At 40.0% G+C, this 57,671-nt stretch carries 46 protein-coding genes and 2 pseudogenes (1 of these 48 running past the window's edge); 31 read left to right on the forward strand and 17 right to left on the reverse strand.

Features of this window, described 5'->3' with window-relative positions:
- From AAC155_RS17440 to AAC155_RS17475, 8 genes and pseudogenes are all read left to right on the forward strand, one after another.
- Nucleotides 1–109 (forward strand): annotated as a pseudogene (locus AAC155_RS17440) (IS5/IS1182 family transposase); the annotation flags it as partial.
- Complete coding sequence (locus AAC155_RS24545) at nt 109–318, forward strand: Mov34/MPN/PAD-1 family protein (protein ID WP_113043569.1); 210 nt, start codon at nt 109–111, stop codon at nt 316–318. The pseudogene AAC155_RS17440 and the gene AAC155_RS24545, both read left to right, overlap by 1 nt.
- Before the next feature lie 10 nt (nt 319–328).
- On the forward strand, nt 329–571 hold the full coding sequence (locus tag AAC155_RS17445) for a hypothetical protein (RefSeq protein WP_113043520.1): 243 nt from the start codon (nt 329–331) through the stop codon (nt 569–571).
- 350 nt (nt 572–921) lie between these two features.
- Complete coding sequence (gene metA / locus AAC155_RS17450; protein ID WP_113043521.1) at nt 922–1,851, forward strand: homoserine O-acetyltransferase MetA; 930 nt, start codon at nt 922–924, stop codon at nt 1,849–1,851.
- Nucleotides 1,852–2,149: 298 nt separating this feature from the next.
- Nucleotides 2,150–3,748 carry a malate synthase A gene (gene aceB / locus AAC155_RS17455; protein WP_113043522.1) on the forward strand — a complete coding sequence of 533 codons (1,599 nt, stop codon included), beginning with the start codon at nt 2,150–2,152 and terminating at the stop codon, nt 3,746–3,748.
- 96 nt (nt 3,749–3,844) lie between these two features.
- The gene (gene aceA, locus AAC155_RS17460) at nt 3,845–5,152 is read left to right on the forward strand and encodes an isocitrate lyase (RefSeq protein ID WP_113043523.1); all 1,308 of its coding nucleotides are present in this window, start codon (nt 3,845–3,847) and stop codon (nt 5,150–5,152) included.
- Nucleotides 5,153–5,344: 192 nt separating this feature from the next.
- Complete coding sequence (aceK, locus tag AAC155_RS17470; protein WP_113043524.1) at nt 5,345–7,102, forward strand: bifunctional isocitrate dehydrogenase kinase/phosphatase; 1,758 nt, start codon at nt 5,345–5,347, stop codon at nt 7,100–7,102.
- Nucleotides 7,103–7,773: 671 nt separating this feature from the next.
- Nucleotides 7,774–8,343 (forward strand): hypothetical protein, encoded by a 570-nt coding sequence (locus AAC155_RS17475; protein ID WP_113043525.1) that lies wholly within the window; start codon nt 7,774–7,776, stop codon nt 8,341–8,343.
- Nucleotides 8,344–8,606: 263 nt separating this feature from the next.
- On the opposite strand, the gene iclR is transcribed toward AAC155_RS17475, so the two are convergent.
- Nucleotides 8,607–9,437 carry a glyoxylate bypass operon transcriptional repressor IclR gene (gene iclR, locus AAC155_RS17480; RefSeq protein WP_113043526.1) on the reverse strand — a complete coding sequence of 277 codons (831 nt, stop codon included), beginning with the start codon at nt 9,435–9,437 and terminating at the stop codon, nt 8,607–8,609.
- A 764-nt stretch (nt 9,438–10,201) separates the two neighbouring features.
- Here iclR and AAC155_RS17485 point away from each other — a divergent pair.
- The 7 genes from AAC155_RS17485 (at nt 10,202) to AAC155_RS17515 (ending at nt 19,539) form a co-directional block, all read left to right on the forward strand.
- On the forward strand, nt 10,202–11,701 hold the full coding sequence (locus AAC155_RS17485; RefSeq protein ID WP_113043527.1) for a M28 family metallopeptidase: 1,500 nt from the start codon (nt 10,202–10,204) through the stop codon (nt 11,699–11,701).
- 777 nt (nt 11,702–12,478) lie between these two features.
- Complete coding sequence (locus AAC155_RS17490) at nt 12,479–13,315, forward strand: alpha/beta fold hydrolase (RefSeq protein WP_113043528.1); 837 nt, start codon at nt 12,479–12,481, stop codon at nt 13,313–13,315.
- Complete coding sequence (locus AAC155_RS17495; RefSeq protein ID WP_113043529.1) at nt 13,308–13,691, forward strand: hypothetical protein; 384 nt, start codon at nt 13,308–13,310, stop codon at nt 13,689–13,691. Before AAC155_RS17490 ends, AAC155_RS17495 begins: the two co-directional genes overlap by 8 nt.
- Before the next feature lie 172 nt (nt 13,692–13,863).
- Complete coding sequence (locus AAC155_RS17500; protein ID WP_113043530.1) at nt 13,864–14,760, forward strand: hypothetical protein; 897 nt, start codon at nt 13,864–13,866, stop codon at nt 14,758–14,760.
- Between the two features lie 50 nt (nt 14,761–14,810).
- The gene (locus AAC155_RS17505) at nt 14,811–15,857 is read left to right on the forward strand and encodes an acyl-CoA/acyl-ACP dehydrogenase (RefSeq protein ID WP_113043531.1); all 1,047 of its coding nucleotides are present in this window, start codon (nt 14,811–14,813) and stop codon (nt 15,855–15,857) included.
- A gap of 93 nt (nt 15,858–15,950) precedes the next feature.
- On the forward strand, nt 15,951–18,518 hold the full coding sequence (locus AAC155_RS17510; protein WP_113043532.1) for an aminotransferase class III-fold pyridoxal phosphate-dependent enzyme: 2,568 nt from the start codon (nt 15,951–15,953) through the stop codon (nt 18,516–18,518).
- Nucleotides 18,502–19,539, forward strand: coding sequence for a DUF2156 domain-containing protein (locus tag AAC155_RS17515; RefSeq protein ID WP_113043533.1), 1,038 nt, complete (start codon nt 18,502–18,504; stop codon nt 19,537–19,539). The genes AAC155_RS17510 and AAC155_RS17515 overlap by 17 nt, the downstream gene beginning before the upstream one ends.
- A gap of 194 nt (nt 19,540–19,733) precedes the next feature.
- Here AAC155_RS17515 and AAC155_RS17520 read toward each other — a convergent pair whose 3' ends face one another.
- The 5 genes from AAC155_RS17520 to lysC all read right to left on the reverse strand — a co-directional run bounded on the left by AAC155_RS17520 (nt 19,734) and on the right by lysC (nt 25,810).
- On the reverse strand, nt 19,734–21,197 hold the full coding sequence (locus tag AAC155_RS17520) for an AMP-binding protein (protein ID WP_113043534.1): 1,464 nt from the start codon (nt 21,195–21,197) through the stop codon (nt 19,734–19,736).
- Complete coding sequence (locus AAC155_RS17525; RefSeq protein ID WP_113043535.1) at nt 21,194–22,318, reverse strand: MBOAT family O-acyltransferase; 1,125 nt, start codon at nt 22,316–22,318, stop codon at nt 21,194–21,196. Before AAC155_RS17525 ends, AAC155_RS17520 begins: the two co-directional genes overlap by 4 nt.
- 144 nt (nt 22,319–22,462) lie before the next feature.
- A complete protein-coding gene (locus tag AAC155_RS17530) occupies nt 22,463–23,665 on the reverse strand; it encodes a D-alanyl-lipoteichoic acid biosynthesis protein DltD (RefSeq protein WP_113043536.1) in 1,203 nt (400 codons plus the stop codon).
- A complete protein-coding gene (locus AAC155_RS17535; RefSeq protein WP_113043537.1) occupies nt 23,662–23,886 on the reverse strand; it encodes an acyl carrier protein in 225 nt (74 codons plus the stop codon). The genes AAC155_RS17530 and AAC155_RS17535 overlap by 4 nt, the downstream gene beginning before the upstream one ends.
- 544 nt (nt 23,887–24,430) lie before the next feature.
- Complete coding sequence (gene lysC, locus AAC155_RS17540) at nt 24,431–25,810, reverse strand: lysine-sensitive aspartokinase 3 (protein ID WP_113043538.1); 1,380 nt, start codon at nt 25,808–25,810, stop codon at nt 24,431–24,433.
- Between the two features lie 299 nt (nt 25,811–26,109).
- Between lysC and pgi the strand changes: the two genes are divergently transcribed.
- From pgi to ubiA, 3 genes are all read left to right on the forward strand, one after another.
- Nucleotides 26,110–27,756, forward strand: a complete 1,647-nt coding sequence (pgi, locus tag AAC155_RS17545) for a glucose-6-phosphate isomerase (protein WP_113043539.1) — start codon at nt 26,110–26,112, stop codon at nt 27,754–27,756.
- Between the two features lie 313 nt (nt 27,757–28,069).
- Complete coding sequence (gene ubiC, locus AAC155_RS17550) at nt 28,070–28,576, forward strand: chorismate lyase (RefSeq protein WP_113043540.1); 507 nt, start codon at nt 28,070–28,072, stop codon at nt 28,574–28,576.
- A 34-nt stretch (nt 28,577–28,610) separates the two neighbouring features.
- Entirely contained in the window at nt 28,611–29,465 is an 855-nt protein-coding gene (gene ubiA / locus AAC155_RS17555; RefSeq protein WP_191214907.1) for a 4-hydroxybenzoate octaprenyltransferase, read from the forward strand.
- 52 nt (nt 29,466–29,517) lie between these two features.
- On the opposite strand, the gene plsB is transcribed toward ubiA, so the two are convergent.
- Nucleotides 29,518–31,974, reverse strand: a complete 2,457-nt coding sequence (plsB, locus tag AAC155_RS17560; protein ID WP_113043542.1) for a glycerol-3-phosphate 1-O-acyltransferase PlsB — start codon at nt 31,972–31,974, stop codon at nt 29,518–29,520.
- Nucleotides 31,975–32,103: 129 nt separating this feature from the next.
- Here plsB and AAC155_RS17565 point away from each other — a divergent pair, with 129 nt between their 5' ends.
- Nucleotides 32,104–32,475: a diacylglycerol kinase gene (locus AAC155_RS17565; RefSeq protein ID WP_113043543.1), complete on the forward strand. Its 372-nt coding sequence runs from the start codon at nt 32,104–32,106 to the stop codon at nt 32,473–32,475.
- A 119-nt stretch (nt 32,476–32,594) separates the two neighbouring features.
- On the forward strand, nt 32,595–33,200 hold the full coding sequence (lexA, locus tag AAC155_RS17570; RefSeq protein ID WP_112877396.1) for a transcriptional repressor LexA: 606 nt from the start codon (nt 32,595–32,597) through the stop codon (nt 33,198–33,200).
- A gap of 284 nt (nt 33,201–33,484) precedes the next feature.
- Here the strand turns inward: lexA and zur are convergent, their stop codons facing one another.
- Complete coding sequence (gene zur, locus AAC155_RS17575) at nt 33,485–33,997, reverse strand: zinc uptake transcriptional repressor Zur (protein ID WP_113043544.1); 513 nt, start codon at nt 33,995–33,997, stop codon at nt 33,485–33,487.
- Nucleotides 33,998–34,216: 219 nt separating this feature from the next.
- Between zur and AAC155_RS17580 the strand changes: the two genes are divergently transcribed.
- Nucleotides 34,217–35,359: a DUF1266 domain-containing protein gene (locus tag AAC155_RS17580; RefSeq protein WP_113043545.1), complete on the forward strand. Its 1,143-nt coding sequence runs from the start codon at nt 34,217–34,219 to the stop codon at nt 35,357–35,359.
- A 202-nt stretch (nt 35,360–35,561) separates the two neighbouring features.
- Here the strand turns inward: AAC155_RS17580 and AAC155_RS17585 are convergent, their stop codons facing one another.
- On the reverse strand, nt 35,562–36,752 hold the full coding sequence (locus tag AAC155_RS17585; RefSeq protein ID WP_113043546.1) for a lactate oxidase: 1,191 nt from the start codon (nt 36,750–36,752) through the stop codon (nt 35,562–35,564).
- A 499-nt stretch (nt 36,753–37,251) separates the two neighbouring features.
- Here AAC155_RS17585 and AAC155_RS17590 point away from each other — a divergent pair, with 499 nt between their 5' ends.
- Nucleotides 37,252–38,088: a gp53-like domain-containing protein gene (locus AAC155_RS17590; protein WP_113043547.1), complete on the forward strand. Its 837-nt coding sequence runs from the start codon at nt 37,252–37,254 to the stop codon at nt 38,086–38,088.
- A 2-nt stretch (nt 38,089–38,090) separates the two neighbouring features.
- Nucleotides 38,091–38,516: a tail fiber assembly protein gene (locus AAC155_RS17595; protein WP_113043548.1), complete on the forward strand. Its 426-nt coding sequence runs from the start codon at nt 38,091–38,093 to the stop codon at nt 38,514–38,516.
- 131 nt (nt 38,517–38,647) lie between these two features.
- Here AAC155_RS17595 and AAC155_RS17600 read toward each other — a convergent pair whose 3' ends face one another.
- A complete protein-coding gene (locus tag AAC155_RS17600) occupies nt 38,648–38,803 on the reverse strand; it encodes a hypothetical protein (RefSeq protein ID WP_228902091.1) in 156 nt (51 codons plus the stop codon).
- A 1-nt stretch (nt 38,804) separates the two neighbouring features.
- A pseudogene (locus AAC155_RS24550) lies at nt 38,805–39,258 on the reverse strand (type II toxin-antitoxin system RelE/ParE family toxin).
- A 488-nt stretch (nt 39,259–39,746) separates the two neighbouring features.
- Here AAC155_RS24550 and dusA point away from each other — a divergent pair.
- Nucleotides 39,747–40,784 (forward strand): tRNA dihydrouridine(20/20a) synthase DusA, encoded by a 1,038-nt coding sequence (gene dusA / locus AAC155_RS17620; RefSeq protein WP_191214909.1) that lies wholly within the window; start codon nt 39,747–39,749, stop codon nt 40,782–40,784.
- Between the two features lie 287 nt (nt 40,785–41,071).
- Here dusA and AAC155_RS17625 read toward each other — a convergent pair whose 3' ends face one another.
- Nucleotides 41,072–42,289 (reverse strand): serine hydrolase, encoded by a 1,218-nt coding sequence (locus tag AAC155_RS17625; RefSeq protein WP_113043549.1) that lies wholly within the window; start codon nt 42,287–42,289, stop codon nt 41,072–41,074.
- 425 nt (nt 42,290–42,714) lie between these two features.
- Entirely contained in the window at nt 42,715–42,837 is a 123-nt protein-coding gene (locus AAC155_RS17630) for a hypothetical protein (RefSeq protein WP_262405168.1), read from the reverse strand.
- A gap of 603 nt (nt 42,838–43,440) precedes the next feature.
- On the opposite strand from AAC155_RS17630, the gene AAC155_RS17635 reads away from it, so the two are divergent.
- Nucleotides 43,441–44,352, forward strand: a complete 912-nt coding sequence (locus AAC155_RS17635) for a LysR family transcriptional regulator (protein WP_113043551.1) — start codon at nt 43,441–43,443, stop codon at nt 44,350–44,352.
- A 251-nt stretch (nt 44,353–44,603) separates the two neighbouring features.
- On the forward strand, nt 44,604–46,979 hold the full coding sequence (gene mrcB, locus AAC155_RS17640) for a penicillin-binding protein 1B (RefSeq protein WP_113043552.1): 2,376 nt from the start codon (nt 44,604–44,606) through the stop codon (nt 46,977–46,979).
- Between the two features lie 191 nt (nt 46,980–47,170).
- On the opposite strand, the gene AAC155_RS17645 is transcribed toward mrcB, so the two are convergent.
- Complete coding sequence (locus AAC155_RS17645) at nt 47,171–48,154, reverse strand: quinone oxidoreductase (RefSeq protein ID WP_113043553.1); 984 nt, start codon at nt 48,152–48,154, stop codon at nt 47,171–47,173.
- 170 nt (nt 48,155–48,324) lie between these two features.
- Between AAC155_RS17645 and dnaB the strand changes: the two genes are divergently transcribed.
- The 3 genes from dnaB to AAC155_RS17660 all read left to right on the forward strand — a co-directional run bounded on the left by dnaB (nt 48,325) and on the right by AAC155_RS17660 (nt 52,226).
- Nucleotides 48,325–49,734: a replicative DNA helicase gene (dnaB, locus tag AAC155_RS17650; protein ID WP_011148449.1), complete on the forward strand. Its 1,410-nt coding sequence runs from the start codon at nt 48,325–48,327 to the stop codon at nt 49,732–49,734.
- A 38-nt stretch (nt 49,735–49,772) separates the two neighbouring features.
- Nucleotides 49,773–50,852, forward strand: a complete 1,080-nt coding sequence (alr, locus tag AAC155_RS17655) for an alanine racemase (RefSeq protein WP_113043554.1) — start codon at nt 49,773–49,775, stop codon at nt 50,850–50,852.
- Between the two features lie 174 nt (nt 50,853–51,026).
- A complete protein-coding gene (locus AAC155_RS17660) occupies nt 51,027–52,226 on the forward strand; it encodes an amino acid aminotransferase (RefSeq protein ID WP_113043555.1) in 1,200 nt (399 codons plus the stop codon).
- Nucleotides 52,227–52,740: 514 nt separating this feature from the next.
- Here the strand turns inward: AAC155_RS17660 and AAC155_RS17665 are convergent.
- Nucleotides 52,741–53,148, reverse strand: a complete 408-nt coding sequence (locus AAC155_RS17665) for a type II toxin-antitoxin system HicB family antitoxin (RefSeq protein ID WP_113043556.1) — start codon at nt 53,146–53,148, stop codon at nt 52,741–52,743.
- Nucleotides 53,149–53,199: 51 nt separating this feature from the next.
- On the reverse strand, nt 53,200–53,376 hold the full coding sequence (locus AAC155_RS17670) for a type II toxin-antitoxin system HicA family toxin (RefSeq protein ID WP_036778089.1): 177 nt from the start codon (nt 53,374–53,376) through the stop codon (nt 53,200–53,202).
- Nucleotides 53,377–54,189: 813 nt separating this feature from the next.
- On the opposite strand from AAC155_RS17670, the gene AAC155_RS17675 reads away from it, so the two are divergent.
- Together AAC155_RS17675 and AAC155_RS17680 are read left to right on the forward strand one after the other, a co-directional pair.
- A complete protein-coding gene (locus AAC155_RS17675; RefSeq protein ID WP_113043557.1) occupies nt 54,190–55,281 on the forward strand; it encodes a PfkB family carbohydrate kinase in 1,092 nt (363 codons plus the stop codon).
- Entirely contained in the window at nt 55,278–56,216 is a 939-nt protein-coding gene (locus AAC155_RS17680) for a pseudouridine-5'-phosphate glycosidase (RefSeq protein WP_113043558.1), read from the forward strand. Before AAC155_RS17675 ends, AAC155_RS17680 begins: the two co-directional genes overlap by 4 nt.
- Before the next feature lie 60 nt (nt 56,217–56,276).
- Here the strand turns inward: AAC155_RS17680 and uvrA are convergent, their stop codons facing one another.
- Nucleotides 56,277–57,671: the 3' portion of an excinuclease ABC subunit UvrA gene (gene uvrA / locus AAC155_RS17685; RefSeq protein ID WP_113043559.1), read on the reverse strand. 1,440 nt of this gene lie beyond the right edge of the window; the window shows 1,395 of its 2,835 coding nt (coding positions 1,441–2,835); its start codon lies beyond the right edge, outside the window — the gene reads right to left on this strand; the stop codon is at nt 56,277–56,279.

Genomic DNA, 57,671 nt, shown 5'->3' on the forward strand with positions numbered 1-57,671 from the left:
ACTCAAAGAGCATCGTCGCATCGCCACCCGTTATGAAAAGACAGCAAGAAATTATATCGCTATGGTGAAATTAGGTTGTATCCGCTTATTTCTTAAGGTCATTATTTAATTGAGGGACACAACCTAGAACCAATTGTCCTTTACCACTCTCATTCTGGCTCACGGGCTTATCCGAGTAGAGAAGACTTAGCTTTTTCTGTTTCACCCCAAATTCACCATGTCATTCTTTCTACTGCACCAGAGTCGCGGCTTGAACTGCGTAGCTACCGATATGTACAGGGGCATGCAGTCGAAGAAATCATAAAAATTACTCAGTGAGGAAATAATTATGTCTGTCATGGTTCATATACCGACTATTTTAAGAATATTCACCAATGACCAGAAAACGGTAACCTCTTCTGGTGAAAATGTTTGTGAACTTATTGATAACTTAGATATTTATTTCCCAAGAATTAAAGATCGTTTAGCTTCTTATTATAAGAAAAGTGCATATTTTAGTATTGAAGATAAATCTTATAACTCAATATTAATAATAAGAATATTTTATCAATTAGTCTTGTTACTTTTTTAGAATGTATTGTTTTTAATATTGATAGCTTGTAATTTGACTTCTTATAATTTTGCCTTTTTGTTTTGGTTTTCCTCATTTCTACTGAAAATATCATTGATTTTTAATATGTTTCATTCCATTTTTAATTTAATTTACCTTATTGTTTTTTTATATAAAAAATATAATTTAAAGTATTTTCTATTATAAATACTGAAAATTTATTAACTATTATCATGTTGAACATTGTTGTAAGACCAAAAATGAAATAATTTCAGCTTACTTGTAAATCCTCGACATTTTGTTAATACTTAGTTAGATTTAGCTATCTGGAAGTCTAAGCGTATAAATGGATAAAAAATCGAGGTTATAGCATGCCAATTTGTATACCGGATGAATTACCCGCAGTGAATTTTTTACGAAACGAGAATGTGTTCGTAATGACATCTACTCGTGCAAATATTCAAAATATACGTCCACTAAAGGTATTGCTGCTTAACCTGATGCCAAAGAAAATTGAGACTGAAAATCAATTGCTAAGATTACTATCCAATACGCCTTTACAGGTAGATATCCAGCTATTGAAAATAGATAACCGAAAGTGCAGGAATACGCCTGCTGAACATTTGAATAACTTTTATTGTGATTTCGAGCAGATAAAACACCAAAACTTTGATGGTTTAATTGTCACTGGTGCGCCATTGGGATTAGTCGAATTCGAAGATGTGGCATATTGGAGACAGATTGAAAGAATAATTAGTTGGGCAAAGGAACATGTCACTTCTACCTTATTTATTTGTTGGGCTGTACAAGCCGCTTTGAATATTTTGTATGGTTTGCCGAAGTTTACCAGAGAAGTAAAACTATCAGGTGTTTATTATCACTCTACTCTGGACCCTTTAGCATTATTAACTCGTGGCTTTGATGAATCTTTTTTTGCTCCCCATTCTCGCTATGCAGATTTTCCTGAACAGGTTGTTCGTGAACATACTGATCTGGATATTCTTTCCAGTTCTGAAGATGCGGGGGTGTATTTACTGGCAAGTAAAGATAAACGTATGGTATTTGTAACTGGTCATCCGGAATATGATGCTGGAACGTTGGCTAGTGAATATTTACGCGATTTAGCCGCAGGTTTGTCTCCAAAGATCCCAATAAATTATTTTCCAGATAATAATCCAGAAAGAAAACCACTGGCATCATGGCGTAGTCACGGGCATTTATTGTTTTCCAACTGGCTGAATTATTATGTGTACCAGATCACGCCATATGATCTTACCTACATGAATCCAACACTGGATTAATATCTTTATAAATGGCTGAATTTCAGCCATTTAACCCTCCTGATTTTTTCTGATTTCCTGCCATAACACCTATCAAAATATCGCACTTTTTGTAGTTTTTCTTATATAACAAAAACTTAACCAAATGATCTTGTAATTTATGGAATTAATTTCCCTAATTTAAAATGAGTAATTTGTAATATAACTAATTGTTTTTTATTGAATAAAAATAAATTTTTAAAAAAATGGAAATCGTTTTTGATTTATTTTAAATTTCTATTACTCTTATTCAGGTGTGGCTTAAAATGAGGATGAATGAATGACGCAGCAAACTTTAGCGACTGAATTATCGTTTATTAAACGATTTGGAGCAGCAGAGCAGGAAGTTTTGATACCTGAGGCGGTAGATTTTCTGAAAGATCTGGTTGTTCGGTTTATTGATGCACGGAAAAAATTGTTAGTTGATCGGGATATTTGGCAGAAGAAAATTGATGATGGTGAATTGCCTGATTTTATTTCGGAAACCAGTTCCATTCGTGAAAGTGAATGGGAAATTCAAAATATTCCAGCGGATCTCCGTGATCGTAGAGTAGAAATCACTGGACCAGTAGAACGGAAAATGGTTATCAACGCGTTGAATGCTAATGTAAAAGTTTTCATGGCGGATTTCGAAGATTCCTTAGCACCAGCTTGGGATAAGGTGATTGAAGGGCAAATCAACCTGCGTGATGCGGTTAATGGCACAATTTCTTACGTTAATGAGCAGGGTAAACAGTACCAGTTGCAATCAGATCCTGCTGTTCTGATCGCACGGGTAAGAGGGCTTCATTTACCGGAAAAACATGTTCTCTATCAGAATGAGCCAATTGCCGGTGGATTGTTTGATTTTGCGATCTATTTTTACCACAACTATAAGCAATTGCTGGCAAAGGGAAGCGGCCCCTATTTCTACTTACCAAAAATTCAGTCTTATCACGAAGCTCAGTGGTGGAGTGATGTATTCAGTTTTGCAGAAGATCGTTTTGATCTGCCGAGAGGCACAATCAAAGCAACGGTATTGATTGAAACTCTGCCTGCTGTATTTCAGATGGATGAGATTCTTTATCATCTTCGGCACCATATCGTTGGCCTTAATTGTGGCCGTTGGGATTATATTTTCAGCTACATTAAAACACTGAAAAATCATAGTGATCGGGTTCTGCCTGATCGTCAGTCTGTCACAATGGATCAACCTTTCCTCAGTGCTTATTCCCGTTTGCTGATCAAAACCTGCCATAAGCGCGGAGCATTTGCGATGGGGGGAATGGCTGCTTTTATCCCCAGTAAAGATATTGAACGCAACAATTGGGTACTAGATAAAGTCCGGGCGGATAAAGAGCTGGAAGCACGCAATGGTCATGATGGTACATGGATTGCCCACCCAGGTCTTGCCGACACGGTAATGGAAGTTTTCGATAGGGTCTTGGCAGAGCGGCAAAACCAGTTAGATATTTTCCGTGAAGAAGATGCGCCGATTACCGCAGCTCAATTACTGGAACCTTGCCCAGGCGATCGTACTGAAGAAGGTATGCGGGCCAATATCCGTGTAGCGGTTCAATACATTGAAGCGTGGATTTCAGGAAATGGCTGCGTTCCTATTTATGGTTTGATGGAAGATGCTGCGACAGCCGAAATTTCCCGGACATCTATTTGGCAATGGATTCATCACGAAAAATCATTATCTAACGGTAAAAAAGTGACAAAAAGTTTGTTCAAGCAGATGTTGGCAGAGGAAATGGAGGTTATTAAGCAAGAAGTTGGAGAAACACGTTTCAGTCAAGGGCGATTTAGCGATGCGGCCAAGTTGATGGAGCGCATTACAACTCAGGACGAGCTGATAGATTTCCTGACGTTGCCGGGATATCAATTGCTTGATTAGAGCCCATCCCATTAGGGCTACTGAGAGAAGTTTGAGCAACGAATAATAACAAAACACCATATCCGATTAATTTAACAAAGATAGGAAGTAGAAGTTATGACAATCTCCAGAACTCAACAAATCGCTCAACTGGAACAAGAATGGAAAAGTGACCGTTGGAATGGAATTATCCGTCCGTACAGTGCGGAAGAAGTGGTTAAATTGCGTGGTTCGGTTAATCCAGAACATACATTGGCACAGCTTGGTGCTAAAAAACTGTGGGAACTGCTGCATGGCATGGCAAAGAAAGGCTATGTCAACTCATTAGGTGCATTGACGGGTGGGCAGGCATTACAGCAGGCAAAAGCGGGTATTGAGGCGGTTTATCTTTCTGGTTGGCAAGTTGCGGCTGATGCTAACACCGCATCCAGTATGTATCCTGATCAGTCCCTGTATCCGGTGGATTCAGTCCCGGCGGTGGTAAAACGCATTAATAACAGTTTCCGCCGGGCAGATCAGATTCAGTGGGCGAATGGTATTGGTACTGATCATCAGGAATATATCGATTATTTTCTGCCAATTGTGGCGGATGCGGAAGCAGGATTTGGTGGTGTTCTGAATGCTTTTGAATTGATGAAAGCGATGATTGAAGCGGGTGCTGCGGCTGTTCACTTTGAAGATCAACTGGCAGCGGTGAAAAAATGTGGTCATATGGGCGGTAAAGTTCTGGTTCCGACACAAGAGGCGATTCAAAAATTGGTCGCTGCGCGTTTGGCGGCGGATGTTTCTGGCGTACCGACGCTGTTGATTGCTCGTACCGATGCTGATGCAGCCGATCTGTTAACCTCTGATAGTGACACATATGACAGTGAGTTTATTACCGGCGAACGGACTTTTGAGGGGTTCTTCCGTACCAGAGCGGGCATCGATCAAGCAATTAGTCGTGGTTTGGCTTATGCGCCGTATGCTGACTTGATATGGTGTGAAACATCAACACCTGATATTGAAATGGCCCGTCGTTTTGCTGAGGCGATTCATGCTAAATATCCCGGTAAATTATTAGCTTACAACTGTTCTCCATCGTTCAATTGGAAAAAGAATCTGGATGATAAGACTATTGCGCGTTTCCAGGATGAACTGTCAGCAATGGGTTATAAATTCCAATTTATTACTTTGGCGGGTATCCACAGTATGTGGTTCAACATGTTCGACCTGGCACATGCTTACGCGCAGGGTGAAGGGATGAAACATTATGTGGAGAAGATCCAAGAAAGAGAGTTTGAATCAATTAACCGTGGTTATACCTTCTCTTCTCATCAACAGGAAGTTGGCACGGGTTATTTCGATAAAGTCACAACGATTATTCAAGGGGGAACATCGTCAGTAACCGCATTGACAGGTTCCACAGAAGAACAGCAGTTCTGATTGTTCTATACCTTATGGATTTCAAGATGGATAGCGACGGCAAGGGAGCGAATCCCCGGGAGCATAGGTAACTATGTGACGTGACCGGGGTGAGTGAGTGCAGCCAACAAAGAGGCAACTTGAAAGATAACGGGTATATTTCTGATTCTATTCAGCCTGCAATAAGCAGGCTGAATATATTGAGGAGTTGCGATGGAGATAGATTCAGCACATTTGATAGCACAAACCATTTTACAAGGATTCGATGCACAATATGGTCGCTTTCTGGAAGTGACTTCAGGCGCACAACAACGCTTTGAACAGGCTGACTGGCACGCTGTACAGCAAGCTATGAAAAAGCGTATCAATCTTTATGATCATCATGTTGGGCTGGTGGTTGAGCAGCTTAAATGTATACATAGTGCTTTCGGATATGATGAAGAGTACATTACCAAGGTAAAGGTTGTTTATACCGGTTTATTACCGGATTATCCCCGGTTTGAAATTGCCGAGAGTTTTTTTAATTCTGTTTATTGCCGTCTATTTGAGCATCGCAATTTGACACCGGATAAATTATTTATTTTTACCTCGCAGCCTGCGCGTAGATTTCGGGATATTACTCGGCCGTTATCGCGTGACTTTTTCCCTAATGATAATCTTGCTTTAATGTTACGGACAATTCTTAATGATTTGCCGCTGCGTTTACCTTGGGAACATTTAGAGAGAGATATTCGTTATATTACAGACTACTTACAACGGACATTTCCAGTCGAAGAATTACTACAAGCGACTTTTCAAATAGCTAATGAACTGTTTTATCGCAACAAAGCGGCTTGGTTAGTCGGTAAGATCCGCATGGGCAGTCAAGTTTATCCTTTCTTATTACCGATCCATCATAACGAATCTGGGGGGATCTTTATCGATACCTGCCTGACTGATTATGCAGATGCCAGCATTGTATTTGGTTTCGCCCGTTCCTATTTTATGGTTTATGCGCCTTTGCCTGCGGCTTTGGTTGAATGGCTGAGAGAAATTCTGCCTGCCAAATCAACGTCTGAACTTTATATGGCAATCGGCTGCCAGAAGCATGGTAAGACAGAATATTATCGGGAATATCTGGCGTTTATTACCTTCTCCAAAGAGCAACTTATGATTGCTCCCGGAGTTAAAGGGATGGTGATGTTGGTGTTTACTTCGCCTTCATTTGATCGCGTCTTCAAGGTGATTAAAGATAGATTTGCGCCGCAGAAAGAGGTGACTCAGGAGCGGGTGCAGGAGTGTTACCGTCTGGTCAAAGAGCATGATCGTGTGGGGAGGATGGCCGACACACAGGAGTTTGAAAATTTCGTTATTGATAAAGCCCGCATCAGTCCTGAACTAATGGAAGAGTTGCAGAAAGAAGTGCCAGAAAAGCTAGAAGATTTGGGTGATAAAATCCTGATTAAACATCTCTATATGGAACGGCGGATGACACCGCTGAATATCTATATGGAACAGGTGGAAGAACAGAAATTGAAAGATGTCATCGAAGAGTACGGTAATGCGATTAAACAACTTGCTGCGGCGAATATTTTCCCTGGAGATATGCTGTTTAAAAACTTTGGTGTGACACGGCATGGACGAGTAGTGTTCTACGACTACGATGAAATCTGTTATATGACAGAGGTTAATTTTCGAGATATACCGCCGCCGCGTTACCCAGAAGATGAACTTGCTGGTGAACCGTGGTACAGCGTGGCGCCAAATGATGTTTTTCCTGAAGAATTCCGGCATTTTCTTTGCACTGACAGTCGTATTCGCTGTTATTTTGAAGAGATGCATAGTGATTTATTTAAAGCAGACTATTGGCGGGCGTTACAGGAACGGATTAGACGTGGTCATGTGGAAGATGTGTTTGCGTATCGCCGCAAACAGCGGTTCAGTCAACGTACTGAAATAGAAACTTACTCTATTGTCAAAGTTTCAGCCTGATTTTATTGGGAATTGGCGATTGCTATCAGTAACCGCCATTTTCACCAATAGTTAATATTATTATCCTCATTAAATTATTTCTCTAAATTAAATATATACCCTATGGATTTCAAGATGCGTCGCGGCGGCAAGGGAACGAATCCCCGGGAGCATAGATAACGATGTGACCGGGGTGAGTGAGTGCAGCCAACAAAGAGGCAACTTGAAAGATGACGGGTATAAATTAATTCCTATTTGTTTTTATTGGGTGGGATGTGAATATTTCCAATAAAAATAAACCTGGGATTCTATATGAAATATATTTCTTATTAGGAATGCATAATTGGAATGTGAGTTAAAAGCATATATTTAATGATTTCTTTAAGAAATAAAAATAGATCCACTTATTTGTAGAGGTTCTATAATTTTATAGAGTTTGGGAATCAAGGATTTTTAGCCACGGTGAGTGGTTGTAAAAAGAATTGATATTTTTGACTCGTAATTAAATACATGAAAATTCTCATATAACACACATATACCCTATGGATTTCAAGATGCATCGCGACGGCAAGGGAACGAATCCCCGGGAGCATAGATAATTATGTGACCGGGGTGAGTGAGTGCAGCCAACAAAGAGGCAACTTGAAAGATAACGGGTATATAACTTCTTGGAAGTATTTAAGGATATAATCATGGCTAGTGTAATTTTATACGGTGATAAAATTCATATTAAAAACAATTTTAATAATGGAAATGGCGGCTATCTGGATACTAATGGTTATGCAGCCGTGCAAGGCGCGAAATATAACGTATACACGGCTACTTCGCCGACTCGTGCTCCGGGTACCGGTACGGGTACATGGCAAATTTTGTCTGCGAGCGGAAAAGTCGTAGGGGAAGAGATTTACAGTGGTGATATCGTGTTTCTTTTCAATCTTTACCAGAATAATGGGGGATATCTCGGTACTAATGGTTATGCGCCATCACCTGAACTCTATAATATTTATACAGCGGATAAAGTCGCACGTCCGGTTGAGACCCTGACATGGTACATTTTTTCAGATACAACCAGTGGATATGATGGTAAAGTTCGTGAAAATGATGTTATCCGTTTTCTGAATGGTTATAATAGCGTACGTGGAGGATTTCTTGATACTTGTTTCAATGCTACTGCTGCTGGTGCATTATATAATGTATATACTTCACGTCTTTCTAATCGAGGTAACGGAACCGGTACTTGGAATTTATCAAAAGCGATTTAATCAGGATGATACTCATCGATTAGTGTTCCATTAACTAATTCTTCTATATATAAGAGTCCGGGAATATAATTATTTTCGGATTCTTTGTCTCATTTTTTATTGATATTATTTCTAAACTAGTCAAATAATTTCGTTGCTATTCTATTATATTGCCGCTAATATTTTTAGCGGAATGATAAATTAAGTTTAATTTATTAGTTTGAAAAGACAGGGCACGAAAAAATCAATGCCCTGAGAATCATATGATAATTTAAGAAAAAGAATTAACGAATCCCGCCATATTCTTTACTGATCTCTTTTGCTGCCCGGATCACCAAAGCACCAAGTTCAGTGATACGATCATCGGTGATGCGTGAGACTGGGCCGGAAATGGAAATAGCTGCAAAGGCTTGGTGATGTTCATCATAAATACAGGCAGCAATACAGCGCAGACCTAAAGCATGTTCTTCATCATCGAACGAATACCCTTGTTTACGTGCTTGCTCCAGATTTTCTTTTAAATTCGAAGGGGTTGTCTTGGTGTGTTGTGTGTAAGAATGAAGCCCTTTCTTATGCAGTAATTGAACCAGTTGGTTATCTGATAATGTTGAAAGGAATGCTTTACCAGCCCCGGAAGCATGCATAGGCAATTTACCCCCGATAGGGGCGGACATTCTCATCAATGCATTACACTGTACCTGATCGACAATAACCGCTTCATATTCATTGTGATCAAGAATAGCTAAATTCACGGTTTCACCGGAATCCTCCATCAAACGGCGGAGGATCGGGTGAATGAGTGCCAATAAATTTCGGCTCTGTAAGAAACTACTGCCGATAATAAAAGTGTGAGAACCGATAACCCATAATCCTAAATCGCCAATCTGACGGATAAAACCGTGTTGTTGCAAAGTGGTCAAAAGGCGGTGAGTGGTGGAATTTGGTAATCCGGCTTGTTGGGCTAAATCAGTCAGGGCGATACCACCGGGTGACTCGGAAATATATTCCAAAAGAGTCAATCCGCGACTTAATGACTGTACTTGCCCATTAGCAACAGCATTATTCGCCGTAATCTTAGTCTTTTTTGTTTTTTTACTGGTAACGGCAGTGCTCATCGAAATACCCTCTGAATAATAAGATGGAATTCATTTTCATTTCTCATTATGGATGATAAACCTGAAAAACACTCATCCGATGTGTGGAAAATGCTACCTGCCATTGAGATTTCCTTAAATCTCAATGGCAGGTTTCAAATCATCATGATAGTTAACTCACTATAAATGTACAAGATGATTAAGATGGAAATGATTTCCTATCTATGGATATAAAAAAGCGACATTTTTGATGCAGCACGATATAAGCCAATAAACTTGCTAGTACTTTCTGTGTGTAAATTGGATTCGTCTTATTAAAGTAATCTTCGTAGAATATGAATATTTTTAGGAATTGACTCATTATATTAATAGTATTTTAGTGGAAATAATTTATAAATAACATCTCTTAATGATGTGTATTAAATAATACCTTGATGAATTTATAGGAAATAGGGTTTTTATCTAACTATTTTTTGATTATATAATTACAAAAGAGCGTCTGTTATTGTTAAAAATAATGTTTTATATTGTTTTAAATTGGTTTGAGTTATTTGGATTGATTTTATACCCGTCATCTTTCAAGCTGCCTCTTTGTTGGCTGCACTCACTCACCCCGGTCACATAGTTATCTATGCTCCCGGGGATTCGCTCCCTTGCCGTCGCGATGCATCTTGAAATCCATAGGGTATATATATTTTCATTTTAATTATAAAAATATGAGAAAATATTATTAATTATATCAAGAATAATATTTTGTTACTATTTTGTCGGAATGGGAGAGTTTAATGAAACGCATTTTTTCGATTATCTGTTTTTTAGCAACTTTAATTATTGCGATTATTCAGGGCATCGGTTTGGTACTTCCTGATAAAGTCCCTGTTGAATATTTTAAAGAAAATGGATTCAAGAATGTGATGAGAACGCTTGGTGTTATTGCTGCGGAACCTCATCCTGCGGCTTCAACACAGCAAGCGTTAGTTCGGGCTTACCTGATTAACGAAATGAATGATATGGGATATAGCGTCACTGAACAGACATTTCATTACACGGCGGATGATTTGGCCTCTCGGCAGAAGAGAATATATTCAAACTTCAATAGTCAACAACGCCGAGCTTTTGATAAAGAGTTTGCCAGGATAAATACAGGCAACTTTGCAAAACAAGTGGGGGAACAATCAGAATTAACTGGAACGAATCTTATCGCAAAGTTGGAGGTTCCTTCGTCAGAAGGAACTTTATTATTCGTTTCACATTATGACAGTGTTAGAACTGCGCCAGGAGCCAGTGATAATGGTATAGCTGTCGCCTCGGTACTCCAATTAATGCGGGATCTTGCTAAAAGGACGGATATAAAAAATAACGTTATATTCTTATTCTCTGATGCTGAAGAGTTGGGATTACTCGGTGCGCATCACTTTGTTAAGAATATTAATGAGATCGCTACTCAACCAATAGATGTTGTTTTTAATTTTGATGCTCGGGGAAATAATGGCGTGCCACTCTTATTTGAGACATCGGCAAAAAATCTTGCTCTTGTTTCAGAATGGAATCGGAATGCTTATAAGCCGGTAGCTTTTTCATTTAGTCCCATCGTGTATCAAATGTTGCAGAATAACACAGATTTTAGTGTCTTTTTGAATAAAGGGTTTACCGGGATGAATTTTGCTACGATCTTGGGTTATGAGCATTACCACCGTATGAGTGATACTGTTGAGAATCTTAACCTTGGAACTTTGTGGCGATATCAGCGAACGATTCGGGATTTGGGAGCGCATTTCGCGGTAAAAGATGAGATTAACTTATTTAAAGAAAGTGTAGATGCAGTTTACTTTCCTGTGCCCTATATTGGGCTTATTATCATATCTATATTTTCCGCTTTTGTTACAGGTATTTTAACATTTTTACTCTCTATCTCATTAGCGATAAGAAATATATTTTTTTCATCTTCACTCCGAACTGTATCAAATATCCAGAGCATTTTAAGGATACTTGCTGGATTATTTAGCCTTGTCGCAGCATTAGTTGTACCCACAGCATCTTATCTTATTACATTGCCTGTTTTGTTGTTTTTATTAACGGATTTGATGTCGCGGGAGTTCAATAAATTTAGCGTTGCGTTGATTTTATTAATTATCTGTACTTACATTACATGTATTCTCTATGTTCCAATTATATACCTTGTTTCTGTTGGATTACATGCTCCTGTAGTGGGGGGCGTGCTCGCTATTCTGCCAATGCTTATTTTGGGATTTAGTATAGCCAGTCTTTGGAAGCGAATAACTTAATTCTATACCCGTCATCTTTCAAGTTGCCTCTTTGTTGGCTGCACTCACTCACCCCGGTTACATAGTTATCTATGCTCCCGGGGATTCGTTCCCTTGCTGTCGCGATGCAACTTGAAATCCATAGGGTATATAATTAAAGTTAATATAAAACCAGTCATAGAGCAGAATGGCTGGTTAATTTCATAAACTAAATAGTGGTAATGATATAATTCATGAGCATTAATAATTTTGCCATGTAAAGTATATAAGGAATTAATATAAGCGGATTTGTGAAAATAATGTTGGTAAATAATTTTTTGAATATATTTTTAAATTGATTCATGAATAAATTTCATTTTTTTATGTGTTATTTAAACTAAGATTATCTCTTATTACTATTAACTGCTTGTTATTTTACATGGTTATAGCTTTCTATCAATACTATTTCATGTAAATTCAATACATTTAAAATTGATATTTTATTATTGATTTATAACTTATTTATTAATATTTAAATGGTATGATTTACATTTTAAACTAAATTTTTCTAATGTGTAAAATAATTTTTCCAGCAAATAATTTATAAAATAATATATGTTTCTTGCTTTATCTATAGCCTGTTACTAAGAAAGTATAAGGGGCTTTTATATTGTTTAATAAAAAATTAGAAAATCACTAATAACCCGGCGATATGGACAAGAATTTGATACTTATCGCATTGAAAATAAAATTTTTTTGGCGGATTTATCGCTAATGCCAGTCACTGGGGCGTGATGTAGTTATTGGGGGCATATAGATATGAAAAATAATATTAACGGTAATTATTTTAAAGTGGCTGGCAATTTCCTCTGTAATTATAAGGTTTATCAGGGAGATAGTAATGGCAGAGTTGTTATATTGTTACCTGCTATTGGTGTGGAAATCAGGAAGTATGACGCTTTAATACAACAACTGGTAAAAGAGGGTTTTCAGGTTGTCACTGCTGATATGCCAGGTTATGGAGACAATCAACCTAAACCAAGTCGAAAAAATGACTATAACTATTCCGACCTGTTGCAGGATTATCTTCCGGCAATGTTAGACAAGTCTATTGAGTTAAATAGCAATAAAATTCCTATTATTTTTGGTCACAGTCTTGGGGGGCATATTGCGACGATCTTTGCCTGCTCAACTGACAGGCCATTTTCTCTGTTTTGTGTGGCAACTGGGAACGTGTGGTATAAGAATTGGCAGGGAATGGGGAGGGTACAGATAATAACAGCAGCTATTGTTTTTAACATTCTGACTGTGTTATATGGTTATCTCCCTGGGAAAAAGATTGGTTTTGGCATAAGAGAAGCTAAGGGGTTAATGCGGGACTGGTCCAAAACTGCTTGTACGGGAAATTATGATCATGTCCGTGCTTATAAGGGGAAGGAGAATAAGCATTTATCCAAGGCCATTTATATCTGTTTTAAAGGAGATAATTGGGCTCCGTTGAAGTCTACTCAAGTATTAGCAAGTCTTATACCTAATGCAGAAGTTAGGGAAATAACTTTGTCTCTCAAAGGTAATCCTCACAGTGCCTGGATTAAACAGCCAGGAGATATTATTGCAATCATGAAAAAAGAAATGATGGAGAATAGCGATGATTAATACATTTAAAATTCTGCGTTGGGAGTTTTTGGGATTGTTTTTTATCAGTTTATTTCTGACTTGGCAGCTTGAGAGTTATATAAATTGGTGGCAATTTATTGTGTTATTTTTTCTGATTGATATTATTGGTTATTACCCAGGGCGGATCTGGAGTTTACTGAATAAAAAAGAAACTCCTCCTCCAGCTTTTTATACCATTTATAATATTTGCCACAATTTATTCACACTCAGTGTGATTAGTTTGCTCTGGATCTGGTTCTTTAAGGACAATTACAGCGTTATTGCACTATTTGTTCATATCTGCCTGGATCGAGGTGTACTGGGAAATTTTCCTAAGTTATCTATTAATATATTTAAGCAGCCCACTATTCATTGAAATAAATCATTATATACCCTATGGATTTCAAGTTGCATCGCGACGGCAAGGGAACGAATCCCCGGGAGCATAGATAACTATGTGACCGGGGTGAGTGAGTGCAGCCAACAAAGAGGCAGCTTGAAAGATGACGGGTATAGAGAGATAACTTATTGGGAGAGGAATTTATATTATGAATTTAATTAAACAGGCATCGGAAGTAGAAATGCGGGCAAAAGATTGGGGCTTGGATGAATGGTTCACTGAACAGATAAGTGTTGAACAAAGAAAAAGAACCTATTATGCCAATGATCCTAAATTAACCTATTTGCCGGGTGATTTACGGGAGTCTCTGATCAGGGAACTTTCTTTTAAATCGATGTCGGAATATGAAGCAACGAAAGCATTATTGTTACTTGCAGATAAGGCTCCTGACAATATCAACTTTGATTATATGCTGACTCAGATATTTGATGAAGGTAGACATGCTAAATTATTCAGAGAACATCTGGTCAGAATAGGTTTTGCGGATATCGACAATGTGGCCGGAAAAATGGAAAGCCTCTTACGAGGAAAAATGACCAATATGTTGGAAACATTGAGAACTTATTTCGATAAGTGGGTGGTGTTGAAAAATGACTATATTGCAGGCGTGTTAATTATTACTGTTGTTCTGGAAGGCGTACTTGCGCCAACGTCAGAACTCAGCGAAATCAAGTGGCGCCCTTTTGATATTGTCGCCGCCGAGACACAGGCCAGAGCCAATGCTGATGAATTAAGACATCTGACAGTGTGTGCAAATATCGTCAAGATGGCACTCGAAAATGATAGTTCTCTAAAGCAATCGGCTCTTGAGTGTATAGAAGAAGGGCTGGCGTTATGGAGCCAGGTATCTGTTGGTGACTTGTTTGTAGAGCGTGAAATGTTCTATCAACGGGGTATGCAGAACCATTTGCGCTTTATTGAAGGTTATGAATTAGTGCCTGGGATGTTGTTGTCCGATTCTACGGTGGAATCTCGCCTTGAGCTATCTCATTCCTTGGTTGAACGGATGCAGCAGTCACGCCTTAAGTACATGGGTTTAGTGTAGATATTGGCCTTATTCAGTAGGTTGTTTGAATAGGCTAAGGAGAATTAAAAATGACAAATATTGTTGAAGAACTTAGGAAGAATAGCGGGAAATACCAACATTTGACACCAGATAGATTGAAAAGATTGTTATTGGGTTCTGAGGCCGCTTCACAATGCCTACGTTTGATGGCTCAATCTAATATGGATGGGCTTCATCAAGTCGGTAATACTATCCGTGAAGCCTCTGCATGGCTTCCCGCTGTTGGTATTGCCTTAACAATGCATAATCATATTGTACTGGCTTGCAGTAAATTTCCTGACATATTCGAAGACAGCAACGTATTATTGAATGAAGTTATGGCATCAAAAGCATTGGTTGCTTCCGCTTTTGCAGAAGGTGTGCCTGGAACGAATATTTTTATACCATCGCTTAAAATGCATTCTAAAGAGGGAAAGTTGTTTGTTAATGGTTCGAAGAAACCTTGTTCCTTATCTTCGATTGCTGACTATTATGTGTTATCGGTCTGCGATACTGATAATAATAATGATATGAGGATAGTATTGGTTTCTAAATCGGATCAGAATTTTAAGGTTATTCCTTTCTGGCGACTGGGGATTATGGCTGAAAGTGATAATCAAGAAGTTAAATTTTCGGATACCGAAGTTTCATTAAAACGACTTTCTCATTATAAAGGGATTGAACAACAGATGCTGCTTTCCTGCGGTTTATCACTGTTTAATTATTTTGCCGCAAATACTTATTCTGGAATTCTTGATGGGCTGACTCGTTTTATTCCTGAGAAAGTAGTAGAACAGCACCCAATTAAATATACCCTGACCCAAGCTGATTATAAGATTAATGTTATTCTCGGTCAGATGTTGATTATTTCCTTTTATGCTAGCCAGGATGAAAATGCCGTCCATAAGATTCTCGCGTTACGTTATACCTTGGAAAATATCCTTGAGGAGACTGCCAGTTTCATATTCCGATGTTGCGGTGGGATTAAGGTAATGACAACACCGGAAATTATGAATTTCTATTTGGCAGTACAGTTATTTAAATTTCATCCGATAGGAGAATTCCAAATGATTAACCAGATCATGCAGCAAACTTAATTACTTTTAGAATCACCTATTTATAACTCAAGGATTTTTCCATGCTGTTTACAGCATGACTTTGTGCACCTAAAAAAAAAGAGAGAGAAAACTATGTTTGTTAATCAATATCGTGAGAGTTTATTGAACTCTGTGGGCCTTGAACTGGATATTAAGTCTGCTCAAGATAACCAGCTTACATTATCGGATGGCCGGGTTGTTAAGGATTTTTTGGCTCAATATGGTGCTCTGCCATTTGGACATAATCCTGATTTCGCTATCGCTGAAATTGACAGATTCACTAAAGATAAAGAGCCTATCTTCTTTCAGCCCAATATTCACAAAAAGGTACGTCTATTGGCTGAAATGCTTGCAGAGCAAATAGATAAGGAAAAATATACCCACTGTACTTTTACTAACAGTGGTGCTGAAACAGTAGAAGCTGCGATTAAATTTACCCGTCTGTTTACTGGCAGAAAACGTATTCTGAGTTTGCATCGCAGTTTTCACGGAAAAACCTATTCGGCATTATCCGCTACGGGATCAAATCGGTTTAAAGCCGATTTCATTTACGATGATAAATTATATGAGCAGGTTGATAGCGAAGATTTAGATGAAATAAAAAGAAAGCTAGAGAGCCGGGAATTTGCCGCATTTATCATTGAACCGGTGCAAGGAGAAGGTGGAATGAAAGTGATTCCACCAGATACGTTGTCCAGTATTTTGGCACTGTGTAAAGACAATGGCACATTGTCAGTATTTGACGAAGTTCAGACGGGTATCGGTAGGCTTGGGGCATTTTGTGCGGCCACGCTCTACGCTTTGAAACCGGATGTTATCCTGTTTTCTAAAGCATTGGGGGCAGGTATCTCACCAATTGGTGCGATGTTATATTCAGATGAGTTTTATTTATCCGAGTTCGATAGGAAACATAGCTCCACTTTTGCCAATAACGTTCTAGCCGCAACGATGGGGATTGCTGTTATCGAGCATCTGACTAAAGATGATGGTAAGGCGTTAACCCATATTCAAGAAGTCAGCCGTTATGTTGATGAATGCCTTGAACAATTGTCTGCTAAATATCCAGAACAATTTTACTGGCACGGGGCTGGGTTGATGCGTGGTCTTGAAATACAGGACAGCAAAGCGGCTTCCAACATATTTATCAATTTCAGTCAAAGAAGCGGTGGCCTGGCTTATATCATTTGTAGTTTCTTATTGAAACATTATGGTCTTTTCACCATGCCGTTAATGTCTCGCCCTTGTTCTGTACGTTTTGAGCCACCGCTTAACGTTTCCAAAGAGGATATTAAGACGTTTTTCACCGCTTTTGATGAGGTATGCCAACTCGTTGAGAATGGACGATATGACATTCTTTTTTCACACTTGATAGATATACCTATTGCGGATCTCCCACCCGCTTCGGTGAGTTATCCGATTTCAAAAAATAACAACTTGGCCCAGATTAAAGCGCCTATTCCTGGATTGATTGAGGGTAAGAAATTTGCTTTCTTGATTCATACCACTTCGGTTAATGAGCTCGCTCATTCTTATTGCTTGTCAATAAAGGAGAATTACACGCTGGAGCAGCAGAAACAGCTCGGTAATTGGATCACACAGGTTTCCTCGATCGATTTTAATCCTGATGTCGCTATTGAGTTTGGTGTCGAAAGTTCAACGGCCTATGCTAATGGTATGCTCATTTTTTCACCCATTAGTCCCGAAGATATGATGGCATTGTCAGCGAAAGAACGGGCGGTATTGATGAGGGAATATCTTGATGTGGCAGAGAAAAATGGCGCTGAAATCGTTGGCTTAGGTGCTTATACCTCGGTTATTACTAATGGTGGTAATAGCCTGGTGAATAATCGGCAGGGTCGGATATTGACTAATGGCAACTCTCTGACCGCGGTGGCGGTGATTGAGGGGATACGCTCAATGTTGATTGAGAATGCATCCCGGCAAACATTGGCGGTAGTGGGTGCCAGAGGCTCCGTAGGCAGGCTTTCAGTCATCGGCTTAGCTCATAATTTTGGCCGGATTATCTTGGTTAGCCGCCCCAATAAAGCACGCATATTGCTCTCTGAACTGACCAAGGCGCTTCTTTCCGCAGTGTTAAGGACTCATGATGTTATCCAGCCAGATTCGGTCATGGATAAGATGAGAAAATGGCTTTTTAAACAAAATCCGGGGGTGACAGATGCACAAATATTACATCAGCAAGTTCTTGAAGTCGTTGGTACCTTTGGTTTGGAAGCGATAGATAGTTATGAACATTCTTTGAGTCAGGCTGATTTTATTGTTTCGGCAACAAGTGAAGGTAAGCCTTTCTTGAATACACATTATTTGAAAGATTCTGCCATCGTTTTTGATGCGGCCAGACCTTTCGATTTCATTCGTGATGGCAACCATCAAATTTACGAGGGGGGATTGGTCTATCAGCCTGAGAAAGTGGTTTATAGCGATTGTAACGTGATCGATGTACCTGCGGGGGTCAATCTCGCCTGTTTATCAGAAACTATCGCTGTGGCGCTTGAAGGGGTGAGTGTTCATCAAAGCATCGGTAAATCTATTGATTATAATGATGCATTGGCGATTCGGGATATTGCCAGGAAGCATGGGTTCATCCCTGTCCAGTATTCCCGAAATAATCAAGGTGAGCGTTATGAGCATGTTGCTTGATGCTCCCCAGATTATTGCCACTGGGAACGCTCAAGATGTTCTTGGCAACAGCCATCTCAGAAAAGTGCTTTGCTATGCAAAGCACCCGTTGAGTAGCCTGTTGTTCAATAGTGAAACATATTGGTTTACTAATCAAAAGGGGGCTATTGGTTTCTTTCAGGACAAAAATCTGCATATGTGTGTAGGCGGTATTTTGGCTCCTGGCGAAGAACGAGCTGCACTTTTACACTCTTTTCTCAACTTCACCAGAGAAAAGCGGGCTTTCCCGGTTTTTCTGCACGGTGATGAGAGTGATTTTGTGTTGTTGAAAAATAATGGCTTTTCTGTGAACCAGCTTGGAGCGAGTTATTCATTGAGCCTTGATGGATATGATATGAAAGGCAAACGGTTTCAGCAGCTTAGAAATAAAATCAGTAAATCCAGAAGAGCGGGGATTTCCGTTCGAGAGATCTGCTCGCAAGAGGAATATTATCGATTTAAACCACAACTAGAACATATTAATCAGCTTTGGCTGAAAGAAAAACACGCTAAGGCCCTGAAAAAATTGGTGATTGATTTCAATACGGTGGAAGTGAGTTCAGGCCAGCACAGAGTCTATATTGCAACTCAGGGAGAACAAATTCAGGCATATATTGTTTATAGCTACACTTGGGGGGAGACATCGGGATGGTTTCATAATCTATCTCGAAAAAAACCGGATATACCCGACGGCACGATGCAATTTATTAATGAAACGGCGATTAATGACTTCCTGAAAGAGGGTGTAGTTTCCTACCTTCATTTGGGCTTCACCCCCTTGGTGGAGTTCGGCGAGGAGGAATATTTCAATGACTCGGCAATCTTTTATAAAGTTGCTAAATGGTTGTCATCAAAAGGCGGTATTGTTTATCCTGCTGCTTCGCAACGTCAATATAAAATGAGCTGGCGGCCGTCGTTAATTGAACCAGAATATATTGCTTTCCCCAGAGGAAAGGCCATGAAGGCATTATGGTCAACATTGCGAACGACCAACAGTATTTAATGTTATAAAAAGCCTTTTTTTAATATTAGGTAACAGGTGATCAGTCTGGGGTGAAAATACTGGGCTGATCACCTGTCATAGGGTATGTTTTCTATGGTGAACCTATTTTCACTGAGCATATATATTTAAAATTATTTCTTTCTTTATAGGTTGTTTATACCTTATTTTCCTTCCTGTTTTCGGATTTTTGTTAATTATTTTATAATTTCACATTCATTATTGTTATATCTTGACAGTAAAGATTTTGTATCGACTTTACTGTTATTGGTGACTGGAAAGTTATCAATATTGATAAATTCACTGGGTATCATATAGGAGGGTAAATTCTTTTTAAGAAGGTTAACTAAATTTTCCTTATCAATAATGGTTTTGAATTTACAGAAAGCAACCAGGCGAACAATAGAACCATCTTCTTTTTTTAATGGCAAAACAACAGCACTATCAACAATGGGAAGATTCATCAGCCTTTCTTCAATTTCATGTAGCTCAATGCGATAGCCATTTAGTTTTATTTGGTTATCTTTCCTGCCAAAGCAATACCAGATATTGTCAATTAATTTGCCGATATCTCCGGTTCGAAAATTTCTTATTCCATGTTGATTAATGGTCAATCTATTATTATCTTCCGTTTTAGCGCCAATATATTTTCTCATAACATGAGCGCCAGAGATGACAATCTCGTCATTTTCTAATGTTAGAGTCGAGCCTGATCTTGACTCTCCAATTGGCAATAATTCCATATCCGAATGGAGATGTTGATCGCTAATTTCAATTATTGTTGTTGCCACGGTAGCTTCTGTGGGACCGTAAGTATTATAGATAATGGCAGATGGAAATCTTTTCCTTAAATACTTAACGAGATTTTTACTTAGAATTTCGCCACAAAATAGGAAATGTTTTAGATTTTTTAAAAAGGAATAATTAAAATTTTGCGATAGCAATTGCTTATAAGAAAAAGAAGGTGTGGAAACCCATACTGTTGGTTGATAATGATTTAAAACTTGATAGAATTTTTCAGAATCAGTCGTTGTTTCTTGAGAAATGCAAATACATGTGCCACCGTATACCAATGTGCCAAATGTTTCATACATGGATAAATCAAAATTAAATAGCGCTTGATTCATGAAAACAGGTTTTTCACCAAGTTTGAAATCATTGTACATCCATCGCATAAGATCATAAACGCTTTCACGTCCAATGACTACGCCTTTAGGTTTTCCTGTGCTACCGGATGTGAACATGATATAGGCAACATGATCTTCATCAAATTCAATATAATCAACGTTTGTTGTTTTGAATTGATTGTTAATCACATCGTAGTAATAAGGCGTGTTGGATAGTGATGCAATTTCTAACAAGCGTTGTGTTGGATAAATTATATCGATTGGAATAAATGGGATTTTATAGGTTATACATGCATAAATTGAAACTAAAAAATTAGCTTCTTTGTGTCCGTATAAGATCAAAGGCGTGTTGCGGTTTAAATTTAATTCTAAATATTTAGAATGCCACTTTTTAATTTCATCATATAAATCACGCCAATAAATGACTTGATCTGAACCCACGATGACGGGGGTGTCTGGATGAGAAGGCGCTATGATTCTATCGTTAATGAATAAATCAAAGTTTGATTCACTATATTCGTTGAGATATTTCATTTTATAAAACTGTATCCACTAAATATATATAAAGAAAAACAAATTAAAGTTAACGTTATCAGTCTGCCAAAGAAAGAGACGATCTTTTTATTTAGGATATTAGCGATATTTTCTTTATCTCTGGTGTAATTAATTAAACAGTTATGCATTACTGAGTAAGAACCAAATAAAGCACCACTTATAATGTAATTAAGTTCTAGTCCATTCCAAATACCCATACAAAATAATGTGATGAAAATACTGATATTCTGGGCAAAAAGTCTATGATTTTTGAAAAATTCTTTCTCCATTAGCATCTTATATAATGGCATAAAGATGACGTCTCTTAACCATTCAGATAAACTAATATGAAATCTACGCCAAAAGTCCTGTGGATTTTTGGCTAAAATTGGATAATGAAAATTAATAGGTAAGTTTATTCCAAATAGCTTGCCGGCGCCACAAGCCATATTAGTATAACCTGCAAAGTCAAAATATAAGTAAAAACTATAACTTATAGCAACTACTAAGTATGATTCAATCGTGTCTTTATTAATATAGTCAGATAAAAATACGTTATAGATAATGGCGGCGAATAAAAATTTCTGAACTACACCATATAATATTTGTCCAGCACCGGCAAACCATTTTTCTAAAGAGACTGGCACTGGTAATTCAAGTAAATCACGTTTGAAGCTGTTCCATCTATACATAGGGCCAGCCAGCCAAACTAATGGTAGGAATAAATAGGCAAAATATTCATAAATTACTATTTTCTGTTGCTTGCTAGAGAATAAAATGACATCTATAGCTCTGAATGTAAAAAAGGATAAACCGATAACACTAAGTAGATGACTAAATTCCAAATTTAATTTAACTAAAAATAAAGGTGAAATTATTAGCAGAGAAGATACTAATTTATTAATTATGTTCTTTTTGAAAATTAAAGTTATTAAATAGAAATAAACAGATAATGCTATAGGTATATAAATTTTATATCTAAAAATAATACACCAGCAAATAATAGAAAGTACACTTAATGCAATTTTAGAGTTTATTTTTTTATTAAAAAATAGAAAAAATAAAGAAAAAACAAATGAGGCTGAAAATAGATAAATGAAAAAGTTAAAATTTGCAAACATGTTTTTTTATGCCTTTTTTATTCTAAAATTGCTGATATTCATATTTTACTTTAACTTCACTGCTACCATTGACGATAGAATCAGAATGATAAAATAAGGTAAGCATTAGAAAAAGATATAATAAAAAAGCCTTTATAAAATATTTCATTTCGCAAAATGTTCCACAATAGCTTTATCAGTTAATAACCAACCATATTCCCCCATATGCATAATATCAGTTAATACTCCTGGCTGATATTGCTCTTCAATAAGATTTAAATATCCCATGCCGTGAGATTTTATTTTCTCTGATATAATATTTTCAACGGGATTAAAGTTATTTGTATCTGTGTATACATAAGGGTTTAATGGCTGCATAATAAATAGAGCATCTACATTATATTTCGATAATAAATCTAATAAGTTGTCAAGAGCATGCATTTCTTTGCTGTAATTGATGCCATTAGGAAAAGCTTTTTTACTTTTTTTATCCTTTACATACTTTTCATAGTATTTTTTATTTACCCATTGCGTCTCTTTGCTCATATTGTTAAGTTCAATATTTTTAGCATCATTAGCTAAATCTAGCCATTGAACTTCGGTATTGACAATTTTAAATTGTTTTTTCATTAAAGGATCTTTATGAAGGACATAAATATTGTCAGCTTTAATTGCATGATTGTCGGTTATTATGTTTTTGATATTTATTCTTGCCTCTGCTATATAATCTAAAATGTTTGCAACTGACGACGCTATTATATTGTCTTTATGAATTAACTTTAATTGGGTAGAATTTAGATTTTCAAAGTTATCTTTGTTTTCATTGAGATAGTTTGAAAATATATTTTTTGCATTTTCATCATTTGCGAGTTTATTTGCGATATAGGATGGAAAATGAGAATTGTATGCTTGTGGTAGTAGATCTGTTTTTTCAAACCATCCCGGAGATAGAATAATAACAATTCTACTATCCTTATTTAAATATTCTTGATAAGCTGATAAATAACCATAAATTGCTAATAATTCAAAATGCGCTTTACCAATGCCTATTGTGGGAATGTTTAAATTTTTTGTTAAAAAATGGTATGGAATGAATTTATGTGTTCTACTTGTTAATTCAGAAGATCCAAATAAAATAACATGATTATTTTTAAATCCGTATTCAAGTAATTTTTCTTTTGAGAAATCAATGGCATTGTGTTGATCTGTAATAGTAGGTATATAGTTGATCGATTTACTATCGTCTTCAATATATTTGTATTCTACTATTTTCGAGTTGAAATTGTTTATAAATATAATAATAGATGAAAAAATAATTGCTGCGAATAATAACGCTGCAATATTAATAGATATCTTTTTTAACATCATTTTAAGTTGTTTAAATAATTGATAATTGATTTAGGGGTTTCGAGAATAGATTCAGCATCAGTTGCTGATATGTAGCAATCGAATTCCTCTTGTAATGCCAGAATGAGATCGACTGTAGTGATTGAATCTATTAAATTTTGCTTCAAAAGTTCATCATCTAACTCAACATTTTTTCTGGCAATCTTGTTGACTATCGATAATACTTGCTGCTCAAGTTCCATATATGATCCTTTTATACCAAGATTATATTTGTATGATTTATTGATATTCGTAATAGCTACCGCACAAGCTAAAGTACATTTGCTTGCTAATATCACTGTTGTTTCTCATTTCATTTGATTGATTTTTCATATTGTTATTAGGCAGTATGGAATATCAATACTTCAGTTTTAATCTTCATGCATACTAATTGATAGCCCTTTTTTTATCAAGATCATATAATTGTTCTACGTATAATTTCCCTAATAAATGAGAAAATAATGTTTTTTTAAAATCTCCCTGTGATTTTCCATCCCTCAATATAATTAAATGTGTAAGTGAAAATGCTAACTAATTCACACAGGGATTTACAACAGAAACTATTTAAAAAGAGATAGAAAAATTAAAATAAATTTTTCATGATCCTGCCGGTGAATCTGCATTTCCGTACTAAAGAAAATGAAGAAAGAGGGAGTATTACTATTATGAGGTTGCTGTAGCAGTGTAGTATAAGATTCCGCTCAGTCTTTTGGCTGAGCGAAATATCAAATACCTGAAAAATTATACTTATTCAAACAAACGCTGATGAAGTGTTTGAACAATTTGCTCTGCATCTTTACCTTGAACAAGCAAGCATAGGTTATGGTTACTGGCGCCATGACTGATCATACGAAGATTGAATCTTTCCAGCACACTAAAAACCTTTTTTCCTAATCCGTTGGTTTGAGAAAGCTGATTACCAATAATTGCCACCAGCGCCAGATCTTCTTCCACTTCAACCCGACACAGTGTCGAAAGCTCCGTCATCAATGCATTGGTCAGCAGGCTGCCATTTGTGCTAGCGGAGCCAGTGGTGTCGAGTGTTAATGCCACATTGACTTCGGAGGTGGTGATCAAATCCACTGAGATATTATGGCGTGACAAAATGGTAAATATTTCAGCCAAAAACCCCTGTGCGTGTAGCATTTTCAGGCTGTGTAGTGTCAATAACGTCTGTTTCTGGCGCAGGGTAATAGCGCGGAACTGTGGTGGGGCTTCTGTGGTATCACAAACCAGCGTACCGCCGGCCTGTGGGTTTTTGCTAGAGCCGACAAATACTGGAATGCCACAGCGAATAGCAGGAAACAGGGTTGCCGGATGTAGGATTTTGGCGCCAAAGGTTGCCATCTCCGCCGCTTCATCAAAGGCAATCTTATCAATTCGTTGGGCAGTTGGAACGACTCGCGGGTCAGTGGTATAAATGCCCGGAACATCTGTCCAGATATCAACGCGTTTCAGGCCAAGGGCTTCTCCCAAGAGTGCCGCAGTATAATCGCTGCCACCGCGCCCCAGTGTAGTGGTACGGCCGTTCTCTTCACGACCAATAAAACCTTGGGTGACAACCAGGCTATTTTTCAGATGTGGTAAGAGATGTTCCGTTGCCAACGATTGAAGTTGTTCATGGTTTGGTTCTGCACGGCCAAAACTATCGTCGGTATACATCACTTTGCGTATATCAAACCATTCGGCATTTTTCCCTCGCTGGCGGAGCAATTCGGTAAACAATCGTGTGGACATCAGTTCACCGTGGCTGACTAATTCATCTGTCAGAGCCGCAGAGGTTGCCAGAGATGCGGCTTTAGCAAGGGTTTTAAGATTTTCCAGTAGACGATCAATCTCTTGACGAATCGTATCGGATTCATGCAAACGATCAATAATTGCGTATTGAATGGAGTGGATCTGTTTCAAGTAGTCAGCCCGCTTATCTGCATCGCAGCCTTCCGCTAATGTAACTAATAAGTTTGTTATACCGGCAGAAGCAGACAGCACAACCACACGCACTGCTTTATTTGCCAGTACGATATCTGCACTGTTATTCATGGCATCGAAATTTGCCACGCTGGTACCACCAAATTTTGCGACTACATGCCCGCCAATTTCTGGGCATTGGGATGAAACAGCACTCATTGCGATAACCTTCTGTTAACTGGATAGTCTTTTAGAAATATCGGGTTAACGGGTTTGAGTCAATGGAGTGAAGAGTGACATCAATATCTTTCATGACGCGATGAAAATCATAAAATAAATTGAGGATAGTAGAGAGGGGCGATTGTTTTTTGTACGCTTCGGCAAATGGAACTAGAAAAACTTAATCGTTTTGACCAATATCAGCGATTAAAGGAAAAGAGGCTCGAATCACAGAATTACAGGTTACAATCTTTCTTTAACTCCCAATTAATTACAGTCAGTTGATAGAGAGCATAGCTATGAAAAACATCAATCCTAGTCAAACCTCAGCTTGGAAAGCGTTAGAACAACATTTTGCGCAGATAAAGGATATTCACCTACGTGAATTGTTTGAACAGGAACCAAATCGTTTTGCTAAGTTCTCAGCAACATTCGATGACCAGATCCTGGTAGATTTTTCAAAAAATCGCATCACAACGGAGACATTAGAAAAATTACAGGCACTTGCTAAAGAGACGGATGTTGCCGGGGCGATTCGCGGTATGTTTTCGGGTGAGAAAATTAACCGTACGGAAGATCGCGCTGTATTGCATATTGCGCTACGTAATCGTAGCAACACCCCGATTGTGGTTGATGGGGAAGATGTTATGCAGCAAGTCAACGCGGTGTTGGCAAAAATGAAAGATTTCAGTGAACGCGTAATTAATGGCGAGTGGAAAGGTTATACCGGTAGGGTGATTACTGATGTGGTGAATATCGGTATCGGTGGTTCAGATCTTGGCCCTTATATGGTGACGGAAGCGCTGAAACCTTATAAGAATCACTTGAATATGCATTTTGTTTCTAATGTTGATGGAACCCATATTGCAGAAACCTTGAAAGCACTTAACCCGGAAACGACGCTGTTTCTCATTGCTTCCAAGACGTTCACTACTCAGGAAACGATGACCAATGCTCATTCTGCCCGTGACTGGTTCCTAAAAAGTGCGGGTGATGAAGGGCATATTGCAAAGCATTTTGCGGCGCTTTCCACAAATGGACAGGAAGTTAAGCAATTTGGTATTGATACCAAAAATATGTTTGAGTTTTGGGATTGGGTTGGCGGCCGTTATTCGTTGTGGTCAGCGATTGGTTTGTCTATCGCACTCTCTGTTGGGTTTGAAAATTTTGAACAATTGCTTAGTGGCGCGCATGCAATGGATCAGCATGTTGCCAATACTCCATTTGAGCAGAATATTCCTGTATTGCTGGCGTTAATTGGTATTTGGTACAACAATTTCTTTGGCGCAGAAACTGAAGCGATTCTGCCATATGATCAGTACATGCATCGCTTTGCTGCCTATTTTCAGCAAGGCAATATGGAATCCAATGGTAAATATGTCGATCGCAATGGTCATCCAGTGGATTACCAAACCGGCCCAATCATCTGGGGAGAGCCTGGAACAAATGGTCAGCACGCGTTTTATCAGCTTATCCATCAGGGAACTAAACTGATCCCTTGCGATTTTATTGCGCCAGCCATCAGCCATAACCCATTGAGTGATCATCACAGCAAATTGTTATCTAACTTTTTTGCTCAGACAGAAGCATTAGCCTTTGGTAAATCTCGTGAGCAGGTGGATGCTGAATTTGTCGCCAATGGTAAAACGGCGGTTGAAGTTGAACATGTTGCGCCATTTAAAGTGTTTGAAGGAAATCGCCCGACTAATTCTATTCTGTTACGTGAAATTACCCCATTTAGCTTGGGGGTGTTGATTGCCATGTATGAACACAAAATATTTGTGCAAGGGGCGATTCTTAACATCTTTACTTTTGACCAGTGGGGAGTTGAATTGGGTAAGCAATTGGCTAACCGTATTTTGCCAGAACTTAAGGATGATAATAGGGTTGTCAGCCACGATAGCTCGACAAATGGGTTGATTAACCGTTTTAAAGCATGGCGTTAATCACTTATTCTGAGTCAGAAACTTAATTGATATGAGCGAATTATATTCATCATAATTCGCTTATTTTGGGTCAACAATATTTATACCCGTCATCTTTCAAGTTACCTCTTTGTTGGCTGCACTCGCTCACCCCGGTCACATCGTTATCTATGCTCCCGGGGATTCACTCCCTTGCCGTCGCGATGCATCTTGAAATCCATAGGGTATATAGAATTTGTTATAACTTTTTATTCTGTATACCTGCAACGTGGTATTCTCTGCGGTTATCAATTGTACTGTCGGATGAAAGAAATTTGTCCTAATGGAAAAGCGTATGTCAACTGACTCAATATTAACAATGGTGCCTATTCAGTGGCTTTCGGTAGATTCGCCCGTTTTGCCTGATGAGGTTTTAGACTGGTTGATGGAGTTGGGCTCAATGACCCGCCGTTTTGAGCAATACTGCAACTGTGTTCGTATCATACCATTCAGAGAATGTTTTATTACCGAGGAACAACTTTCTGATGAAAGTGAGCGTTTGCTAACGGGTCAACGATATTGGCTGCGTGAGATCGTACTGTGTGGTGATAATATCCCTTGGCTATTGGGGCGGACGTTAATCCCTGAAGCAACATTAACCGGTCCTGATGAAAGTTTGGTTGATTTAGGAACAGTCCCACTGGGGCGATATCTTTTTAGTGGTAATAAATTGACGCGGGACTATATTCATGTAGGGCAGCAGGGCAACCGTTGGGCAAGACGATCATTGCTGAGGTTATCAGGCAAGCCATTATTATTAACCGAAGTCTTTTTACCTGAATCACCTGTGTATAAAAGGTAAAATTTAAAAGGGGGAAACAGAAGTGGCGGGAAGTATGGCGCAAAGTAAATGGCAGGCCTATTGCCGTTTAGTGCGCATTGATAAACCTATAGGTGCATTATTGTTGTTGTGGCCGACTTTCTGGGCTTTATGGATAGCTGGGAAAGGGATTCCAGATATGCACATATTATTGATCTTTACTGTCGGTGTGTTTCTGATGCGTGCGGCAGGGTGTGCAATCAATGATTTTGCTGACAGAAAATTTGATGGTTATGTTGAACGCACAAAAACACGTCCTCTGCCGAGTGGTGCTATCAGCGAGAAAGAGAGCAAGATCCTATTTGTCGTACTGGCGCTGGTTTCTTTCGGGTTGGTGCTGACCCTGAATAAAATGGCTATCTGGTTGTCAGTCGTTGGCTTGGCTCTGGCTTGGCTTTACCCCTTTGTTAAACGGTTTAGTCATCTTCCTCAGTTTGTACTGGGAGCCGCTTACGGTTGGGCTGTTCCTATGGGATTTGCGGCAGTTAGTGAGTCCTTACCACTAGAGTGTTGGTTGTTATTTCTGGTTAATATCTTCTGGTCAGTTATTTATGATACACAGTATGCGATGATCGATCGAAATGATGATCTAAAAATTGGCGTGAAGTCCACCGCCATTCTGTTTGGTCGTTTCGACAAGTTGATTATTGGATTATTGCAACTCGCTATGTTACTGGTGCTGGTGCTGGTGGGTTATATGATGAATCTGGGCGGTATCTACTATTGGTCACTGTTGCTTGCGGGCACTTTATTTATTTATCAGCAGAAACTGCTCGCTGGTCGGGAAAGAGAGCTTTGTTTCCAGGCATTCCTCAATAATAACTACGTTGGTCTGGTACTATTCCTTGGCATCTTCTTCAGCTATGTCTGAAACATCTGGTGATAATGTGAATAACAACCATTATCACCAGTATTTAAGAAGATTATCCTTCCTTAGTACTCTCGTCGGTATCGTTATGCTCTGGTGGCAAACTGACGCTCTCGATAGTAAGACGAATCTCAGGTGACATCAGTTCACCTAATACCTGATACAGCTCCTGGGTATTTGCCGTAATCGCATTACCACTGTCACTGATATAACCTTCTTCACGCAGTGTATGGACCGACGTAGTAAATACCGCCTTATCAAAGAATTCAGGTGCGTTGATGCCATGTAATACCGACAAACGTTGCGCTAACATCCGACTCTCTTTTTCCAGCACTCCCCGGCTGATTACTGGGTTGGCGTTCAGTAAAGAGAGTGTGATGGCATAACGTTGCAGTGTTTCACGGATGCCAGCTGCCAGCAATTGCAGGGGGCGGATACGTGCTGGATTAAGCACCAGCATGCCATGCTCCTTGTTACAGATAAGGCACTGGCGGGTCAGTTCGTTGATCAGCGTATTAACCACTTCTGGCAGCTCTGTTTTGCTATAACGCATAAACAGCTCGGCTTTAAGGAGTGGATAAATGATCGCGACCTGGCTTAACAGCGCTTCGCGGCTGATACGGCGATGATGAATAACGATGCAGGCAATCAGTGATGGCAGTACTAATAGATGTTGAATATTGTTGCGGTAGTAGGTCATCAAAACTGCACGATCACGTGGCAGAATGATAATGTCACCCATGCTGTCTTTGTCTACCTCGAACTTATCCATTTGCAGAGCGTGTTCTAGCAACTCTTCCGCGGTTTTCTTTGGTACGGTGACATCAGCAGCGTAAGGCGCATTGTGCATGAGCTGTATATAACAATCCAGTTGCTCAAGCAGTTGCTCACGAGTGAGTGCTCGCTGACGTGACGAAAGCAGGGCAGTGGAACACAAGTTAATTGCGTTAGCCGCCGCTGTGTTGTTGATGTTTACCATAATCTTCTCAGACAGTTGACTGACTGTCGGATTGAACCATTCGGGGCGATGGAATTCTATTGGATCAATAGAATCGCGCCAGCTAGGAACATGGTTGTTAAGGTATTGGATCAACGGGATGGGTTCGCCAAAGTTGACGTAGCCTTGCCCCAGATTACGAAGTTTGCGCAAACCGCGTATCATCTGGAAAAAGCCCTCTTTCTCTTTGGTTGCACCACGCAGCTCTTTGGCATAGGTGGCAACTTCCATCACATGCTCGTAGCCGATATAAATCGGAATAATGGTAATTGGGCGTGATTCGCCTCTCAACAGCGCCTGTAACGTCATGGACAGCGTACCCGTTTTGGGATCGAGTAAGCGACCTGTCCTGGAGCGACCGCCTTCCATAAAGTATTCAACAGAATAACCTCGGGCAAATAATTCACCTAGATATTCCCGGAATATCGTGGCGTAGAGCTTATTACCCTTAAATGTGCGGCGGATGAAAAATGCACCAAGGCGGCGGAATATTGGCCCTGCCGGCCAAAAATTTAGGTTGATGCCAGCGGCAATATGGGGCGGTACCAAGCCCTGATGGTAGAGCACGTAGGAGAGCAGCAAATAATCCATGTGGCTACGGTGGCAGGGCGCATAAACCAGTTCGTGACCATCCTGTGCCAGACGGCGGATGCGTTCAGCATTGTGAACATTGATCCCTTGATACAGACGGTTCCAGGTCCAACCTAGTACACGGCCTGACAGCCGTAACGTTTCATAAGAGAAATTCGCAGCAATCTCTTCCATCATGTTAATGGCATTCTGTCGGGCTTTCTCATGTGAGATTTTCTTGGTACGGGCCTCATCAGAGACTGACTTTTCTATTGCTTTTGAAGCCAGCAATTTGTTAAACAGCTCTTGCCGAACCGGCAGGCGTGGGCCAACGGCTGCCAGGCGTTGACGTGAATAGTGCATTCGTGCCACACGAGCCAGCTTATGGGCAATAGTCTTGTCAGTACCATGCTCAGTTGCCATATAGCGTAGAGATACTGTGTTTGAAAAGCGCACAAAACTATCTCGGCCTAGCCAGAGAATAGCAAAGAATTTTTGGATACCATTGAGTAGCCGCAAATGTGGTGTGCTCTGCCCTTCGCGCCCGGGGGAACGGCCGAACATGACAGAAACTGGCAGCATTTGAATATCCAGATTGGGATTATTGCGATGCAGATCCAGATAATCATGGAAAATTTTTACGGATTCCTGCTTTGGTGCACAATAGCGGAATACACGTGGACCATTATCGATAAAGACATAGCTGGGAAGTTCAGTGTCACCAATCTCCAGTAAATTTAATGGGTCCGGCAGATCCTGCTCAAGACATTGCTGACGTAATGCCAGTAAGTCTGCTTTGGAGTGATACGGTAGTACGTACAGAATTGGGCGTGTCGTATCGAGCCGCAATTCAGTAATCGGATCTGTAGGGATAAGTTTGCTTTTTACCAGTATTTTTAGTGGTAAATTCAATAATTTATAATATATTTTACGCCAACTTGACATAAATATCTTGAAGCCTCTTGTTAGCAACACGTTGCCAGCATACCAGAAACGGGTGTTGAGATCTGTTGTGTTAAGACAATAATAAGAGTGGAAAGTGTCAAATAACCTTATATTTGGTGTGAATAATTTATGGCGAATCAATCCAAGGGCTTGGCCCGTATCATTAAAGCAATCGTATATTCGGTGAAGGGTATTAGGGCAACATGGCAAAATGAAGCGGCTTTCCGTCAGGAAATAATTTTAGCGATATTGGCTATGATGGTTGCATTTTATCTGGATATCGGCGCTATTGAACGCATTTTACTGATTGGTTCAGTGATGCTGGTGTTGATTATGGAAATCCTGAATAGTGCTATTGAAGCCGTTGTTGACCGTATTGGCAGTGAGTTCCATGAATTGTCCGGTCGTGCGAAAGATATGGGATCGGCGGCTGTCTTTCTGACGATGATGCTGTCATTAATTGTCTGGGGAACCATCCTTTGGCGCTATTTTATGGTCTGATTTGGTTTAATAATTAGGTATTATATTATAATTGGCTGATTTTCTGCCTTAGTAGGTTCCCAATCGTTATTTAGCTGTATATACTTACATATTGACTGTATAAACAAACAGGGGACGAAATGAAAGCACTTACCGCAAGGCAGCAGCAAGTTTATGACTTGGTGCGTGACCATATTTCGCAAACAGGTATGCCGCCAACGCGTGCTGAAATTGCAGCACGTCTTGGCTTTCGTTCACCTAATGCGGCTGAAGAGCATTTAAAAGCATTGGCTCGTAAAGGGGTGATAGAGATTGTTGCAGGGGCATCTAGGGGAATCCGTTTGCTGTTGGAAGAATCTGGTTTACCGTTAATTGGCCGTGTAGCCGCAGGTGAACCACTGTTGGCACAGGAGCATATTGAAAGTCATTATCAGGTTGATCCTGCATTGTTTAAGCCAAGTGCAGATTTCCTGTTGCGGGTCAGCGGAATGTCTATGAAAGATGTTGGGATTATGGATGGTGATCTGCTGGCTGTGCATAAAACACAAGATGTTCGTAATGGGCAGATTATTGTTGCCCGCATTGAAGATGAAGTAACGGTAAAACGTTTTAAACAGACTGGAAATAAAGTTGAATTGTTGGCAGAAAACCCCGAATTTAAGCCAATTGTGGTGGATTTGCGTGAGCAGAGCCTGACAATTGAAGGATTGGCGGTTGGGGTGATTCGTAACGCTAACTGGTCCTGATAGTAAAATATCAAGTTGTTGTTTTTGGAATTGTTAAAGAATTGCAATATTCCGACAGAATCATGTTGTTGAATTTATCGTTGTAATTATCTTAAACGTGATTCTGCGGTTGTTTATTTCAGTCTGACTCTGTACCAAAAGTAAGTATCTACTTACTATACCTCATGAATTTCAAGATGCTTCGCGATGGCAAGGGAGCGAATCCCCGGGAGCATAGCGAACGATGTGACCGGGGTGAGTGAGTGCAGCCAACAAAGAGGCAACTTGAAAGATGACGGGTATATCTATTTCTTTTTACTTCCTTCAATTCTGTGGTCATGCTGGCACTCATCTCGTTTAATACAGGATTCGATCTCTTCACAAGGTGAACATAAGCCATGCGCTTCGATGATGGTATGGCGTAAACTGAACCCGGCTGTTTTTGCTAACTGTTGGATGGCGGATTCAACGGTTCCACCATCTCGCTCTGTAACAGAACCACAACGGTCACAAATAAACATTGCTGAAGTGTGGCTTGGCTGTTCAATATGGTGACATAGGACATAACTGTTGGTGGATTCTATTTTATGAATAAACCCCTGTTCCAACAGAAATTCCAGTGCCCGATATATGGTAGGTGGTTTGGCCTGTGGTTCTGCTTCCCGTAGCAAATCCAGTAAATCATAAGCACTGATTGCCCCGGGTTGCTCTGAAATGAGACGCAGAACCTCAAGCCGCTGCGGAGTAAAGCGGACTCCACGAGCCTGGCAAATAACTTCGGCCTGTTCCAGTAACTTTTTTTGATTAATCAATTTCATTACGCCTCTTACAACCAGTACGATGATAATATTGTGATGTTATCATGTTTCTTCAATAGAAAATATTATCCAGAAAAGTTCATTGTGATTGTCCCCTGATGGAGTTAATTTGGCTAAATTGGTACTCAGTAGCAAAAATAATGTTTTCTTGAAGTTTATGATAATACAGACAAGAATTATCGTATATGACAGATAATTTTCGGAAAGGAAGCATTTGTGATGAAAGAGCTTTTACAAAATCAGCCTCATTATAGACAGTTCCCCGTTAAAGGCTATCAGGTAATGAAGCATATTATCTCTGAAAAAAGAAAGTTGCCTTTTCTAAGTGCATTATATACGTTGATTAATATTTTATTTGTAATTGCAGTATGTATGGGTATTGTATTATCTGTAGTAATTGTTTTATTTATAATAGGTCATGTATCTGTCCCTAATACGGACTATTTACTTCTGGCACAAGTAGGCGGTATAGCATTATTTGGCGTAATGTTACTCTCGGTTATTATTTATCGCATTGTTAAGCGCCCAAAATGGGAACAACGGCGTTATTATCAACAAGCTGGTTTATCTCTTTTACCAGAAGATAAACGTCAGGTATTACGACTAAATATTGTTAGTGACTATTGGCTAGGTTTTTGGAGTGAAACTCTAGAGCATTATCCTCTACAGTCACGGGTTGCCCATGATAGCTATCGTTACTGTCTGCTTCCATTATCTCCGACTCAGGAACATCAATCCCAATTATACAGCGACTGGGGAATTATTGATGAAGAGGGGTATATGAAAATGCTAACAGGTTTGTGGGAGGGGGTACATTCAAAACATTTTGCTATTGATGCTGCTCTTAGTGATGGGAAAATGTTTAAAGTGCTTGCCAAATTAGTTGAAGTAACACCTGACTATATTCATAAATGTGCCAAACCTATTAATAAACGTCCTCCAGCATTAGTGTGGGGATTTGATTTGTGGCTTGCAATTGTTTTAAGTCGTAACTGTTTTTGTGCCGGTTATATCAGTGAAGAAGTCGCATGGAAAAATATGCTGAAAACCGCTGATTATATTTATGAAATCTTCGGTAGTTTTGATGAGTTTTATACAAACTTTCGGCTAGGCAATGCTTACTGGAGTAATGATTTTGATCGGTCTAAAGAGCGGCTGGAACAATTTAATTATTATAAGTCACATTGCGACTGGCCAATTGCTAGTTTGCCGTGGCCTGAACCAAAAGGCGTTATTATGGAAAGTCAGATGATGACAGGTTTTTCTGCATTAGTAGAAGATGTTTTACGCAGTAACATGGAAGAACAACAAAGTTATGAATTTGATATTACTGAGCTGTCAGCGTCTCGTGTACTCCATTAATATTTACATGAAACATTTCCCCTTGAAGAACATTTCAAGGGGAAGCCGATAATTAATAATAGGAAATAATGGTGTAAAGTGAGAGAACGGATTTTTTCATTATGGTATCTATTATTTCTAAAGGTAACATAATTTACCCCGTTTCCTGAAATCACCTGTTTCAAATGAAACGGGGCCAATATTTGCTTTATTAGTTAATGGGTTAAATCAAACTAATAAATTTTCTCTCTATATCCTTAATGGCTGCACATCCTGCCAGCTTCATGCTAAGTTTCAGCTCATCCTTCAATAGGTTTAAAATGGAAGTTACACCTGGTGCTCCACCCAATGCTAGCGCATACAAAATGGGCCTACCGATAGCGACAGCTTTGGCACCCAATGCGAGCGCTTTAAACACATGGGTACCACGGCGGATGCCTCCGTCTAGATAGACTGGAATTTTAGATCCAACAGCTTCAATAATGTGCGGTAATGAAGCAATTGCTGCCGGGACAGTATCCAACTGCCGGCCACCGTGATTAGAAACTTGAATCGCTGCGGCACCGTGATTAATACACTCTTTAGCATTTTCGGCAGATTGAATACCTTTCACGATGATTGGAAGACCTGATTCTTTGGCGAGGAATTCGAGGTCATTAAAATCAAGATCCCGTTTAAATAGCGTTGTAATCTCTGATAAGGTTGCCCCTGCGGGAACGCCTGGAATATTAGGAAATGGTAATGAATGTGGGAAGACAAATTTATTACGTTTATCGGTTTCTCTATTACCACTCCACTCTAAATCGACCGTAAAGACGATTGCGGTTGCCCCCATCGCTTTGGCTCGGCGTATCATTTCGCGGGTAATGCCCATATCTTTGGTAAAATAAATTTGGAACCATTTGGGGCCATTACTCACTTTCGCTATCTCTTCAAGAGGTGAATTAGATAGAGTTTGTGCAGTAAACAGGGTACCGGCAGCGGCAGCGCCTCTCGCTGTTCCCAATTCAGCGGTAGTATGAGATAGCCCATGTGCTGCCATTGGGGGAATGAAAATAGGCATATCCACTTTACTGCCGAACAATTCGGTTGTTGTGTCAGGCTCTTTTACTCCTGCGAGATAGCGGGGAATAATTTGGAAATCGTCAAAGGCTCTGGTGTTTTCACGTAGAGTCCATTCATCACCTGAACCGCTGCTGATATAGCCAAATTGGGGGGCTGGAATCAATTTACGTGCTTCTTCTTCCAAGTCATAAAGATTAATAATATCAAGGGATTTTTCTGCACTATTTGTTTTATAGGCTCTTGTCGGTTTTATGTTAGCAGTTGCGGCGTTGGCTGAGGATGCAGCGGATAGTGTACTGGCAGCAGCAAGACTTAATCCTCCAACTATGACGTCTCTTCTTGATGGCATATAATTTTCCCTTACTTAGTAGGTTTAATAAGTATTGACAATAGAGTTTGTCCACATATTAAGAATAGACCTATTCTGAATAATTCAAGCTAATAAATCCTCAATAATGTTTTTATAAGCTGATCGATCCTATTGGAACTGTCGGTTTTTTGTTGTGAGAGGAGCATCACAAAACTCAGATTAAAATATGGAGGCTTATTTTCTCTGCTTACCTGAATTTTTGGGAATGGTTCAAATAGAGGGACTTTCGGATGCTGAATGTAAATGAATAGTTTAGGTATAAATTTGGCTTCAGGTATTGATCTATTAACGGCATCAACTATAAGAAAATAATTAATTTCTCTAAGTTATAAAAATATTTCATCATTCTTTATCAGAAAAAGTCTATTATTGAAATGCGATCTAAAAATCATATGCGATGATCAAGTGGGTATTTTTATTTTCATTAATTCAAAGTTTTATTTAATGAAAAAATAAGTTTTTTCCTTAAGGAGAACTCATGAGTAATAAAAATGACTTTAAAGCTTTTTCTATTAGTCAGGATGCTAATGTTGTTTCTCAAGGAGAATATGAAGAAAGTCAGGAATTGAATACGGGAATTCCCCCTAATATTATTTCCATTGGTTTATTAAATAAGGTTTTGCGTCAGTCGTCAACGATATCATCGGTGGTGGCTAATTTTATCTCTACACAATGTAGTGATGATGTTTTGGATGATGGCGATATAGACAAGCTCACCACCCAATTAAATATCGCTTTAGAGCAAAAAGCTTTAACCGAGATTCCAAGTGCTTCATTAACACAAAAAGGTGTTATTCAACTTACAGATGTACTTGGTGATAGTAATACTCTGGCAGTCACACAAAAGCTTGTCCAGGACATGATAACTTCGTTAAGTGAAAGTATTAATAGCAGAGTGCCTAATATCCGGCAGGTGAATGGTAAGGAGTTGTCTGCGGATATTGATCTGGATGCCGTGGATATCGGGGTATACACAAAAGAAGAAGTAGACAATGAAGTTAATGCCAAAGGTAATAGGAATAGTGCCAGTAAAGCGATTAATGGTTGGTGGAGATGTGGAGATACAGGCGTTATCTATCAATGGGGGCGTACTAAGGTCATTGATGCTGGCTATATAGAACGTATTCAATTACCAATTAGTTTTTCCAATACGCATTACGCCGTCAATATTAATGCTATTCAAAGTAAAATGGGTTTTATGGGGGCATCTGTTGGCTATGTAAATGTAATTGATAATTCATCTTTCGATTTATTAAATTCTTGGGTAAATGCCAAATGGGATAGCCCATTCTTTTGGATAGCGATAGGATATTAATTATGTATTATTACAGTGCAAAAACAAATGCTTTCTATCCGGTAGAATTGAAACAAAATTATATTGCTGCTGGTTCACTGCCGGATGATATTATAGAAGTCAGTAATGATATTTATCAGGAATATGCTGCTAATAATGCGCCAGAAGGAAAACACCGTGTAGCAAATAAAAACGGTTTGCCGGAATGGGCAGATATTCCTCCGCCAACGAAAGATGAATTACGGCAATATGCTGAACTCCAAAAACAACAACTCATCGCTGAGGCAACAAATCAAATTGCACCATTGCAAGATGCTGTTGATTTAGGTATTGCGACTGAGGAAGAGGAAATAGCTTTATTGGCATGGAAAGAATATAGGGTAATACTGAATCGGATAGATGTTTCACAGGCAATGGATATTGATTGGCCGGAAAAACCAGAGGGATAAATAAACGCAATTTTTCAATCTACTCTCCCCAAAAAATTGACTTGTTTGATTTTTTGGGGATATCCGATTTTAAACTTAATTCTTAATTGTTGATTATCTTTTGTAAACAGAGTTGTTGACAGGAGCCGGGTTTAAGTATTTCTACGGCAGGTAAAAAATAGCACAGAAGATTGGGCTATTGTGAAAGTTGTATCAAGAAAAAGTGCTTTGACTTGCATTTCTTCGGCATCTGCCGTACCAAGATCGGCATAAATGTTACCGCTGCTGACTTCGATATTGTGGTTCATATTATGTTCCTCTGGCATGGTTTTCTGCGATTTTCAATCGTTCACGAATTTTATCCGTATCTGGCTTAGGTGTTGCTATCCCTGTCGATGATTTCTTCTGAAATACATGCAGAACATAGATAGCAGTTATACCGCCCGGTAGGTGTCACCAATGTATACCCGTTATCTTTCAAGTTGCCTCTTTGTTGGCTGCACTCGTTCACCCCGGTCACATAGTTACCTATGCTCCCGGGGATTCACTCCCTTGCCGTCGCGATGCATCTTGAAATCCATAGGGTATAGTCTTCTACGACTTCTAATACACCGGCACCACCAAATCCTTTCAATGGCTTGGCCTGCGAATGTTTTCCTCCAGTCTGTGCAACATGTAGGGCATAACCAAAAATGTCTTGAACATCATCGGGAAGCGACTGGAGGGCTTTTTTACTACTACCAACCCAATAAAGAGGTTTCATTACGCGAGATTCTGTGCATTGATTTATACCTATATGGATATGAACTAACATAGATAGAAGGACAATGTGTAGTCAAATTGAGGGAGAAAATAGGAATAATCAGGTAACCTCGGAAGTCTTGGCGCAAGTATGAAGACTTTGGAACGTTATGCAGTAGCGTGTGGCGCGGTTATTAACTTACGTTCAATATCAGTAAAAGGAATGGGACTTTGGTCCCGTTTATCCCTTAAAGCCGAAATAATTATACTAAAGTAGTAAACGTACTCTGGGTGGGCTTTCCCCAAAAGATTCTTGATAGCAAATTGTACGGTTCTATCTTAAATCACCTGCGATACTTCTTACGTCAATTGTCAACGATACCTAATAGTGTCATCAGTACGGGGACGTTTCTCTATGTTATAGTAGGCCATAATTTAATATCATTCTCTGCTTTATATCCCTCTATTTATGGGGTATTGAGAATGTCAAAATAATCTAAAAGTATAGCAATGCATCAAAGTAAAGAAATTGAAAAAACGTTTAAATTCAGCGAGAAAGATAAAGAAACGGTCAAATATAGTCCTAACCGTTTCTCTGTAGCTCCCATGTTAGACTGGACAGATCGTCACTGCCGTTATTTCCATCGTTTATTAAGTCAGCAAACGCTGTTATATACCGAAATGGTGACGACCGGGGCGATTATTCATGGTAAAGGCGATTATCTGGCATACAGCGAACAAGAACATCCGATAGCATTACAACTGGGTGGCAGTGATCCGCAGGCGTTGGCGCATTGTGCGAAGATTGCTCAGGAACGTGGCTATGATGAAATTAATCTAAACGTCGGTTGTCCCTCTGATCGGGTGCAAAATGGTCGTTTTGGTGCTTGTCTGATGGGGGAAGCTGAACTGGTCGCTGATTGCGTTAAAGCCATGCAGGATGTGGTAAATGTGCCAGTGACAGTTAAAACCCGTATCGGTATTGATGAACAGGACAGTTACCAATTCCTATGTGATTTTATTGATGTTGTTGTGCAACGCAGTGGCTGCAATATATTTACCATTCATGCCCGTAAAGCTTGGCTTTCTGGCTTGAGCCCAAAAGAGAACCGTGAGATTCCACCGCTGGATTACCCACGAGTGTATCAATTGAAAAAGGATTTCCCTCAATTAACGATTGCTATTAATGGCGGTATTAAATCGCTGGAAGAAGCGAAACAGCATTTACAACATGTAGATGGCATTATGATTGGGCGTGAGGCTTATCAGAACCCGTCTATTCTGGCACAGGTTGATCATGAATTATTTGATGCTTCAATGCCGGTAGTTGATATCGTTGCGGTGGTCAAAGCACTTTATCCTTATATAGAGCAGGAACTATCAAAAGGAACATATTTAGGGCATATTACCCGTCATATTTTAGGTATTTTTCAAGGGATTCCGGGAGCACGCCAGTGGCGTCGTCATCTTAGTGAGAATGCACATAAACCGGGCGCAGATATTTCTGTTGTGGAGCAGGCGTTAGCTATGGTGACTGAGCGGATGTAATATCCGCTCATTTTACGGTTACAGGTATATACCCTATGGATTTCAAGATGGATCGCGGCGGCAAGGGAGCGAATCTCCGGGAGCATAGATAACTATGTGACCGGGGTGAGTGAGTGCAGCCAACAAAGAGGCAACTTGAAAGATGACGGGTATAGTTATATATGAGAATTGAGCACTAAAATATTTATGGATACTGCGTGATTTTTTGCCGTGCTTTAATCTATTTTTAGGTTAGCTAAGATACCAATTATTTTTTTCGTTGTATTATTATGTGAATCTACCACACATTAGCTATTTATGGAGCAAGAAAAGCAAATGCCAGACCATTGATATATTTTTATCAAGACGAAATCCCACATACGGCTAATGAATCCACCTTCTTCAATCGTTTCCATTACAATAAGTGGTCTTTCCTCGATGGTCTTACTGCCAATCTTAAAAATTATGGTGCCGACTACTTGGTCTTTCTTTATTGGGGCAGTAATCTGAGGAACATTAAGAATATAGCTGGTTTTTAATTTTTTAAGTTGGTCACGAGGTATGGTAATCGAATTTTGTTTACCTGCATTGAGTTTGACTTCTTTTTTATTTCCAAACCATATACGTTGAGTGATAAAAGTATCTTCAGATTTAATAGGTGTCACTGTTTCAAAGAAGCGAAATCCCCATGTCAGAAGTTTTTCTGATTCCTGGAAACGAGCAAAATCCGTCTTTGCTCCTAGAATAACAGAAATTAAGCGCATATCACCTAAGGTTGCTGATGCAACTAAGTTATAACCGGCGCCAGAGGTAGTTCCGGTTTTCATGCCATCTATATTGAGGTTGCTGTTCCATAACAACCGGTTACGATTGTATTGACGAATCTTATTAAATGTGAACTCTTTCTCTTTATGAATTGCATATTCATCCGGGACATCATGAATGAGGGAACGAGCTAACAATGCCATGTCTCGTGCTGTACTAAATTGCCCAGGAGCATCTAAACCATGCACTGTTTTAAATGTTGTATTGTTGAGCTCCATTTTTTGTCCATAGCTGTTCATAAGACTTATGAACGCGCCCTGACTGCCAGCTATATAATCAGCTAATGCAACACAGGCGTCATTACCGGATTGAATAACAATCCCTTTGTTAAGGTCTTCCACTGAAACCCTATCTCCAGGTTTAAGAAACATGACAGAAGACCCGCGTAGAACAGGATTGCCTGTAGCCCAAGCATTTTTATCAATGGTTACAGTATCGGTCAGATGAATCGTACCTAACTTAATCGCTTGTCCTACAATATAACTGGTCATGAGTTTAGTTAGGCTCGCCGGATCTATCTTTTCATCCGCATTACCTTCTGCCAAAACTTTTCCACTGTTGTAGTCCATTAAGATCCAAGCTTGTGAGTCCACTTGTGGAGTAGCTAGAGCTTCTTCAGCTTGAATTAATGGAGCATGGAGAAACAGTAAAAATGTAGCCGCAAACTGGACTTTCCATGTAAAAAAGGTGATATCTTTCATAAAAAAACCAAATGTCTATTATAAAATTATTAAGTCAATTTATTTTATTTGAACTTTAGAAAACGTTTAGTTCTGAAACTCTCGAAATTCAAACACGGCACGTCTATTCCATTTCCTGGTTTATTCCTCATAGCCAAAAACTGCCGGATATGACTTATAAAAATAAATTGTTTTCACTTGTTCTTCCTTTACGCCAAAAATGATCAAATAATCATAAATTCTATTTATCTAAGTGGCTTTATTTTATCGAACTGCTATTTAGATTAAAGTATATGATATTATCGTCATAAAGCACCAGTAACTTATTTTCGAAATCATCACTGTATTCTTCCTGCATTCGCCTTGTAAGGAATATGATTTTCCGTTAATTATGTTGTTGTGATTGTTACAGTTGGTGAGTAATAATGATAGCATCGTTATAAATGCTAATCTGGATAATTTAAACATATTCCCATCCTGAATATATACGTTTTAGTAAAAACTAATGTGTTATACCCGTCATCTTTCAAGTTGCCTCTTTGTTGGCTGCACTCGCTCACCCCGGTCACATCGTTATCTATGCTCCCGGGGATTCACTTCCTTGCCGTCGCGATCCATCTTGAAATCCATAGGGTATATACCTAAAATAACAGGGAAAACGTTTTTATCTGGCCCTTTGTGACATTCAACCGCTTTTTTTTATTGTAAATAAAATAATGTTTTTCACTTTCATAATCTACAATCATCATATCTCCATTCATAAACTGATATACAAGTTTCTTTCTGTTCTTGTTAAATAGTTTGGTGGGGGATGGTGATACAATAAAATCATCATCCCACTTCAAAGTCGTTATCCTATAGTTTGTATGCATGATAGTCATTTCACTACGGCCTTGACAGTTTAAAGTATACTGCTTCATCGCGTTAACTGGACATGATCTGAATATAAATAGAATAACGATATATTTCATAATGTTTTTGTCCATATGACTTGTTTTTCAAGAAAATATAGGGATTTTGCTATCGTGTGATGCTTTTGTTCGTCTGGATAACGCGGCTAGCGCCTTTTGACGTTTTGCTCATAGGTGTTTCTTTCTTCTCAAGATGTTTCTGATTGTGTAATAGTATAGATACGTCTAATATCAATCAATATTTGAAAATGGCTATCTGTTATGAATTGTATTGATATTGAGAGTATTGACCTCAATTTGCTCAGGGTATTTGAGGCTTTGATCGAGGAAGGTGGGGCGAGTCGTGCTGCTATTCGGCTCGGATTAACGCAACCAGCCGTAAGCGCAGCCCTTGGGCGTTTAAGACGCATATACTCTGACCCGCTGTTCGAACGGACGGGACGCGGGCTACGTCCTACAGTTCGAGCTAATGAGTTAGCTCCTCTCGTTGAAGAGGCACTGACGCAATGCCGACAGGCACTAGCTTTAACCACTGCTGGAAAAGAGATAAAGGGCCGTACGGTGACTGTAGGTTTATCAGATGACAGTGAAATTGCTTTAGGACAAAAAATACTGAAAGAAGTTGACGAGTATCTTCCTGGTTTGCATATTATTTTTCGACAAACTCATAGTGGCTTGGCTCAGGATATGTTGATGCGTCATCAAATTGACCTTGCTATCACCGCTGGTGGTTTATCATCTCACTTAATTAAAAGTCACCGTTTAGGAGAGGGGAATTACTTGTGCATAGCCGACAAAAATACTTTGGTGCCGGTGACGGTGGCTGATTACGCACAACGCCCTCATTTATTAGTTTCCTCAGGTGGGTTCGTAGGTGTTGTAGATGAAGCATTAAATGCTGTTGGCTATAAACGTAGTGTCAAGGTTTCTACCACACATTTTGCGGCAGTGCCATTTTTGCTGATTGAGACTGATTTAATCACTACGGTGCCATCACATGCAGCACGAGCAATGGAGAAGAACACATCGCTGCAAATATTCCCATGCCCCGTTAGCATGCCACCCTATGAACTCGAAATAGGCACAAGAGTAGGGAGCAAACATGATAAAGTTCTGCATGAGTTAAAATCTATTATAGTGAAGATATGTCAAACACTTGGTTTTTTGTCATGAGCATTTTGGTGTGAATGCTACAGGCTTTATATAGTCATTTCGTTGTTGAAAATATTTTTTTCGTGGAGAGGCAGCTTGAAAGATGACGGGTATAAATACGATTTATTTTAGTTATATTAATAACAAGATTGATTAATAGTGATTGTATTAGGTAACCTGTTCCATCTTAATCGTTGAATACTGAAACCTGCGCGTTATGAAAATTTTTAACATTGAAGTTGCCTTTGAGTATACATTACGAGTTGGTTTATATGAAAGAAATTAATGTAACGGAACCTTTAGGAAGAAGAAAGAAGAAAAAAAATAAAAAGAGAAAAGTAAGTTTCCTTTTTAAGATTATATTAGCCGTTTTATTTGTAGTGTTTTGTTTTGCATCTCTCTACATATATAACTTGGCAGAAAGAATCGATACCATGATAAATGAGAGAATGAATAATGGATTCTGGGATATGCCAGCTCAGGTTTATGGCAAGACTTACACGTTAAAGCTAGGGGAGTATAAAAACAAAGAAAATGTAATAAAGATATTAAATGGAGCCAGATACCATCAGGTTGACTCGATAAGAAGTCCTGGTGATTTTCATGAAGATGGAGATAAGGTTTTTATTTACTTACGGGAGTTCTCCTATCCAGACCATTTATCTAAGTCAGTTAAAGTGGAAGTTGAGTTTGACAAAAATGGAATTAAAAAGATAATGAATTTAGATCTAGGATTGGCTGTTAATAACATCCTCGTTGAACCTAGGTTAGTGGAAGTTATATATTCACCCGGTGATGAGCAACGGATATTTATGCCATTGAAAAACTTCCCTAATGATATGATTAATATGTTGATTTCCACAGAGGATCGAGAGTTTTATAATCACCATGGTCTTAATCCTTATTCTATAGCCAGAGCCTTGTACAAAAACATCAAAGCTGGAAAGAGAATTCAGGGCGGCAGTACGATAACACAGCAAGTTGTGAAAAATATGTTCTTGTCCCGGGATAGGACAATTAGCCGTAAGTTGAGTGAGGCTATTATGTCTTTGGTCTTGGAGTTTAAGTTTAACAAGAATAAAATTCTTGAGCTTTATCTGAATGAAATTTATCTGGGACAGAACGGTTCGTTCGGGATTTATGGGTTTCCACTTGCTAGCGTTTATTACTTTGGTAGGCCAATCAATGAAATATCTTTAGAGCAGCAAGCATTATTAATAGGGATGGCCAAAGGAGCTTCATTGTATAACCCGTGGACTAAACCGACAGTAGCTATGGAGAGGCGTAATCTCGTTTTAAAGTTGTCAGCAGAAAGTGGAGTGATTAACAAAGATGATTACTTATCTTCAATGAAAGAAGGTCTCAATGTTCAGGAAAAAGGTTCCGTTTTCACTAAACATCCTTCTTTCATTAGCATGTTAAAAAAAGAGATTAGGAATAATAAAAATATTGCCCTCAATGATTTATCCGGAGCAAGAGTGTTTTCCACTTTTGAGCCTGTGTCACAAGAAGATGCAGAGAATGCAGTAAAAAAAACCATGCCAATGTTAGATAAGAAAACAGGTTTAAAAGATTTGCAATCTGCAATTTTAGTTGTTGATAGAAAGTCGGGGGAATTATTGGCTGTTGTGGGAGATAGAAATGTAGACTATAACGGGTTCAACAGAGCTTTAGATACTAAAAGACAAGTCGGTTCACTGATTAAGCCGGCAGTCTACCTTTCTGCGCTAATTTCTCCTTACCGTTTTAATTTAAATACTTGGATTGAGGATGAACCTCTCAGTATAGATATTGGTGAAAAAAACTCGTGGTCACCAAAAAATCCTACAAGAACGTACAGAGGGAGAGTAATGCTTTTGGATGCTCTTGCTCATTCTATTAATGTAGCTACAGTAAATTTGGGGATGTCTGTAGGAATTGATAATGTCGCAGAAACACTAAAATCAATAGGAATTCCTTCTGATAGGATAGTAATGGTTCCATCTATGCTGTTAGGCACACTTGATATGGCGCCAGTAGAACTTGTTGAAGGAATTCAGACGATATCTAATCTTGGAAAGCATACGGGTGTTTACACATTAATTTCAATTCAAGACAGATATGGGAAAGAAATTTACCATAGAACCGAGACTCCAGAACAAGTCGTTCCAGAAGAAGCTGCCTGGCTCACGCTTTATGCTATGCAGGAGTCTGTTCGCTCAGGCACATCAAAAAGATTAGGGGTTGGATTTAGAAAATATGCTCTTGCAGGGAAAACGGGATCTTCCAGTGGCTTGCGCGATAGTTGGTTTACTGGTATTGACGGAGAAAAAGTAGTGCTTTCTTGGATTGGAAGGGATAATAATGAGCCGACTAAATTATGGGGAGCTAGCGGTTCTTTATTTCTTACTAAAGCATTTTTTGAAATTAATGGAGTGGGTAAGCTAGAGCCTGTTAAACCAAACGATATATATATGGTTGGGGTTGATGCTCAAGGTGATATTTATTGTAAAGAAAACCTTTCAGGGGATAGCATGGTTGGCGGGGAAGCACGCGAAATGCCTATCTGGGGCAATGAGCTCAATACGATTTGTAATACACCACCACAATTTCTTCCTGTTTCATTAAAAAAACCTTACTCTGATGAAAGTTTAGATGCTCTTTTTTAGTTTGATTTTTATTTCAAATATGTTGTTGGTGGATTGTCTGAGATGTGATACCCCTACCAAGAGGGGTATTGTTTTATCTTTCATATATTCAGCCAGCATTGCCCCCCGGTCTAAGGTTATTCGTGCAGGCAATAGCGGCATAATGAGGTATTAGACTTGTTGGTTTGGTTAATAACCCGCTCATCTTACCGTTAAGGGATCAGTAAACTTGATCCTTGCGTTGCCCGACTTTCCAGAATCTGATGTGCCCTTGTCGCTTCACTTAGCGGGAACCTTTGATTTTCTGGTACATCCACATTAATTTTGCCGCTGGCAATCAGATCAAATAATTCTTTGCTCGCCTCATCCAACTCTTCGCGTGTTGAAATATAGCCAGCGATAGAAGGGCGGGTAACGAACAGTGAGCCTTTCTGATTTAAAATCCCCAAATCGACACCGGTAACTGGCCCGGATGCATTGCCAAAGCTAACCATTAACCCGTGGCGTTTCAGACAATCCAGCGAGTTCAGCCAGGTCGATTTACCAACAGAATCATAAACTACACCGACTTTTTCACCGTTGGTGATTTCATAAATTCGTTCGACAATATTTTCACGGTTATAGTTAATAACCTGCCATGCACCGGCATCTTTAGCGCGTTGTGCTTTCTCATCAGAGCCGACTGTTCCAATCAGTTTTGCACCCAAAGCTTTTGCCCATTGGCAGGCAATTAGCCCAACGCCACCCGCGGCGGCATGAAATAAAAAGGGTTCGCCTGACTGGATTTTGTAGGTACGGCGTAGAAGATAGTAGACTGTCAGCCCTTTTAGGAAAGAAGCAGCAGCTTGTTCGAAGGAGATGGTATCCGGCAGAACAGCGACTTTGTTTTCCGCGACATTGTGCACTTCACTGTAAGCGCCTAAAGTTGATTGCGCATAAACTACACGGTCACCCACTTTTATGGTAGTCACAGCGGAACCTACTTTGGTCACTACGCCCGAGGCCTCAGTGCCTAGGCCGCTTGGTAATTGTGCCGGTGGGTATAGCCCGCTACGAATATAAGTGTCGATGTAATTGATTCCAATCGCTCTATTTTCTACTTGTACTTCATCGTCCGCAGGAGCTCTGGGGGTGAATTCACAATATTGCAGGACCTCGGGGCCGCCAATAGAGGAAAATTTGATATGTTTTGCCATGACTCAACCTCATCAATGTAAGGGAAATGTGTGCACGTAGTAGTTGAACTCATTGTGAACAGGTTTTAGTGTGCTAGAAATAATTACAAACTATATGTAATTACTCAAGGCACTTCATAGCGTATACTCATGTGCTGTTGCAGATTTATCAGTGGATTATTGCGGGATTCATGGCGGGAAAAAAATCAACTCACAACAAAATGGCTGAACCAAAAGATCGCCAAATGGAAGGGCTGAAACTTCCGCCACACTCTTTGGAAGCAGAGCAGTCTGTGTTAGGTGGTTTAATGTTAGATAACGAACGTTGGGATAATGTTTCCGAACGTGTTACTAGCAATGATTTTTTCAGCCGTCCACATCGGCGCATTTTTGCTGAAATGCAGCGGTTGCTGGAGATGGGCAACCCAATCGACCTGATTACATTATCGGAATCCCTTGAGCAGAGTGGGGAGCTGAATAATGTAGGGGGTTTTGCTTATCTGGCCGAATTATCTAAAAATACGCCAAGCGCGGCTAACATTAATGCTTATGCGGATATTGTCCGTGAACGTGCTGTTGTCCGCGAGATGATCGCCGTTGCAAACGAAATTGCCGATGCGGGTTATGATCCTCAAGGCAGGAGCAGTGAAGAATTATTGGATCTAGCCGAATCGCGGGTGTTCCAGATCGCTGAAAATCGTGCCAGTAAAGATGAAGGGCCGAAAGGAATAGAACAGATCCTTGAAGAAACCGTCGAGCGGATTGAGCAACTCTATCAACGCCCTCATGATGGTGTAACCGGTGTTTCAACCGGTTATCAGGATCTGGATAAGAAAACCGCAGGCTTACAAAAATCAGACTTGATCATTGTGGCTGCGCGTCCTTCGATGGGTAAAACCACTTTTGCCATGAACTTGTGTGAAAACGCAGCCATGATGCAGGACAAGCCGGTTTTGATTTTTAGTCTTGAGATGCCCGGCAACCAGATCATGATGCGTATGCTGGCATCCCTTTCACGGGTGGATCAAACCCGTATCCGAACTGGTCAGCTTGATGATGAAGATTGGGCGCGGATCTCCAGTACGATGGGGATATTGCTGGAAAAACGCAATATGTATATTGATGATTCGTCTGGCCTGACACCTACCGAAGTCCGTTCCCGGGCTCGGCGCGTCTTCCGCGAAAATGGTGGATTGAGCCTGATCATGATCGACTACCTGCAATTAATGCGGGTTCCGGCCTTATCCGATAATCGTACTTTGGAAATTGCGGAGATTTCCCGTTCATTAAAAGCCTTGGCTAAAGAGCTTCAAGTGCCGGTGGTTGCACTTTCTCAGCTCAACCGTAGCCTTGAACAGCGGGCAGATAAGCGCCCGGTTAACTCTGACTTACGTGAATCCGGCTCTATTGAGCAAGATGCCGACCTCATTATGTTTATCTATCGTGACGAGGTTTACCATGAGAATAGCGACATGAAAGGTGTGGCTGAAATCATTCTTGGTAAGCAGCGTAACGGCCCAATCGGTACAGTTCGCCTCACGTTTAATGGTCAGTGGTCGCGGTTTGATAACTATGCCGGGCCAAGTTATGACGACGAATAAGTATTAACTACCAAAGAATAATAAATTTAAGGAATAGAATGAAAGCGGCAACCGCAGTTATTGACCGCCGCGCTCTGCGACATAACTTGCAACGGGTAAGGGAGCTTGCTCCTAAAAGCAATTTGATTGCAGTTGTGAAAGCAAACGCTTATGGCCACGGTTTACTGGAGACAGCACATACGCTGGACGACGCCGATTGTTTCGGTGTAGCGCGAATTGGTGAAGCATTGACGTTGCGTCATGGTGGTATCGTCAAACCGATCTTGTTACTGGAAGGATGCTTTGATGCGGCTGACCTGCTAGTACTGGTTGCTAACCATATTGAAACTGTGGTTCACAGTGTTGAACAGTTGGAAGCACTGGAACAGGCTAAGTTATCTCATCCGGTAAAAGTATGGATGAAACTGGATAGCGGGATGCATCGCTTAGGTGTCAGGCCGGAAGATGCGGAAGAATTTTATCAACGGCTAAGTCGTTGTAAAAATGTACAGCAGCCCGTCAATATTGTCAGCCATTTTGGCCGGGCTGATGAGCCAACAGTAGACACAACTCGCCAGCAGATAGCTTGTTTTCAGGCTTTTTGTGCTGACAAGCCGGGAGAAAAATCTATTGATGCATCAGGAGGTATCCTGTTGTGGCCGGAAGTCCATCAAGATTGGGTGCGTCCTGGGCTGATGATGTATGGTGTATCGCCATTGTCTGATAAAACGGCCACGGATTTTAACTTGATCCCAGCAATGACCTTAAAGTCGAGCTTAATTGCTGTTCGTAAGCATAAAGCTGGCGAGTCGGTTGGCTATGGTGGGACCTGGGTCAGTGAACGTGATACTTGTCTTGGCGTTGTGGCTATCGGTTATGGTGATGGTTATCCGCGCAGTGCGCCTTCAGGAACGCCAATACATATTAATGGCCGTGAAGTGCCGATTGCTGGCCGTGTTTCAATGGATATGATCTCTGTTGATTTGGGGCCAGATGCGACAGATAAAGTGGGTGATGAAGCGGTCCTCTGGGGAGATGTGCTGCCGGTGGAGCGGGTTGCTGAATGTACCGGTATCATTACTTATGAGCTGGTGACTAAACTTACCTCCAGAGTGGTCATGGAATACTTGGACGAATAATGTTGTAGGTTATATACCCTATGGATTTCAAGATGGATCGCGACGGCAAGGGAGCGAATCCCCGGGAGCATAGATAACGATGTGACCGGGGTGAGTGCAGCCAACAAAGAGGCAACTTGAAAGATGACGGGTGTATTGTTTATTAAATAACTGACTGATAAGGAGTAGAGCCTGATGTTCCAGAATGTTGATGCTTATGCTGGTGATCCGATTCTTTCGCTGGCTGAAGAATTTAAAAAAGATCCTCGTGCGGAAAAAATTAATCTGAGCATCGGGCTTTATTACGATGAGCAGGGAGTGACTCCGCAATTGCAGGCGGTGGCTACCGCGGAAGAGCAACTTAGGGCGTTATCACAAACGGCCTCTCTTTATCTGCCAATGGAAGGATTGGAATCCTATCGTCTTGCGGTTCAGGAACTGCTATTTGGTAAAGATCATCCGGTGTTGAAACAGAGGATAGTGGCAACGATTCAATCATTAGGCGGTTCTGGCGCTCTTAAAATTGGTGCTGATTTTTTGCGTCGCTATTTCCCTGATTCAGAAGTGTGGTGCAGTGATCCAACTTGGGAAAACCACGCGGCTATTTTCGCGGGGGCGGGTATTAAGGTGAACTATTACCCTTATTTTGATACGAAGACCAAAGGGGTAAAATTCAATGAAATGCTGGAAACATTCAGGAAATTGCCGGCAAAAAGCATTATTGTGATGCACCCTTGTTGCCATAATCCAACCGGTTCGGATCTAACCTATGAGCAATGGGATCAAGTTGTTCAGATTGTTAAAGAGAGAGAATTATTGCCATTCCTTGATATTGCTTATCAGGGGCTTGGGGATGGTATGGAAAAAGATGCTTATGCTATTCGTGCAATGGCGAACGCTGGTTTGCCTTGTCTGGTGAGTAACTCTTTCTCCAAGATATTTTCTATGTATGGTGAGCGCGTGGGTGGCTTGTCTGTCATTTGTGATGATGAACAGACCAAAGAGCGGGTATTGGGGCAGTTGAAAGCGGGTGTGCGTCGCGTCTATTCTAGCCCACCGAGTTTTGGGGCGCAGGTTGTGGCTAAAGTACTGACTGATCCTGCTTTGAAGGCACAATGGTTGACAGAAGTTGAACATATGCGTTTGCGTATTTTGGAAATGCGTACGGTGCTGGTGGATGCTTTGAAAACCGCATTACCAGAGAAAAACTTTGAGTATTTTCTGAAGCAACGCGGGATGTTCAGCTATACCGGTTTTAGCGAGAAACAGGTGGATCGCTTGCGCCAAGAATTTGCTGTTTATCTGGTCGGTAATGGTCGAGTCTGTATGGCGGGCGTCAACCATCATAATGTTGCACGTATTGCTGAAACATTTGCGGCGGTAAATAAGTCATAAATTTTAATATAAATGATTTACTATCGATGATAATGATCGACAATTTTGTAAAATAGCAGTAAACACCTCCTTGAAGCGCGCTATTTATGGTGCGCTTATTTTTCTTCTTAATATTAATTTAATGTGGTGCGTAATTAGCAGCGGCTGATCAGAACGTAGCATTAAAAAATTCTTATGAGGTGAATTATGGGATTAAAGTTAAACAATGTATAGTTTGATAGAAAAACGGAAGAATTTATCGGCGAGGGTATTCTGGAGACCTAGGTAAAAATGGTTCAGTAATATAAAAATTAGATTTCCTATTGAAGATAATATTAATAATAGTAGGTTCGATGTAAAAAATAGTGTGTGCCAATCATTGAGTTATGTTTTAATAATAAAGTTGAAATAGATAAATATTGGTATCAAACAATCACTTGGTTATCTAAATAAATGGTAATGAAGCTGTAATTTAAATTTAGTTATTTACTTAAACCTTGCTGTAGCAAGGTTTAAGATTATTTGATGGTGATGTTTAGATGGCAACAAGTTCCAGATGTTTGCCCAAGGCATTTAACGCATTCGCGATGGTGTCAATTTTAGTGCTATGGCCTAATGACACTATACGTTGAATTTCTTGCGGTCGGGTTCCCAATAACCGCGCAAGTTCTGCGTTGCTTGTTCTTGTTTGAAGCATCGTATTCAGCAGTAAAACCTTAGCCGCTATACTGGCTGGTACTTCGACAAAAGCTTCACCTTCAGTCGACGGTGTTGGTATTTCGCGTCGGTCTTCAAAGTAGAAATCGAACGCAGTAACCAGAGCATCCCGCGCCATAGCTAATGCTTCTTCTCTGGTATCTCCGCCTGTTAAGGCTTCTGGGATATCTGGGAACATCACAGCCCAACCTGTTTCGTCATGTTCGAATTTTACTGGGTATCGCATATTTTTACTCAGTGAATTTATGCGAGTAACCAGCCCCTTGGGGCCGGTCTGTCATTTGATGCCTAGCTGTTTTAATATTAACTTCCTCAGCGGTTCTGGGATTTCTTTACTAGGGTGCCTTGGCATCGTGGTTTGCTTACCGTTCAAGAAAACTTTCAAGTGGTTAGTCCCATCTTTAAATTCAGCTCCTTGAGCTTTAAGCCACCGGCGAAACTCGCTTTGCTTCACTGCCTCCTCCTGTTTGTTTAACTTGAAAATAAATATAAACATTTTTGTTTATATGAGCAAGATGTTTATAAGCATTTTTGTTTATAAGAATAATAGAGTGATAAATATTTATATTTATTCTTTATAAGATGGAGTCTAACGTGAGAATTATTCTAATTGCAGCGTATACCCGTTATCTTTCAAGCTGCCTCTTTGTTGGCTGCACTCGCTCACCCCGGTCACATAGTTTTCTATGCTCCCGGGGACTCACTGCCTTGCCGTCGCGATGCATCTTGAAATCCATAGGGTATATACCCGTCATCTTTCAAGTTGCCTCTTTGTTGGCTGCACTCACTCACCCCGGTCTCATAGTTATCTATGCTCCCGGGGATTCGCTCCCTTGCCGCCGCGATGCATCTTGAAATCCATAGGGTATATATAATTTGTTCGTGGATATTTTCGGCTATGAAGTATGTTTTTTAATGTGAAACAGATCAATTTTTCATGAAACATGTTTCAGATGGTGAAAAATAATTTTCACCATTTCAAGGTATATCCAAACATTTGTTAGCTTTCGATAAGGTTTTGCTTAGTGCTTTGTTTTGTTGAATTTATTTCTAGCATAAAACATCGGTTGATTATTAATATGAAAGAAAAAAGATTTTTCAACAGGATTTAATTTGATGGTTATCACATAAAATAGGGCTGATAATCCAGTCATAGATTCTTACGATCACTCTCCCAACTTAGTTGTAAAATAAAAAATCCCGCTTTACTATTTTTCTTTTAACACATAAAACAAACGTGTGTTTAAGAGCAAACAAGTGTCCAAAAATGACGAATCGGGAAAAACAAATATTGCAACTTCTGAGACGAGATCCGTTAATTCCACAGCAGGAAATTGCTGATGTTTTAGGTATAAGTCGCTCCGGTGTTGCTGGTCATATTATGAATTTAATGAATAAGGGATATATAAAAGGTAAAGGTTATATTTTATCTGATCATAATTATGTGGTGACAGTTGGTTCTATTAATATGGATGTTTACGGTTATGCATCGGGTAAACTTATTTATCAAGATTCTAACCCAGGAAAAATAAAATGTACCCCAGGTGGTGTAGGAAGAAATATTGCTCAAAATATCGCGTTATTAGGTAAAGAATGTCATCTTATTTCTGTAGTTGGCGATGATTTCTATGGTAGCACTTTACTGGATCAGGCCAAATGCGCAGGTGTTAATGTCAACTATTGCTATAAGTTTTATGGTGAAAATACCTCGACATATGTCTCCTTATTAGATGACGGTGGTGAGATGTTGGTTGCCATCAATGACATGCATATTTTGGAAAAACTGACGCCATCGTTGTTAGCGAATCATTGTGATCTTATTCAGCACGCTGGCGTACTGGTTATTGATTGCAATTTATCTGAAGAAGCTTTGGTTTGGCTGTTGACTAATGCCGGAACGGTACCGGTATTTGTGGATACAGTATCCGCATTTAAAGCACCTAAGATTAAAAACTGGCTTTCCTATATCCACACCTTAAAACCTAATTGTCTGGAGGCGGAAGCACTGAGTGGAATGAAAATCACCCAACCTACCGATGTTCCGGCAGTGGCGCGGTGGTTTCACGATCAAGGTGTACAGCGGTTGGTACTCAGCATGGGCGTAGAAGGTGTCTACTTTAGTGAAAGTAATGGTGTGGCAGGCTGGTCACTTCCCATCAGTATCAAGATTGTCAATGTAACAGGTGCCGGAGATGCCATGATGGCTGGGCTGGTGAACTGCTGGCTAGAAAATATGACGCTGGCAGAAAGTGTTCGCTTTGCTCAAGGATGCTCCGCACTCACGCTCTCTTGCGAATTGACCAATAATCCAAATCTGTCAAATGGCAGTGTCCAAAAACTGTTGGAATTACAATTATGAAAAATCATGCTATTAGCAATGAATATTTGGATATTTCCCCGGAAGTTACAGAGGCATTAGAGAATAACCGACCGGTTGTGGCGTTGGAATCTACCATTATTGCTCATGGAATGCCTTACCCGCAAAATATAAAGACTGCGCTACAAGTTGAGCAGAAAATCAGGGAAAATGGAGCTATTCCTGCAACAATTGCTGTTATCAATGGGATGATGAAAGCAGGTCTGTCGCATGAAGAAATAGCGTTTTTGGGTAGAGAAGGTGACAAGATAACTAAAGTCAGTCGTCGTGATTTACCCTTTGTTATCGCGGCCGGAAAAAATGGCGCGACGACGGTAGCTTCTACCATGATTATTGCGGCAATGGCCGGGATTAGAATCTTCGCTACCGGCGGTATTGGTGGTGTGCACCGGGGAGCGGAACAGACTTTTGATATTTCGGCCGATTTACAGGAATTGTCGAAAACCAGTGTCGCGGTAGTCTGTGCTGGTGCTAAATCCATTTTGGATCTTGGCCTGACAACAGAATATCTTGAAACTCATGGCGTACCACTAATTGGCTATCAAACTCACGCTTTACCGGCGTTTTTCTGTCGTACCAGCCCATTCCCCGTCAATATTCGTCTGGATTCTCCAGAACAGATAGCTCAGGCGATGGCAGTAAAATGGGATACTGGATTACAGGGCGGTTTGGTCGTTGCTAATCCGATCCCTGAGCCATACGCCATGCCGGAAGCGGAGATCAATGCTGCTATCGAACAGGCAGTACGCGAATCCATAGAACAGAGAGTAAATGGAAAAGCGTGTACGCCGTTTTTGTTAGCTAGAGTTTCTGAGTTAACCGGGGGCAATAGCCTATCTTCCAATATTCAGTTAGTGCTTAATAACGCTGAACTGGCAGCGAAAATTGCTTGTTGTTATTGGGAACGCGGCATGTGAAATCTGTTTCAAAAAGTTGCGGCTAGAAAATAAGGGGCTAACTGAGCCCCTATCTATGAATTATGCCTCTTTCTTCAATATAGGTTTTAGGAAACGTGCAGTATGTGATTTTTCACATTTGGCGACCTCTTCTGGTGTACCAGAAATCAGAACTTCACCGCCGCCGCTACCTCCTTCTGGGCCAAGATCCACGATCCAGTCAGCGGTTTTTATCACATCAAGGTTATGTTCAATAACCACAATGGTATTCCCTTGATCGCGTAACTGATGCAGAACCGCTAATAGTTGCTGAATATCAGCAAAATGCAAACCTGTTGTTGGCTCATCAAGAATATATAACGTCTGCCCAGTTCCGCGTTTGGATAGTTCACGCGCCAGTTTTACTCGCTGCGCTTCACCGCCTGATAACGTTGTTGCTGATTGTCCCAGACGGATGTAAGAAAGGCCAACGTCCATGAGGGTTTGCAGTTTACGGGCCAGAGCAGGAACTGCATCAAAGAATTCGCGAGCTTCTTCGATCGTCATATTCAAGACTTCATTGATATTCTTGCCCTTATATTTGACTTCCAGTGTTTCACGGTTATAACGTTTACCTTTGCACTGATCACAAGGGACATAAATATCAGGCAAGAAGTGCATTTCTACCTTAATAACGCCATCACCTTGGCAAGCTTCACAGCGTCCACCTTTAACGTTAAAACTGAATCGTCCAGGTGTATAACCACGGGTGCGTGATTCAGGTACGCCAGCGAATAATTCCCGGACTGGTGTAAAGATGCCGGTATAAGTTGCCGGGTTAGAGCGGGGAGTTCGGCCAATCGGGCTCTGGTCAATATCAATCACTTTATCGAAATGCTCTAGCCCTTGAATATCGATATAAGGCGCAGGGGTGATATTGGTTGCGCCATTTAACTGGCGTTGTGCAATCGGAAACAGCGTATCATTGATTAACGTCGATTTACCGGAACCAGAAACCCCGGTAATACAAGTAAATAACCCAACTGGCAGATTGAACGTCACATTTTTCAGGTTATTACCTTTCGCTCCGATCAGTTTCAGCACCTTTTTCGGATCTGCCGGGATACGCTTCTCTGGGATGGCAATTTCACGTTCTCCACTCAGGAATTGACCTGTTAGTGAATCTTTGCTCACCATAATGTCTTTAACTGTGCCTTCCGCGACGATTTCACCGCCATGAACACCTGCACCGGGGCCGATATCAATGATATGGTCGGCAGCCCGGATGGCATCCTCATCATGCTCAACCACAATCACGGTATTTCCCAGATTGCGCAAATGGATTAGTGTTTCCAGCAGGCGTTCATTATCCCGCTGGTGCAACCCGATAGAAGGTTCATCAAGTACATACATCACTCCCACTAAACCTGCACCAATCTGGCTGGCAAGGCGGATACGTTGAGCTTCGCCACCGGACAGAGTTTCGGCAGAACGGGA

The sequence above is a fragment of the Photorhabdus sp. HUG-39 genome (assembly GCF_963878365.1).
GTDB classification, from domain to species: domain Bacteria; phylum Pseudomonadota; class Gammaproteobacteria; order Enterobacterales; family Enterobacteriaceae; genus Photorhabdus; species Photorhabdus kayaii.

Bases quoted from the DNA above. Each gene is read 5' to 3' on its own strand.
- AAC155_RS17445 (WP_113043520.1), top strand. From the start codon at position 329: ATGTCTGTCATGGTTCATATACCGACTATTTTAAGAATATTCACCAAT.
- metA (WP_113043521.1), top strand. From the start codon at position 922: ATGCCAATTTGTATACCGGATGAATTACCCGCAGTGAATTTTTTACGA.
- aceB (WP_113043522.1), top strand. From the start codon at position 2,150: ATGACGCAGCAAACTTTAGCGACTGAATTATCGTTTATTAAACGATTT.
- aceA (WP_113043523.1), top strand. From the start codon at position 3,845: ATGACAATCTCCAGAACTCAACAAATCGCTCAACTGGAACAAGAATGG.
- aceK (WP_113043524.1), top strand. From the start codon at position 5,345: ATGGAGATAGATTCAGCACATTTGATAGCACAAACCATTTTACAAGGA.
- AAC155_RS17475 (WP_113043525.1), top strand. From the start codon at position 7,774: ATGGCTAGTGTAATTTTATACGGTGATAAAATTCATATTAAAAACAAT.
- iclR (WP_113043526.1), bottom strand. From the start codon at position 9,437: ATGAGCACTGCCGTTACCAGTAAAAAAACAAAAAAGACTAAGATTACG.
- AAC155_RS17485 (WP_113043527.1), top strand. From the start codon at position 10,202: ATGAAACGCATTTTTTCGATTATCTGTTTTTTAGCAACTTTAATTATT.
- AAC155_RS17490 (WP_113043528.1), top strand. From the start codon at position 12,479: ATGAAAAATAATATTAACGGTAATTATTTTAAAGTGGCTGGCAATTTC.
- AAC155_RS17495 (WP_113043529.1), top strand. From the start codon at position 13,308: ATGATTAATACATTTAAAATTCTGCGTTGGGAGTTTTTGGGATTGTTT.
- AAC155_RS17500 (WP_113043530.1), top strand. From the start codon at position 13,864: ATGAATTTAATTAAACAGGCATCGGAAGTAGAAATGCGGGCAAAAGAT.
- AAC155_RS17505 (WP_113043531.1), top strand. From the start codon at position 14,811: ATGACAAATATTGTTGAAGAACTTAGGAAGAATAGCGGGAAATACCAA.
- AAC155_RS17510 (WP_113043532.1), top strand. From the start codon at position 15,951: ATGTTTGTTAATCAATATCGTGAGAGTTTATTGAACTCTGTGGGCCTT.
- AAC155_RS17515 (WP_113043533.1), top strand. From the start codon at position 18,502: ATGAGCATGTTGCTTGATGCTCCCCAGATTATTGCCACTGGGAACGCT.
- AAC155_RS17520 (WP_113043534.1), bottom strand. From the start codon at position 21,197: ATGAAATATCTCAACGAATATAGTGAATCAAACTTTGATTTATTCATT.
- AAC155_RS17525 (WP_113043535.1), bottom strand. From the start codon at position 22,318: ATGTTTGCAAATTTTAACTTTTTCATTTATCTATTTTCAGCCTCATTT.
- AAC155_RS17530 (WP_113043536.1), bottom strand. From the start codon at position 23,665: ATGATGTTAAAAAAGATATCTATTAATATTGCAGCGTTATTATTCGCA.
- AAC155_RS17535 (WP_113043537.1), bottom strand. From the start codon at position 23,886: ATGGAACTTGAGCAGCAAGTATTATCGATAGTCAACAAGATTGCCAGA.
- lysC (WP_113043538.1), bottom strand. From the start codon at position 25,810: ATGAGTGCTGTTTCATCCCAATGCCCAGAAATTGGCGGGCATGTAGTC.
- pgi (WP_113043539.1), top strand. From the start codon at position 26,110: ATGAAAAACATCAATCCTAGTCAAACCTCAGCTTGGAAAGCGTTAGAA.
- ubiC (WP_113043540.1), top strand. From the start codon at position 28,070: ATGTCAACTGACTCAATATTAACAATGGTGCCTATTCAGTGGCTTTCG.
- ubiA (WP_191214907.1), top strand. From the start codon at position 28,611: ATGGCGCAAAGTAAATGGCAGGCCTATTGCCGTTTAGTGCGCATTGAT.
- plsB (WP_113043542.1), bottom strand. From the start codon at position 31,974: ATGTCAAGTTGGCGTAAAATATATTATAAATTATTGAATTTACCACTA.
- AAC155_RS17565 (WP_113043543.1), top strand. From the start codon at position 32,104: ATGGCGAATCAATCCAAGGGCTTGGCCCGTATCATTAAAGCAATCGTA.
- lexA (WP_112877396.1), top strand. From the start codon at position 32,595: ATGAAAGCACTTACCGCAAGGCAGCAGCAAGTTTATGACTTGGTGCGT.
- zur (WP_113043544.1), bottom strand. From the start codon at position 33,997: ATGAAATTGATTAATCAAAAAAAGTTACTGGAACAGGCCGAAGTTATT.
- AAC155_RS17580 (WP_113043545.1), top strand. From the start codon at position 34,217: ATGAAAGAGCTTTTACAAAATCAGCCTCATTATAGACAGTTCCCCGTT.
- AAC155_RS17585 (WP_113043546.1), bottom strand. From the start codon at position 36,752: ATGCCATCAAGAAGAGACGTCATAGTTGGAGGATTAAGTCTTGCTGCT.
- AAC155_RS17590 (WP_113043547.1), top strand. From the start codon at position 37,252: ATGAGTAATAAAAATGACTTTAAAGCTTTTTCTATTAGTCAGGATGCT.
- AAC155_RS17595 (WP_113043548.1), top strand. From the start codon at position 38,091: ATGTATTATTACAGTGCAAAAACAAATGCTTTCTATCCGGTAGAATTG.
- AAC155_RS17600 (WP_228902091.1), bottom strand. From the start codon at position 38,803: ATGAACCACAATATCGAAGTCAGCAGCGGTAACATTTATGCCGATCTT.
- dusA (WP_191214909.1), top strand. From the start codon at position 39,747: ATGCATCAAAGTAAAGAAATTGAAAAAACGTTTAAATTCAGCGAGAAA.
- AAC155_RS17625 (WP_113043549.1), bottom strand. From the start codon at position 42,289: ATGAAAGATATCACCTTTTTTACATGGAAAGTCCAGTTTGCGGCTACA.
- AAC155_RS17635 (WP_113043551.1), top strand. From the start codon at position 43,441: ATGAATTGTATTGATATTGAGAGTATTGACCTCAATTTGCTCAGGGTA.
- mrcB (WP_113043552.1), top strand. From the start codon at position 44,604: ATGAAAGAAATTAATGTAACGGAACCTTTAGGAAGAAGAAAGAAGAAA.
- AAC155_RS17645 (WP_113043553.1), bottom strand. From the start codon at position 48,154: ATGGCAAAACATATCAAATTTTCCTCTATTGGCGGCCCCGAGGTCCTG.
- dnaB (WP_011148449.1), top strand. From the start codon at position 48,325: ATGGCGGGAAAAAAATCAACTCACAACAAAATGGCTGAACCAAAAGAT.
- alr (WP_113043554.1), top strand. From the start codon at position 49,773: ATGAAAGCGGCAACCGCAGTTATTGACCGCCGCGCTCTGCGACATAAC.
- AAC155_RS17660 (WP_113043555.1), top strand. From the start codon at position 51,027: ATGTTCCAGAATGTTGATGCTTATGCTGGTGATCCGATTCTTTCGCTG.
- AAC155_RS17665 (WP_113043556.1), bottom strand. From the start codon at position 53,148: ATGCGATACCCAGTAAAATTCGAACATGACGAAACAGGTTGGGCTGTG.
- AAC155_RS17675 (WP_113043557.1), top strand. From the start codon at position 54,190: ATGACGAATCGGGAAAAACAAATATTGCAACTTCTGAGACGAGATCCG.
- AAC155_RS17680 (WP_113043558.1), top strand. From the start codon at position 55,278: ATGAAAAATCATGCTATTAGCAATGAATATTTGGATATTTCCCCGGAA.